The 57,671-nt window shown below is 41.1% G+C and carries 53 protein-coding genes and 2 tRNA genes (1 of these 55 running past the window's edge); 29 read left to right on the top strand and 26 right to left on the bottom strand.

Annotated elements, in window-relative coordinates:
- Positions 1-1,505: the 5' portion of a molecular chaperone HtpG gene (gene htpG / locus D0S24_RS19955; protein WP_117021599.1), read on the bottom strand. Its footprint begins 382 nt before the window's first position; 1,505 of the gene's 1,887 nt are visible here — the first part of the coding sequence; the start codon lies at positions 1,503-1,505; the stop codon falls past the left edge of the window.
- Between the two features lie 268 nt (positions 1,506-1,773).
- On the opposite strand from htpG, the gene D0S24_RS19950 reads away from it, so the two are divergent.
- The 12 genes from D0S24_RS19950 (at position 1,774) to D0S24_RS19895 (ending at position 11,816) form a co-directional block, all read left to right on the top strand.
- Positions 1,774-2,784: a 3-oxoacyl-ACP synthase III family protein gene (locus tag D0S24_RS19950; RefSeq protein WP_117021598.1), complete on the top strand. Its 1,011-nt coding sequence runs from the start codon at positions 1,774-1,776 to the stop codon at positions 2,782-2,784.
- Between the two features lie 732 nt (positions 2,785-3,516).
- A complete protein-coding gene (recR, locus tag D0S24_RS19945; protein WP_117021597.1) occupies positions 3,517-4,134 on the top strand; it encodes a recombination mediator RecR in 618 nt (205 codons plus the stop codon).
- 98 nt (positions 4,135-4,232) lie between these two features.
- Positions 4,233-5,633 carry a dihydrolipoamide acetyltransferase family protein gene (locus tag D0S24_RS19940; protein WP_117021596.1) on the top strand — a complete coding sequence of 467 codons (1,401 nt, stop codon included), beginning with the start codon at positions 4,233-4,235 and terminating at the stop codon, positions 5,631-5,633.
- A gap of 362 nt (positions 5,634-5,995) precedes the next feature.
- Entirely contained in the window at positions 5,996-6,772 is a 777-nt protein-coding gene (locus tag D0S24_RS19935; RefSeq protein ID WP_117021595.1) for a 3'-5' exonuclease, read from the top strand.
- A gap of 117 nt (positions 6,773-6,889) precedes the next feature.
- Positions 6,890-7,501, top strand: a complete 612-nt coding sequence (locus D0S24_RS19930) for a fumarylacetoacetate hydrolase family protein (protein ID WP_117021594.1) — start codon at positions 6,890-6,892, stop codon at positions 7,499-7,501.
- Positions 7,502-7,840: an Hpt domain-containing protein gene (locus D0S24_RS19925; protein WP_117021593.1), complete on the top strand. Its 339-nt coding sequence runs from the start codon at positions 7,502-7,504 to the stop codon at positions 7,838-7,840.
- The gene (locus D0S24_RS19920) at positions 7,840-9,087 is read left to right on the top strand and encodes a competence/damage-inducible protein A (protein ID WP_117021592.1); all 1,248 of its coding nucleotides are present in this window, start codon (positions 7,840-7,842) and stop codon (positions 9,085-9,087) included. The genes D0S24_RS19925 and D0S24_RS19920 overlap by 1 nt, the downstream gene beginning before the upstream one ends.
- A gap of 72 nt (positions 9,088-9,159) precedes the next feature.
- A complete protein-coding gene (gene rpmB, locus D0S24_RS19915; RefSeq protein ID WP_031444792.1) occupies positions 9,160-9,396 on the top strand; it encodes a 50S ribosomal protein L28 in 237 nt (78 codons plus the stop codon).
- A 21-nt stretch (positions 9,397-9,417) separates the two neighbouring features.
- A complete protein-coding gene (gene rpmG, locus D0S24_RS19910; RefSeq protein ID WP_117021591.1) occupies positions 9,418-9,600 on the top strand; it encodes a 50S ribosomal protein L33 in 183 nt (60 codons plus the stop codon).
- A 6-nt stretch (positions 9,601-9,606) separates the two neighbouring features.
- Entirely contained in the window at positions 9,607-9,759 is a 153-nt protein-coding gene (locus tag D0S24_RS19905; protein ID WP_117021590.1) for a DUF4295 domain-containing protein, read from the top strand.
- 90 nt (positions 9,760-9,849) lie between these two features.
- The gene (gene ftsY, locus D0S24_RS19900; RefSeq protein ID WP_117021589.1) at positions 9,850-10,812 is read left to right on the top strand and encodes a signal recognition particle-docking protein FtsY; all 963 of its coding nucleotides are present in this window, start codon (positions 9,850-9,852) and stop codon (positions 10,810-10,812) included.
- Positions 10,809-11,816, top strand: a complete 1,008-nt coding sequence (locus D0S24_RS19895; RefSeq protein ID WP_117021588.1) for a carboxylesterase — start codon at positions 10,809-10,811, stop codon at positions 11,814-11,816. Before ftsY ends, D0S24_RS19895 begins: the two co-directional genes overlap by 4 nt.
- Before the next feature lie 136 nt (positions 11,817-11,952).
- On the opposite strand, the gene D0S24_RS19890 is transcribed toward D0S24_RS19895, so the two are convergent.
- Entirely contained in the window at positions 11,953-13,041 is a 1,089-nt protein-coding gene (locus tag D0S24_RS19890; protein WP_117021587.1) for a serine hydrolase, read from the bottom strand.
- 118 nt (positions 13,042-13,159) lie between these two features.
- Between D0S24_RS19890 and rimO the strand changes: the two genes are divergently transcribed.
- Entirely contained in the window at positions 13,160-14,467 is a 1,308-nt protein-coding gene (gene rimO, locus D0S24_RS19885; protein ID WP_117021586.1) for a 30S ribosomal protein S12 methylthiotransferase RimO, read from the top strand.
- A 167-nt stretch (positions 14,468-14,634) separates the two neighbouring features.
- Positions 14,635-15,579 (top strand): sugar phosphate isomerase/epimerase, encoded by a 945-nt coding sequence (locus D0S24_RS19880; RefSeq protein WP_117021585.1) that lies wholly within the window; start codon positions 14,635-14,637, stop codon positions 15,577-15,579.
- Here the strand turns inward: D0S24_RS19880 and D0S24_RS19875 are convergent.
- From D0S24_RS19875 to D0S24_RS19865, 3 genes are all read right to left on the bottom strand, one after another.
- Positions 15,560-16,456 (bottom strand): DMT family transporter, encoded by an 897-nt coding sequence (locus tag D0S24_RS19875; RefSeq protein WP_117021584.1) that lies wholly within the window; start codon positions 16,454-16,456, stop codon positions 15,560-15,562. The two genes, D0S24_RS19880 and D0S24_RS19875, sit on opposite strands and share 20 nt — an antisense overlap.
- Before the next feature lie 298 nt (positions 16,457-16,754).
- Positions 16,755-17,897: a serine hydrolase gene (locus tag D0S24_RS19870; protein ID WP_117021583.1), complete on the bottom strand. Its 1,143-nt coding sequence runs from the start codon at positions 17,895-17,897 to the stop codon at positions 16,755-16,757.
- Positions 17,898-18,343: 446 nt separating this feature from the next.
- Positions 18,344-18,592: a hypothetical protein gene (locus tag D0S24_RS19865; protein WP_117021582.1), complete on the bottom strand. Its 249-nt coding sequence runs from the start codon at positions 18,590-18,592 to the stop codon at positions 18,344-18,346.
- A gap of 325 nt (positions 18,593-18,917) precedes the next feature.
- Between D0S24_RS19865 and D0S24_RS19860 the strand changes: the two genes are divergently transcribed.
- From D0S24_RS19860 to D0S24_RS19835, 6 genes are all read left to right on the top strand, one after another.
- A complete protein-coding gene (locus D0S24_RS19860; protein WP_117021581.1) occupies positions 18,918-19,811 on the top strand; it encodes a peptidyl-prolyl cis-trans isomerase in 894 nt (297 codons plus the stop codon).
- Entirely contained in the window at positions 19,795-21,246 is a 1,452-nt protein-coding gene (locus D0S24_RS19855; protein WP_117021619.1) for a peptidylprolyl isomerase, read from the top strand. The genes D0S24_RS19860 and D0S24_RS19855 overlap by 17 nt, the downstream gene beginning before the upstream one ends.
- Before the next feature lie 4 nt (positions 21,247-21,250).
- Positions 21,251-22,204: a MoxR family ATPase gene (locus D0S24_RS19850; RefSeq protein WP_117021580.1), complete on the top strand. Its 954-nt coding sequence runs from the start codon at positions 21,251-21,253 to the stop codon at positions 22,202-22,204.
- Between the two features lie 171 nt (positions 22,205-22,375).
- Entirely contained in the window at positions 22,376-24,643 is a 2,268-nt protein-coding gene (locus D0S24_RS19845; protein WP_117021579.1) for an aconitate hydratase, read from the top strand.
- Between the two features lie 77 nt (positions 24,644-24,720).
- A complete protein-coding gene (locus D0S24_RS19840) occupies positions 24,721-25,281 on the top strand; it encodes a TlpA disulfide reductase family protein (RefSeq protein WP_117021578.1) in 561 nt (186 codons plus the stop codon).
- Between the two features lie 7 nt (positions 25,282-25,288).
- A complete protein-coding gene (locus D0S24_RS19835; RefSeq protein ID WP_117021577.1) occupies positions 25,289-25,855 on the top strand; it encodes a TlpA disulfide reductase family protein in 567 nt (188 codons plus the stop codon).
- 166 nt (positions 25,856-26,021) lie between these two features.
- On the opposite strand, the gene D0S24_RS19830 is transcribed toward D0S24_RS19835, so the two are convergent.
- The 5 genes from D0S24_RS19830 to D0S24_RS19810 form a co-directional block, all read right to left on the bottom strand.
- Positions 26,022-26,480, bottom strand: a complete 459-nt coding sequence (locus D0S24_RS19830) for a sterol desaturase family protein (protein WP_117021576.1) — start codon at positions 26,478-26,480, stop codon at positions 26,022-26,024.
- 1 nt (position 26,481) lies between these two features.
- A complete protein-coding gene (locus D0S24_RS19825) occupies positions 26,482-27,321 on the bottom strand; it encodes a phytoene/squalene synthase family protein (protein WP_117021575.1) in 840 nt (279 codons plus the stop codon).
- Between the two features lie 2 nt (positions 27,322-27,323).
- Complete coding sequence (locus tag D0S24_RS19820) at positions 27,324-28,787, bottom strand: NAD(P)/FAD-dependent oxidoreductase (RefSeq protein WP_117021574.1); 1,464 nt, start codon at positions 28,785-28,787, stop codon at positions 27,324-27,326.
- 156 nt (positions 28,788-28,943) lie between these two features.
- Positions 28,944-29,030: transfer RNA gene (locus tag D0S24_RS19815), tRNA-Leu, on the bottom strand.
- A 108-nt stretch (positions 29,031-29,138) separates the two neighbouring features.
- A tRNA-Lys gene (locus tag D0S24_RS19810) sits at positions 29,139-29,211 on the bottom strand.
- A gap of 137 nt (positions 29,212-29,348) precedes the next feature.
- Between D0S24_RS19810 and D0S24_RS19805 the strand changes: the two genes are divergently transcribed.
- Positions 29,349-29,864 (top strand): shikimate kinase, encoded by a 516-nt coding sequence (locus D0S24_RS19805; RefSeq protein WP_117021573.1) that lies wholly within the window; start codon positions 29,349-29,351, stop codon positions 29,862-29,864.
- Here D0S24_RS19805 and D0S24_RS19800 read toward each other — a convergent pair.
- The 3 genes from D0S24_RS19800 to D0S24_RS19790 form a co-directional block, all read right to left on the bottom strand.
- Positions 29,853-30,353: a phosphoribosyltransferase family protein gene (locus D0S24_RS19800; protein WP_117021572.1), complete on the bottom strand. Its 501-nt coding sequence runs from the start codon at positions 30,351-30,353 to the stop codon at positions 29,853-29,855. The two genes, D0S24_RS19805 and D0S24_RS19800, sit on opposite strands and share 12 nt — an antisense overlap.
- A gap of 255 nt (positions 30,354-30,608) precedes the next feature.
- The gene (locus D0S24_RS19795) at positions 30,609-31,196 is read right to left on the bottom strand and encodes a methyltransferase domain-containing protein (RefSeq protein WP_117021571.1); all 588 of its coding nucleotides are present in this window, start codon (positions 31,194-31,196) and stop codon (positions 30,609-30,611) included.
- Positions 31,180-31,554, bottom strand: coding sequence for an RNA-binding S4 domain-containing protein (locus tag D0S24_RS19790; RefSeq protein ID WP_117021570.1), 375 nt, complete (start codon positions 31,552-31,554; stop codon positions 31,180-31,182). Before D0S24_RS19790 ends, D0S24_RS19795 begins: the two co-directional genes overlap by 17 nt.
- 151 nt (positions 31,555-31,705) lie before the next feature.
- Between D0S24_RS19790 and D0S24_RS19785 the strand changes: the two genes are divergently transcribed.
- Positions 31,706-32,623 (top strand): FKBP-type peptidyl-prolyl cis-trans isomerase, encoded by a 918-nt coding sequence (locus D0S24_RS19785; RefSeq protein WP_117021569.1) that lies wholly within the window; start codon positions 31,706-31,708, stop codon positions 32,621-32,623.
- Positions 32,624-32,824: 201 nt separating this feature from the next.
- On the opposite strand, the gene D0S24_RS19780 is transcribed toward D0S24_RS19785, so the two are convergent.
- The 3 genes from D0S24_RS19780 to D0S24_RS19770 form a co-directional block, all read right to left on the bottom strand.
- Complete coding sequence (locus D0S24_RS19780; protein WP_117021568.1) at positions 32,825-33,403, bottom strand: porin family protein; 579 nt, start codon at positions 33,401-33,403, stop codon at positions 32,825-32,827.
- A gap of 237 nt (positions 33,404-33,640) precedes the next feature.
- Positions 33,641-34,594 carry a transketolase family protein gene (locus D0S24_RS19775; protein WP_117021567.1) on the bottom strand — a complete coding sequence of 318 codons (954 nt, stop codon included), beginning with the start codon at positions 34,592-34,594 and terminating at the stop codon, positions 33,641-33,643.
- A gap of 215 nt (positions 34,595-34,809) precedes the next feature.
- Positions 34,810-35,664, bottom strand: coding sequence for a transketolase (locus D0S24_RS19770; protein WP_258922844.1), 855 nt, complete (start codon positions 35,662-35,664; stop codon positions 34,810-34,812).
- 159 nt (positions 35,665-35,823) lie between these two features.
- Here D0S24_RS19770 and tgt point away from each other — a divergent pair, with 159 nt between their 5' ends.
- The 5 genes from tgt (at position 35,824) to D0S24_RS19745 (ending at position 42,423) form a co-directional block, all read left to right on the top strand.
- Positions 35,824-36,954 carry a tRNA guanosine(34) transglycosylase Tgt gene (tgt, locus tag D0S24_RS19765; protein WP_117021565.1) on the top strand — a complete coding sequence of 377 codons (1,131 nt, stop codon included), beginning with the start codon at positions 35,824-35,826 and terminating at the stop codon, positions 36,952-36,954.
- A 3-nt stretch (positions 36,955-36,957) separates the two neighbouring features.
- Positions 36,958-38,037 carry an LptF/LptG family permease gene (locus D0S24_RS19760; protein WP_117021618.1) on the top strand — a complete coding sequence of 360 codons (1,080 nt, stop codon included), beginning with the start codon at positions 36,958-36,960 and terminating at the stop codon, positions 38,035-38,037.
- A gap of 223 nt (positions 38,038-38,260) precedes the next feature.
- Complete coding sequence (locus D0S24_RS19755) at positions 38,261-39,214, top strand: acetyl-CoA carboxylase carboxyltransferase subunit alpha (RefSeq protein WP_117021564.1); 954 nt, start codon at positions 38,261-38,263, stop codon at positions 39,212-39,214.
- 156 nt (positions 39,215-39,370) lie between these two features.
- Entirely contained in the window at positions 39,371-40,918 is a 1,548-nt protein-coding gene (dnaB, locus tag D0S24_RS19750) for a replicative DNA helicase (RefSeq protein WP_117021563.1), read from the top strand.
- Positions 40,919-41,157: 239 nt separating this feature from the next.
- The gene (locus tag D0S24_RS19745; protein WP_117021562.1) at positions 41,158-42,423 is read left to right on the top strand and encodes an asparagine synthetase B; all 1,266 of its coding nucleotides are present in this window, start codon (positions 41,158-41,160) and stop codon (positions 42,421-42,423) included.
- Between the two features lie 49 nt (positions 42,424-42,472).
- Here the strand turns inward: D0S24_RS19745 and D0S24_RS19740 are convergent, their stop codons facing one another.
- From D0S24_RS19740 to D0S24_RS19720, 5 genes are all read right to left on the bottom strand, one after another.
- A complete protein-coding gene (locus D0S24_RS19740) occupies positions 42,473-44,668 on the bottom strand; it encodes a PepSY domain-containing protein (RefSeq protein WP_117021561.1) in 2,196 nt (731 codons plus the stop codon).
- Positions 44,669-44,673: 5 nt separating this feature from the next.
- The gene (locus tag D0S24_RS19735; RefSeq protein WP_117021560.1) at positions 44,674-45,171 is read right to left on the bottom strand and encodes a DUF2271 domain-containing protein; all 498 of its coding nucleotides are present in this window, start codon (positions 45,169-45,171) and stop codon (positions 44,674-44,676) included.
- Between the two features lie 5 nt (positions 45,172-45,176).
- Entirely contained in the window at positions 45,177-46,682 is a 1,506-nt protein-coding gene (locus tag D0S24_RS19730) for an ankyrin repeat domain-containing protein (protein ID WP_181938148.1), read from the bottom strand.
- A gap of 253 nt (positions 46,683-46,935) precedes the next feature.
- On the bottom strand, positions 46,936-48,279 hold the full coding sequence (locus D0S24_RS19725) for a hypothetical protein (protein WP_117021558.1): 1,344 nt from the start codon (positions 48,277-48,279) through the stop codon (positions 46,936-46,938).
- Between the two features lie 26 nt (positions 48,280-48,305).
- Positions 48,306-50,717 carry a TonB-dependent receptor gene (locus D0S24_RS19720; protein ID WP_117021557.1) on the bottom strand — a complete coding sequence of 804 codons (2,412 nt, stop codon included), beginning with the start codon at positions 50,715-50,717 and terminating at the stop codon, positions 48,306-48,308.
- A 120-nt stretch (positions 50,718-50,837) separates the two neighbouring features.
- Between D0S24_RS19720 and D0S24_RS19715 the strand changes: the two genes are divergently transcribed.
- Positions 50,838-51,881, top strand: coding sequence for an AraC family transcriptional regulator (locus tag D0S24_RS19715; RefSeq protein ID WP_117021556.1), 1,044 nt, complete (start codon positions 50,838-50,840; stop codon positions 51,879-51,881).
- Positions 51,882-52,009: 128 nt separating this feature from the next.
- Here the strand turns inward: D0S24_RS19715 and D0S24_RS19710 are convergent, their stop codons facing one another.
- Positions 52,010-52,807, bottom strand: a complete 798-nt coding sequence (locus D0S24_RS19710; protein ID WP_117021555.1) for an HAD family hydrolase — start codon at positions 52,805-52,807, stop codon at positions 52,010-52,012.
- A 118-nt stretch (positions 52,808-52,925) separates the two neighbouring features.
- Between D0S24_RS19710 and D0S24_RS19705 the strand changes: the two genes are divergently transcribed.
- Complete coding sequence (locus D0S24_RS19705; RefSeq protein ID WP_117021617.1) at positions 52,926-53,348, top strand: secondary thiamine-phosphate synthase enzyme YjbQ; 423 nt, start codon at positions 52,926-52,928, stop codon at positions 53,346-53,348.
- Positions 53,349-54,043: 695 nt separating this feature from the next.
- On the opposite strand, the gene rplT is transcribed toward D0S24_RS19705, so the two are convergent.
- From rplT to thrS, 4 genes are all read right to left on the bottom strand, one after another.
- On the bottom strand, positions 54,044-54,388 hold the full coding sequence (gene rplT / locus D0S24_RS19700; protein WP_031444752.1) for a 50S ribosomal protein L20: 345 nt from the start codon (positions 54,386-54,388) through the stop codon (positions 54,044-54,046).
- Positions 54,389-54,516: 128 nt separating this feature from the next.
- Positions 54,517-54,714, bottom strand: coding sequence for a 50S ribosomal protein L35 (gene rpmI, locus D0S24_RS19695; protein ID WP_031444751.1), 198 nt, complete (start codon positions 54,712-54,714; stop codon positions 54,517-54,519).
- Between the two features lie 95 nt (positions 54,715-54,809).
- Positions 54,810-55,364: a translation initiation factor IF-3 gene (gene infC, locus D0S24_RS19690; RefSeq protein ID WP_117021554.1), complete on the bottom strand. Its 555-nt coding sequence runs from the start codon at positions 55,362-55,364 to the stop codon at positions 54,810-54,812.
- 108 nt (positions 55,365-55,472) lie between these two features.
- Positions 55,473-57,413, bottom strand: coding sequence for a threonine--tRNA ligase (gene thrS, locus D0S24_RS19685; RefSeq protein WP_117021616.1), 1,941 nt, complete (start codon positions 57,411-57,413; stop codon positions 55,473-55,475).
- Positions 57,414-57,671 lie beyond the last annotated feature (258 nt).

The raw sequence follows: 57,671 nt of genomic DNA, 5'->3' as shown, positions 1-57,671 counted from the left end.
TTGGAGATTTGGGTGTCCTCTTTTTTGATGAGATTGTCCAAATGATCGGCGTCCACTCTGGCAAAGGAAATTTTCTCCTTGGAGGTTTCCAGTTTTTGCATTAAGTGCGAAACTATAGGGGAATCCAACAATAAAACTTCAAATCCCTTGGCCTTGGCAGCTTCTATATAACTGTGCTGCTCTTCCTTGTTGGAGGCATAAAGGATTACCAATTTATCGTCCTTGTCCGTTTGGTTGGACTTTAATTTTTCCTGTAGTTCCTCAAAAGTGTAAAAGGCGCCGTCTACAGTTGGGTACAAGGCAAATTTATCCGCCTTTTCAAAGAATTTGTCCTCGGAAAGCATGCCATATTCGATAACGATCTTGATATCGTTCCACTTGGCCTCAAAATCTTCCCTATTGTTTTTGAATAGGGAGCTTAATTTATCGGCAACCTTACGGGTGATGTATGTAGATATTTTTTTGACTGCCCCATCGGCCTGCAAATAAGATCTACTAACGTTCAATGGAATATCTGGAGAATCTATGACCCCTCTCAGCATAGTCAAAAATTCAGGTACGATCCCTTCTACATTGTCAGTGACAAAAACTTGATTTTGGTATAATTGAATCCTGTCCTTTTGGGTATTTAGGTCATTGGTAAGCTTTGGAAAATACAGGATTCCCGTTAGGTTAAAAGGATAATCCACATTCAAATGTATGTGGAATAATGGCTCCTCAAATTGCATAGGATAAAGTTCCCTGTAAAATTCTTTGTAGTCCCCCTCCGTTAATTCTGTTGGCTGTTTGGTCCAGGCAGGATTAGGGTTGTTGATGATGTTGTCCACTTCCTTTGTAGGTGCAGGATCTTCTTCTTTGGCGCCTTCTGGTTTGGGGAGCGTCTCCGTTGTAGTCCCAAATTTAATGGGAATGGGCATAAACTTATTGTACTTTCTAAGTAGGGTGCCAATTTTGCCTTCTTCCAAAAATTCTGTGGAATCCTCTGCAATATGCAGCACTATTTCCGTACCACGGGTAGTTTTCTTTGCCTTTTTTAGGGTGAAATTGGGAGATCCATCACAGGTCCAATGCGCCGCAGGCTCGTCCTTATAACTCTTGGTGATAATTTCTACTTTTGAGGCCACCATGAAGGCAGAATAGAACCCCAGGCCAAAATGACCGATGATACCTGAGTCCTTGGCGGAATCCTTGTATTTGTCCAAGAATTCTTCGGCCCCTGAAAAGGCAATTTCATTGATGTATTTCTGAACCTCCTCTTCGGTCATACCCACACCTTCGTCAATAATGTGTATTTTTTTTCCTTCCTTATCGATCTTTACCTCAATCAGCGGATTTCCATATTCCACCTTGGCTTCCCCTATAGTGGTAAGATGCTTTAATTTTAAGGTAGCATCCGTTGCGTTCGAAATAAGCTCCCTTAAAAATATTTCATGGTCGCTGTATAGGAATTTTTTTATGAGCGGAAATATGTTCTCTACGGAAACATTGATCTTGCCTGTGGCCATACTTCTATTTTTTTTAGTTTAACGACTTACCACTGTCAAAAAAAATACCATTATTGAGGGAAGTGACAAACTGACATTCTTTATTGGATTTAAAATGTTCCCAATCTCATTAAGGGTAGTGCAATTCCCTATAAATCCATGACCAATATCATCCTATACGCATATTTTTATATAAATTGGGCGTAACTAAATTTATTTCCCATATTTTAGACTCTATAATAGAATAAGAAGGAAGCAGTGTCTTCCATAAAACTTAATTTTCCAACTCATGTTCAATTCAAAAATAAGCGGTCTGGGTTACTATGTACCTAAAAATGTGGTTACCAATGATGATTTGTCCAAAATAATGGACACCAATGATGCTTGGATTCAGGAGCGGACCGGTATCAGGGAAAGACGGCATGTGGTAAAAGGGGATGGGGATACCACTACCACCATGGGGGTGAAGGCCGCCAAAATTGCTATTGAGCGCTCCGGATTGGATAAAAACGATATTGACTTTATCATCTTTGCTACCTTAAGTCCCGATTATTATTTTCCCGGTCCAGGAGTCTTGGTGCAACGGGATCTGGATATGAAAACGGTTGGTGCCCTGGATGTGCGCAACCAATGTTCCGGATTTATATATGCCTTGTCCGTAGCAGATCAATATATTAAAACAGGAATGTATAAAAATGTGTTGGTTATCGGATCCGAACTGCATTCCCACGGACTTGACATGACCACCAGGGGTAGGGGGGTTTCAGTGATTTTTGGCGATGGTGCGGGGGCAGCGATACTGAGTAGGGAGGTAGATTCCAAAAAAGGCATACTGTCTACACATTTGCACTCGGAAGGACAACATGCCGAGGAATTGTCGCTTATAGCGCCAGGGATGGGAAAACGATGGGTAACGGATATATTGGAGGACAACGACCCCAATGATGAGTCTTACTTGCCCTATATGAACGGTCCGTTTGTTTTTAAGAATGCCGTGGCCCGATTTAGTGAGGTCATCATAGAAGGGCTAAAAGCCAATGAATTGGAAGCGAAGGACATTGATATGTTAGTGCCCCATCAAGCCAATCTAAGGATATCCCAATACATTCAAAATAAGTTTGGTCTAGGGGATGACCAGGTGTTCAATAATATCATGAAATATGGGAACACTACCGCAGCCTCAATACCCATTGCCCTTACAGAGGCTTGGGAAGAGGGAAAAATTAAGAATGAGGATTTGGTGGTGCTTGCCGCCTTTGGCAGTGGATTTACTTGGGGCAGTGCTATAATTAGGTGGTGAAAAACTAAGGATTATAGGGGCTAAAAAACAAAACCCGGGAGAAGTCTCCCGGGTTTCTTTCATTGATAGACTATACTAAACACTAACCATTAACTATAAATATATAGCGTTATCAATGACCAAAATCATTATATAGATTTTAAGGTACGAATATTCTATTACCTGCTTACAAGGATTAACACACTTTAACTTCAATATAAAAGAGTGTTAATACCAATTTTGGGGTGCCATTCCTTATGTTAATAAGCCATTAAATTCAAATTGTTTTGCGGCCATAGGACTGGGGGAACTATGCCTAGTGTCAATCAACCTGTAACACTAGGGCAAAATAAGGGCTAATTATTATATTTTCAAAATATACCCATAACAACTTTATCCTAATTTTCTGAAAAGCAATTTCCATTGAATGGGATTTAATGACTTAAAAAGCGTTTACTGGAGCACCAAATAGGATGTTTATGTATTGGTTACAATATTTAATTTATTGTAAATCAGGTTATAATGTTCTTCAATTTCATTCAACTTGATGAAGTGTTTTTTTAGATTATAGTTAATCCAACGGCAGTGACTTGGATGAATTTTATTGGTAGTTCATAAAATCAACCTATCGATGAAAAGTTATTTGTATCGGTAAACTGCAAGTAGGATATGGGAAAAGACCCATAAACGAACCAAAGGATAAAACTTGGACAGTCTCTTAATTTAATGGTATAAAATTGTAATTTTGTGAATATGGAATTTTCATCTAAATTATTGGAAAATGCGGTCTATGAGATGTCCCAGTTACCAGGGATTGGCAAACGCACTGCACTGAGGTTGGTCCTCCATCTCTTAAGGCGGCCCAAAGAACAGACTACCGGCTTGGCCAATGCCTTGGTCAATTTAAAGGAGAATATTAAATTATGTAAAAACTGCCATAATATTTCCGATGTAGAGGTTTGTGCCATCTGTTCAAACCCAAGAAGGGATGAAAGCCTTGTCTGTGTAGTCGAGGATATTCGGGATGTGATGGCCATAGAGAATACAGGCCAGTTTTTGGGGTTGTACCATGTTCTTGGGGGTAAAATTTCCCCTATGGAAGGTGTGGGACCTCAGGATTTGTCTATTTACTCTTTGGTGGATAAAGCGAAGCAGGGAAAAATAAAGGAATTAATATTCGCCTTGAGCTCTACCATGGAAGGGGATACTACCAACTTTTATATTTACAGGCAATTAGAGGGGTTGGGCATAAAAACGTCTACCATTGCCAGAGGCATTGCGGTAGGGGATGAGCTGGAGTATGCGGATGAGGTGACTTTGGGAAGAAGCATTCTCAATAGAATTCCGTTTGAGAACTCGTTAAAGGTATAGGGGTTGTCGGTAAAAATAATGAATAAAAGTCAAAAATATGGCTTATTATTTATTAGTTTTGCAATTTGTAAATCAATTCAAGTGTATTAAATAAGGATATGTCAAAATTTGAACTGAAATTGCCTCAAATGGGAGAGAGTGTTGCAGAGGCAACACTTACCTCATGGTTGAAGGAAGTTGGGGATACCATAGAAATGGACGAAGCTGTTTTTGAAATTGCCACGGACAAGGTAGATTCCGAAGTTCCCAGCGAGGTAGATGGCATTTTGGTCGAGAAATTATTTAATATAGACGATGTTGTCAAGGTGGGCCAGACCGTTGCCATTATAGAAATAAACGGAAATAATTTTGAATCCGATCACGATCGGGATAGTGATATGATATCTGTAAAAGAGGATGTCCCCAGTAAAGCGATCGAGGAACTGGAAGTGGCAGTATTGGGTGCCAAGGAAACCGCTGCCGCCCCAATATTGGATTATAGTGGAGCCGATAGGTTTTATTCCCCCTTGGTAAAAAATATTGCGAAACAAGAGGGGATAGCCTTGGCCGAGTTGGACACCTTAAAAGGTACAGGGAGTGAAGGCAGGGTGACCAAGAATGATATTTTGGAATATGTTGCTTCTGGCAGGGCAAAAGGGAGGCAGTCTTTGGAAGAAAAAAAGGTAGGGGAGGTAACTTCTTCGGGTTCGGACGAAAAAAAGGGGCAAATAACCCAATACGAAGCTGTTAAACAAAAGGAAGCCAGGCAGGAAGAGGTTAAACCGACTTTGGAAAAAGAATTGCTGGGGAATGGGGACGAGCATATTCCTTTGACCCGTATGGGCAAACTGATAGTCCAGCATATGAGGGCAAGTGTAGCCACCTCGGCCCACGTGCAAAGTTTTGTTGAAGTGGATGTTACCAACGTGGTACAATGGAGAAATAAGGTCAAGGATAACTTTGAAAAAAGGGAAGGTGAAAAACTTACCTTTACCCCAATCTTTATGGAAGCGGTGGCCATTGCACTGAAAAAGTTCCCCATGATCAATATATCCTTGGACGGAGACACCATAATCAAGAAAAAAAATATAAATATAGGTATGGCCGCGGCCTTGGCCGACGGAAACCTGATTGTACCCGTAATTAAAAATGCGGATCAGTTAAACTTGGTGGGCATGGCCAAGGCGGTCAATGATTTGGCAAGGAGGGCCCGGAACAATGCCTTAAAACCGGATGAGGTAAAGGATGGCACCTTTACCGTAACCAATGTAGGTACTTTTGGCAGTATTTTTGGTACCCCGATCATCAATCAGCCGCAAGTGGGGATATTGGCTTTGGGGGCCATCCGTAAAATGCCTGCAGTAGTCGAAACAAAAGAGGGCGACTTCATCGCCATCAGAAGTAAGATGTATTTGTCCCATAGTTATGATCACCGGGTCGTGAACGGGGCACTGGGAGGGTTGTTCGTCAAATGCGTGGCGGATTATTTGGAGGCATGGGACGTAAATAGGGAGATTTAACGCGATTTGGATTATTAACTGGAATAATCTAAAGATGTTCGGACCTGCCTACCGGCAGTTAGGCCTATTGTTCCATTGTTGTTACTTTGGTTTGGAAAAATTTTAGTAATGGTATTTGGAATCCGTTTTTTTGCTAATTGCTAATTGCTAATTGCTAATTGCTAATTGCTAATTGCTAATTGCTGATTGCTAATTGCTAATTGCTGATTGCTGATTGCTGATTGCTGATTGCCAATTGTTAATTGCTTACCGTCTTTGGAAATATCTCCATTTTATACTGCTGAAAGGATTTTAAACATTTTATAGGTCTATTTCGAGTCAAAACCTTTCTAAAAACTATCTTTGCACAAAGAACCTACAACATGCAATTAAAGCTTACAAGACCAATCTGTTTTTTCGATTTGGAGACCACCGGTACCAATGTGGCCAAGGACAGAATAGTGGAAATAGCTATTTTAAAAGTCTATCCAAATGGCAATAGGGAGAGCAAAACATGGTTGGTGAACCCCGAAATGGAAATCCCCGCCCAGGTAGTCGCAATCCATGGAATCTCTAATGAGAAAGTGGCCAACGAACCTACATTTAAACAACTTTCCAAGGAAATTTATAAAATGATCAAGGATAGTGATTTGGGAGGCTATAATTCGGATCGATTTGATATTCCACTTTTGGCCGAAGAGATGCTCAGGGCCGAAATAGATTTTGACATGAAGAATACAGTTTCTGTGGACGTCCAGACCATTTTTCATAAAATGGAAAAAAGAACCTTGGAGGCAGCCTATAAATTTTACTGTGATAAAAGTCTTGTAGATGCCCATAGTGCCGAGGCGGATACCTTGGCCACCTATGAGGTGCTTTTGTCGCAGTTGGACCGTTATCCTGAATTGGAGAACAATATTAAAAAGCTGTCCGAATTTACTACTAGAAAACAATCGGTTGATTTTGCCGGTTTTATAGTGTTGGATGAAGAGGGGGAGGAGATTTTTTCCTTTGGAAAGCACAAGGGGAAAAAAGTACATGCCGTTCTGGAAAATGAACCAGGTTATTTTGGTTGGATACTGAATGCTGATTTTCCATTGTACACAAAAAAGGTGTTGACCCAAATAAAGTTGAGCAAATTGAACAATAAACTGGGTTAAGGACCTTTAAGAAATAATTACCCAGATGGAAAGCTTTGTTGGTTATACTTCTTAGGGTTATCGGGACGCTAGTTTTAATTTTTGAAAGCCTATACCAGATAGAGCTATATAATAAATATGAAGATTGTTTGCATTGGTCGTAATTATGTGGACCACATTAAAGAATTGAACAACGAGAGGCCTGAGGCTCCTGTTCTGTTCATTAAGCCGGACTCGGCAGTTTTGCCAAAAGAACAGGATTTTTATATTCCTGAGTTTTCCAAGGATATACACTACGAAGTGGAAGTGTTGGTGAAAATAAAAAAAGTGGGCAAACATATAGATTCCCAATTTTCCCACACCTATTATGATGAGATTGGTTTGGGAGTGGATTTTACCGCTAGGGACTTACAGTCACAACTAAAGGAAAAAGGCTTGCCTTGGGAAAAGGCCAAAGGTTTTGATGGATCCGCGCTAATAGGAAAATGGTTGCCAAAATCCAATTTTGAGGATATTAACAATTTGAACTTCCAACTTAAAAAGAACAATGATGTTGTTCAGAAAGGGAATACCGGTTTAATGCTCTGGAAGATAGATGAAATAATTTCCTATGCTTCCAGTTTTTTTACTTTGAAAAAAGGTGACATTATTTTTACAGGCACCCCCGCCGGTGTTGGTAGAATTAGTGCAAATGATTATCTTTCGGGTACTTTGGAGAATGAACAAATGTTCTCATTAAATATAAAATAGATGATTTATAGTCTGGACAAGATAAATGAAATGGCAGATGGTGATGAAGAATTCATTAAATCCGTTGTTGCTGTTTTTTTGGAAGAAGTTCCCCAGGATCTGGAAGAACTGGAGAAAGCATTGGAGGTAAAAAATTATGACAGCGTATATAAATTGGCACATAAAATTAAACCTAATGTAGATTTGTTGGGTATGGAACAAACCCGCGCAATTGCCCTTCAGATAGAAACATTGGGGAAAAGGGAAGAGAATACGGAAGAGATCGTGAGATTGGTGCCATTACTCAAGAAGGACGTAGATCAAGTGGTTTCGGAATTGAAAAATGACTTTAAGATTTAATGTTTGCTGAAATAATAACTATTGGCGATGAGATTCTCATTGGTCAGATTATAGATACAAATTCTGCCTTCATTGCCCAAGAACTTAATAGGATAGGAGTTTCAGTATACCAGATTTCTTCCGTACAGGATGAAAGACTGCATATTCTCGAAGCGCTCAAGGAAGCGGAATCCAGGGCCGATATTATTATAATAACGGGTGGATTGGGGCCTACCAAAGATGATATTACCAAGCATACACTGTGCGCGTATTTCAATGATACTTTGGTGGAAAGCAAGGAAGTATTGGCCCATGTAGAGGCCATCTTTAAGAAACACTTGGGAGTTCCATTGTTGGAAGTTAATAAAAATCAGGCGTTGGTGCCGTCCAAGGCAGATGTACTCCACAATGAATTTGGTACTGCACCTGGAATGTGGATAAAAAAAGCGGGAAAAGTCTTTGTTTCCTTGCCGGGAGTGCCCTTTGAGATGAAGAACCTAATAACATCCAAGGTAATTCCAAGGATCATACAGGAATTTAACAGGCCTTATATTGTTCACAAGACTATCATTACCTATGGTATGGGGGAAAGTTCTTTGGCCGATCGAATATCCTCGGTAGAGGACAACCTGCCCAGTATGGTAAAATTGGCCTATCTGCCAAGCCTTGGTTCCGTAAGGCTTCGACTTACGGCAAAAGGAACAGACAATGGGCAATTAATTGCCATGGTCGATATGGTGGCGAAAAAAATTAAAAATCTTCTGGGCGACATAATCTTGGGTGAGGAAGGGGATGAGCCCATAGAGTCCGTGATTGCCCGGTTATTGACTAAAAAAGGGTTGACCATGGGTACGGCAGAGAGTTGTACCGGTGGTAAAATAGCCCAGCAGATAACAAGTTTACCGGGGGCATCGGCTTATTTTAAGGGGAGTATTGTGAGTTATGCCACCGAGACAAAAATAGAGGTGCTTAAAGTATCCAAGACCACCATTGACCGGTTTTCCGTAGTAAGTGCGGAAGTTGCTGAGGAAATGGCCACTAATTTGCGAAAATTGTTAAAGACCGATTTTGCCATAGCCACTACTGGGAATGCAGGTCCAGCAAAAGGAGACTCGGATGCGGAGGTTGGTACCGTGTTTATAGCGGTTGTTTCCCCCAAAGCCGTTGTGGTGGAGAAATATCATATGGGGAGCCAGCGCGAAAGAATCGTACAAAAGACTGTAAATAAGGCCTTTGAAATGTTGCAAAAAGAAATTTTAAAATTCTGATAAAGAATTTTGTCCGTCCCATAAAATTAATTTAAATTTGCACCCTGTTTATAACAAAATAAAAGTAGAGAGATGTCAAAAGTTTGTGATGTTACTGGAAAGAGAGCCATGTTTGGGAACAATGTGTCCTTCTCGATTAATAAAACCAGAAGAAGATTTGATGTAAATCTTTCTAAAAAGCGTTTCTATATTCCGGAAGAAGATCGTTGGGTGACCTTAAAGGTTTCCGCCAAGGCATTAAAAAGCATTAATAAAAAGGGAATTTCCGTTGTTTTAAAGGAAGCAAAGGAAAAAGGGTTGATTAAATAATCCTGAAATACTAAGACAATAATGGCAAAGAAAGGTAACAGAATTCAGGTTATTTTGGAATGTACAGAGCATAAGGAATCTGGCATGGCCGGTACTTCAAGGTACATAACCACCAAGAACAAAAAAAACACTCCGGATAGGATGGAGATTAAGAAATTCAATCCTATTTTAAAGAGAATGACAGTTCATAAAGAAATTAAATAATACGTCATGGCAAAGAAAACGGTAGCGAGTTTACAAACAAGTTCAAAAAGATTGACCAAGGCCATTAAAATGGTTAAGTCACCTAAGACCGGTGCTTACACTTTTATGGAGTCCGTTATGAGTCCTGAAATGGTAAGTGACTGGTTGAAAAAAAATTAATAACCTAAATTAATTGGTTTTAAAGCTACTTTCTGATGAAAGTAGCTTTTTTATTTTTATATCTTTGATGAAAAGGAACAGGCCAAACATATGAGCTTATTTAAAAAAATATTTTCAACACAAAAAAAGGAATCCTTGGACAAGGGTCTGGAAAAGACCAAGACTAATTTTTTATCCAAACTTAGTAAGGTGGTCGTAGGGAAATCCAAGGTAGATGATGATGTTTTGGATAATTTGGAGGAGGTTTTGGTCTCTTCCGATGTAGGCGTAAATACCACTTTAAAAATAATAGGGCGTATAGAAGCACGTGTTTCCAAGGATAAATACTTGGGGGTAGACGAGCTAAATGTTATATTAAGGGAGGAGATAGCAGGATTGTTATCCGAAACCAATTCTGGGGTTGAAACGGAGTTCACGGTGCCTTCCATTAGAAAACCTTATGTTATTATGGTGGTCGGAGTAAACGGTGTAGGTAAAACAACTACAATTGGTAAGTTGGCATACCAATTTAAAAAGCAGGGTTTAAAGGTAGTTCTAGGAGCCGCCGATACCTTTAGGGCGGCTGCCATAGACCAACTTCAGGTATGGGCAGATCGAGTAGATGTTCCTATCATTAAACAAAATATGGGGAGTGATCCCGCTTCAGTGGCCTTTGATACCCTTAGTTCTGCCCTTAAGCAGAATGCGGACGTAGTAATTATAGATACTGCAGGCCGACTCCACAATAAGGTTAATTTGATGAATGAATTGACAAAAGTGAAGCGCGTCATGCAGAAGGTAGTGGAAGGCACTCCGGATGAAGTACTATTGGTATTGGACGGTTCTACGGGCCAGAATGCCTTTGAGCAGGCAAAACAGTTTACCAAGGCTACGGAAGTAACCTCCTTGGCAGTCACCAAATTGGACGGTACCGCCAAGGGTGGTGTGGTTATCGGTATTTCGGATCAATTTCAGATTCCTGTAAAGTATATTGGAGTAGGGGAAGGAATGGATGATTTGCAGGTATTTAATAAAATCGAATTTGTGGATTCATTTTTCAGTAAAAAAGAATGAGGTTCATCCGACGATTACTTAAGGCTGTATTCCTTTTACTGCTCTTATTGACGGGAGTCTATTTCCTTGGTCCCAAGGTAGATAAACCCCTTTTAACGATGAACCTTCCTGCGGTGGAAAGCAATTTGGCAGCACTTCAAAAGAGGATAAACGAACGGGAAAGTTTAAATACCAAAATTAAGGCCAATAACGAGTCGCAAATTATTTGGTACGATTCCATCCCCAGTAAAACCGAATACGCCATACTTTATCTTCACGGTTGGTCTGCCAGTCGCGAAGAAGGTGCTCCCCTTCACATGGAATTGGGGCAAAGGTATGGTGCCAATGTATACCTTCCCCGCTTGGAAGGCCATGGTATCCAGGAAGAACAGGCTATGCTTCACTTAACGGCAACGGACTATTTCGAATCCGCAAAGGAGGCCTTGGCGATTGCCAAACAGATAGGAAAAAAAGTTATTGTAATGGGGACTTCCACAGGAGGCACCCTAGCACTTTATTTGACTCAAGAGGACAAGGATATTGCCGCCCTTCTTTTGTATTCCCCCAATGTAAAAATCTTCGACCCCACTGCAGTATTGTTGTCGGGACCATGGGGTTTGGAGATAGCCAAAACTGTTATGGATAGTGATTTTTATGAATCTGAAGCCGATTCTTTAAAACGGAGCTATTGGACAACAAGATATAGGGTAGAGGCCTTGACGCAATTACAGGCTTTGTTGGATGTAACAATGAAACCGGAGGTCTTTCAGCGCATCCATCAACCCATCTTTATGGGATATTACTATAAGAACGAAGAAGAACAGGATAAGGTGGTTTCGGTACCCGCCCTGTTGGAAATGTACGATGAACTGGGGGTTGGGAACCACTTAAAACGTAAGGTTGCTTTTCCGGAGGTAGGTAACCATGTAATGACCTCCTATATTACTTCAAAGGATTTGGAATCTGTAAGGAAGGAAACCATAGGGTTTTTGGAAGAGATAGTGCAGCTTCAACCCGTAAATTAAGGCCTGTTAACACTACTAGAAAAGATAGATTCTTATACACTTTGGTTGTCCACAGTGGGTGGTGAAATCCGGCTTTTTTTTTGCCTACAGCCTACAGCCTATCGGCAAAGGCAGGTATGTAATTTCGTGGCATAGTTTAGTCGATCACCTCATTTATTTTTTCCCACAAATCGTTGTCAAAGCTAGTTGGTCCCAATTCATCTTCATTGGCGGAATCGCCCATACGTATAATTACCAATCTTTTACTGGGTACTATGTATAGTTTTTGGTCAAAGGCACCCAGTCCGGCTATTAGGTCGTCCGGAGCATTGGGAATTAGCTTTCCGGGAAAAAGTTCTTCGGAACCGGGGATTCTATAACTACTTTTTCCATTCAGCCACCAGAGATAGCCATAGGACTTGTTCAGTTCTTGGGAAGTGGTGGTCATTTCCGTAAAATAGCCGGGGTCGTCCAGAATAAGGGTATCTTCCCATCTTCCCTTGTTGAGGTTTAATAGTCCAAATCGGGCCATGCTTCGGGCATTGCTAAAGTAAAGATTAAGATATCCTGTCTTTATCCAGGATCCCTGCATCCCAATTTTATCGCGCACCTTTTCATTAAAGTATTCCTTATAATCTTGGCCAACAGCACCACTTATAATATTATCCAGCAGGGTATAGGCCGCATTGTGGTAATACCAAAAGCTGTTGGGGGCATCCTTGTAAATCAAACACTCCACATCCGTACAAAAACTGTTATCACCCGTAAAATCCAGACCTGAAGTCATGGTAAGATGGTTTTTTACGGTTATCTGGGCTTCCTGCTCCGGACTTAGGGAGGACCATCCCGTTCCCATATAGTCTGAGGAAGAATTGTCCAAGGCTAGAAATCCTTCCTTTTGGGCAATTCCCACAGTAAAGGCGGTCAAGGTTTTGGCTGCGGAGTTCCAAGTGTGATTTTTGGTAGCGTTAAAGCTTCCAAAATATTTTTCCATAACAATTTTTCCATCCTTCAATAGGATAAAGGCTTCCGTTTTATTGGTTTCCAGGAAGTTGTAAAGTGGTTGTTCCGCACTTGAATCCCATTCCAGCTCTTCAAGGGACACCGTTTCCCATTCATCGGAATTTATTGGGGGAAAATATAGGCCTTCCTCTGGGGGAATAGGTATTTGGCCATCATTATCATTGGAGCATCCCATTAGGCAGTAGACAACCAACAAACTTGAAATAAAAAAGGGGGTTTTCATTAGGCTTTATTTACTAGATATCAATAGGTTATAAAGGTTTAACGTTAAAAGAATAAAAAAAGATATAATGGTACTACAATCTTTTTTCAAATTGTACTTTTGCACTTTATTTAAACATATGCGTACTAAGTCACTTAAGAAGAATAGGATCAATGTAGTAACCTTGGGCTGTTCCAAGAATGTATACGATTCCGAGGTATTGATGGGTCAATTGAGGGCCAATAACAAGGAAGTCGTGCATGAGGAGGAAGGGAATGTGGTGGTGATAAACACCTGCGGCTTTATTGCCAATGCCAAGGAGGAGAGTGTCAATACCATTTTGGAGTACGTTCAAAAAAAGGAGGCAGGGGAAGTGGACAAGGTATTTGTTACAGGCTGCTTAAGCGAGCGCTACAAACCGGATCTGCAAAAGGAGATCCCCAATGTGGACGAGTATTTCGGAACCAGTGAACTGCCTAATTTATTAAAGGCCCTGGGGGCCGATTATAAGCACGAACTTATAGGGGAGCGGTTAACGACCACCCCTAAAAATTATGCCTATCTTAAAATTGCAGAGGGCTGCGATCGGCCTTGTTCTTTCTGTGCCATCCCCATCATGCGGGGCAAACACAGGAGTACCCCTATAGAGGATCTGGTTACTGAAGCCAATAAATTGGCGGCCAAAGGGGTCAAGGAATTGATTCTTATTGCACAGGATCTAACTTATTACGGATTGGACCTTTATAAGAAAAGGAATTTGGCGGAATTGCTCAAGGAGTTGGTGAAGGTGGAAGGTATTGAATGGATCAGATTACATTATGCTTTCCCCACCGGATTTCCTATGGATGTCCTGGAAGTAATGAAACGTGAAACTAAGGTTTGTAATTACCTGGATATCCCATTGCAGCACATTTCGGATGCCATATTAAAGAGTATGCGAAGGGGTACTACACAGGTCAAAACAACAAAATTGTTGCAGGACTTTAGGGCCGCCGTGCCTGGAATGACAATAAGGACCACCTTGATCGTTGGCTATCCGGGGGAAACGGAGGAAGATTTTCAAACCTTGAAAAGTTGGGTGGAAGAAATGCGTTTTGAACGATTGGGCTGTTTTACATATAGCCACGAAGAAAATACCCACGCCTATAATTTGGAAGATGATGTTCCGGAGGAAGTGAAACAGCAAAGGGCTTCGGAGATTATGGAGCTTCAGTCCCAGATTTCATGGGAGTTGAACCAAGAAAAAGTGGGTAAAACCTTGCGTTGTATCATAGACCGTAAGGAAGGTAAATATTTTGTGGGCCGCTCCGAGTTCGATTCTCCCGATGTGGATAACGAAGTCTTGGTAGATGCGGCAAAGCACTATCTGAAAGTAGGGGAATTTGTTGATCTTCATATTTTTGAAGCTGCGGATTTTGACCTTTACGGGGAGCCGATCCAAGGCTGATCCGTTATTTTTGGTTTAATTTTCAGGGTTCCGGGGAATAGGTTAAATAATCTTTGGTCTTTTGGGTAAGCTATTTGTTATATTTCAAAACTACAACCTTAGGTTCTTGCCCCAAAGTAGGATATAAGTCGCTTTTTTTATATTTTAGTCGAATAACAGACATAAATATGAATCGCAGATCCTTTATTGCAGGAGCAGCCACCGCTGGTGTTGCAACTATCTCATTGGCCAATACATTGCCGATGGAAATTCCTAAAAAAGTAAAAAGATATCAAAACGGACAAAGTCCATGGCCTATCTGTTTGGATACGGCGACCATAAGACCTGCAAAGGGCTTGGAAAAGAAGGTGGAAATTGCCATTGCTGCTGGCTATGATGCGATAGAGCCTTGGGACAGCGATTTGGCAGAGTACGAGAAAAGCGGGGGAGATCTTAAGAAATTAGGTGTTAAAATAAAGGAAGCCGGATTATTTGTGCCCAGTATGATAGGTTTATGGGGCTGCATTCCCAAAAATGAGGAAGAATTTCAAAAATCTTTGCCCGAAACCAAAAATAGAATGAGAATGGCCTCGGAAATAGGTTGTACCTATGTACAGGCCATACCCAATCAGGTTGGGGAGAATTATGATGTGGCTTTTGTAGCCTCTTGTTACAGAAGATTATTGGAAATTGGTATTTCAGAGTATAATGTAATCCCGGCACTGGTATTTGTGAAGATGTTTCCACTGAAGACCATGGGGCAGGCAACTGCTGTAGCCTTGGACGCCAATCACCCTGAAGCCAAGATTATACCGGATGTATATCATATGTATATTTCAGAGGGCGGTTTTGAAGGGTTGAAACTTTTAAATGGCAATATCTTTGCTATTTTTCAGTTTAACGATGCACCCAAAGGAATGGAACTAGCAGATATGGAGGACAAACATAGGGTCTATCCCGGAGACGGAATCCTGCCGCTGCCACAGATTTTAAAAGACCTTAAGACCACAGGCTTCAATGGGTGCATATCTTTGGAACTGTACAACCCGGAATACCATAGTATGGATTTGTTGGAGGTGGCCAAAACCGGATTGCAAAAGACCTTAAAGGTAATTAAAGAGGCGGGAGTTTAGCCTTGGGTTTAAATGGTTCAACAAGTGGCTTGTCGTAAAAGGTAAGTCGGATCCCAAAGAGTAGGATAATGCCTCCCAGAATCATTTGTAGGGTAATTATTTCATCTAGTAATGCCCATGCCAAAATGGTGGCCAAAATGGCCTGTGCCAATAGGCTCAAAGAGACTCTTGTGGCCCGCATATGTTGGGTGGCATAGCTGATGGACAGCCAGGCCAATAATTGACATACCGATCCTTGGATAAAAAGTACAAACCATCCCGTATTAGAGAAACCATTAAAGGGTTCTCCCAGTGCAAACGATAGGATTCCCAAAAAGAGGGTAGAAGAAATTAGGCTTAGGGCCATAAAATTGACTATGGTCATCTTGGCAAGTACGTTTTTACTGATTAGGATGTAGATGGCATAGAACACTCCGGAAAGCAATCCAAAACTAAAGCCGATATCAAAAGTAAGTCTGGCAAAAAATTTAAATCCAACCAAGGTAATCATTCCCAAGAGGGCAATTAGGGTACCTATCCAAAAGTTAACCGAGGGTTTGGGCCTTAGAAATAAAAATGTTCCGATCCCAACCCAGACCGGGGACAGGTTCGTCAAGAACGATGCCTGCGTTGCCGTGGATTCCTGTATGGCTATGTTCCATACGGCCACATCGGACCCAAAGCATACTCCGGACAGCAGGGTAAGTATCAAAGTGCTTCGTTCCGGAATTTTTAAGGATTTGGTGCATAGTATGTAGGGCAGAATGATGCCCAAGGCTATGGCCATTCGATAGAATGCGGAAATAAGGCCGGGAGTGTAATTGAGTTTCACCAATATTGGAAAAATGGAAATACAGATTATCCCAATAATAAGGGCGATACGTGGTTTTGTTATCATTTTTTAAATCACTTCATGGACAAAAATAGGAAATTACTAAATTGAGCCCTGTCCTTATGGTGATTTTATGGCTTTCATCTTGGTGCCCAATATTTATTACCCACTTAAAGGTTAAAACCCCGCCCTCTGTCGTTCGGACGGGCCTGCCTTTGCCGGCCAGCTTCCGATGGTTAACGGAATATGTTTCTATAGATTTTGATAGTCCAAAGTAAAATCTGTTTTTTGCTTACTGCTTACTGCTTACTGCTTACTGCTTACTGCTTACTGCTTACTGCTTACGGCCCACGGCCGGTCATTATTATTGTTTTTTAGCAATTTCCAGGTCGTAGATCTCCCTTCCCAATTGTGCCAGGAATGGAAGTCCAATATTTTCGTACTCGTAGTTGTTGTCGTTGAAGACCCCGTTCCTATTGACCAAAAGGGTGGCAGTAAGCATAAACTCCACCTTGTTTTTATGGTCCGTTATATAGGCACAATCCGTAATGGTGCCATAGGCATTTCCTACTTTATTGTATATTTTAAGATATTCAGGAATGGTATCCCGTGTATCCCCGAACATGAAAAACTTACAATAGCCGTCGTAATACTCCCTTGTATCATAGCCTATATTTTTGGGCAGTTCGTACATGGCCTTAAGGAGAAAGTGATGTTGTTCCGGGCTAAGATTGAATTGTTGGTTTTTCGGAAACTGTTCCGGGAAAATTATTCTTTTTAATACCTCGTTCTGGGTGCTAAGGGGATAATAATTTTTTAGACTAAAGTCAAAGGGTTCGTTAATAAGAGTGTTTTCTTCGTAATGGGCCGTTCCTTTTTTTATCCTGTTCAGGGCCAAGGGTACTGCGGGTTTATTTATACTTGGTTTTGACCAGCTTATTGTGGAATCGTTCAAGTAGATGATAAGCGGCCTTGTGGTTACCTCATAAGCATTTTCTGTTGAAAGGCGATGGGATATCCGTACAGGGGCTATGCCCTTGTCCGTTAGGCGTTGGTTTATTCGGTCTTGCCCCAAAAATTCAAAAAGTCGATTATTGGCCCCATTGTCACTTACCGCAAAAATCTTTGAAATTTCATTTGCGAAGGTCGTTTCCAGGGAGTCACCTTCCACATAGAATTGGGCATACAGGTCCAGGGAATCCGTTTCGTTCAGTTTTTCCAGGCTAAGTATAGCCGTAAGTATTTTGACCGTGCTTGCAGGGTAGAAGTAGTTACTGTCGTTTACCTGGAAATCGTAGTCCGTAAAAATTATGCTGTCCCTGTACCTATCGATCCGGGTGTACCTTACCTGTAGCTCATATTGGTCCAGACTATCCATAACAGTCCGTATTTTTGGATTGCTAGAGGCCAGGGCCTTTTTTAAAAGATCAGGGTCCTCGGTGCGGGCGGCGCATGAAACAAGTAGGGTGCTTATTGTAAGGATAAAAAGAAATAATCTTCTGCCCATTTGTTTTTATCTAGTTAACGTGAGTTCGACATAAAAATATTTTCATTACATTGATTTAAAGCATTTTAAAAAAAATGATACGGGCGGGCGCTCGACCAGACAGATGTTGTATAAATAGCTGATTTTAAACAAAATATACATTCATCTCACGTTAGTTAATGGTTAAATCCCCAGTCTTTGCCGTCAGGCCAGCCCACGATAATTTTCTATAAACTTTGATAGTTCAAAGTGAAATCTATTTTTGAAACCTTGAACCTTGAACTTTCTCCCTGCCAACTGCTACAGCCAACTGTCCACCCTTTCAAAAACCCCTGCCTTTGTCGGCAGGCCTGCTCGCGACAATTTTCTATAAACTTTGATAGTCCAAAGTGAAATATGTTTTTTTGCCCACAGCCTACAGCTTAAATATAATCCATTCTGCTCCAAAACCTTAGATTTGATATGATCTAGTCTTTTGTGATGTAGACTTCACCGCGATGTGGTTTTAAGGCATTCCTAACGGCGATCATCTCGGCTTCGCTAACAACCACATATGCAATGGAATGCATGTTACTTAGGTCCTTATGTCCTGTAATGTTCAAGGTCAAATTATGGGCCAACACATATTCTTCAAGATGTATTTTATGGTGTATCGCTGTATTTTGGGCCGATTCGCCCCTAAAATCCCAAATAAGTTTTATTTGTCTGTCCGCCATAGTATAGAACTTATTTAAACTTTTCCCAATTGGCTAAAACCCGCCTGACCAAGGTCGGGCAGGAATCGCTCTTTTTCGCCCACTTTTCACCTTTCATGCCTGCCGGCAGGAAGGTTTTTGTTCCGTAGCTCTGCTATGCAACTCAAAAAGGGCTTCAACTGGTCAAAAAATTGCTGATTTTCGCTTCAATCAGAAAAGTTTAAATGATTTCATAAAATTAATAATAATAGCCATAACAAATGCAGGAAACCTTCCAATAAATGTTCGGGATTTATATTGGGAAATGAGGCCTTGCATAATGCAGCTTAATTGCTAAATTTGCGGAATGGATTTTTGTAAAATACAGCTGGGAAAAGTCCCATTATTTTTAGGAGGCATAGTATTGCTATGCATTTTTGTATCTTGTGATTCCCTTTTTAAAAAACAGGAAAATAAAATTCCTGTGGCCAGGGTAGGGGAAACGTACCTGTACAAGGAGGATTTAAAAAAGTTGTTATTGGCCAATATGTCCAAGGAGGACAGTACCTCTTTGGTCAATAATTATATTAATAATTGGGCGTATAGGCAACTGTTGCTCTCCAAGTCCAAGATAAACCTTCCGGAAGAAAAGCTGGAGTATTTTGAGCAATTGGTCTCCAATTACAGAACGGATCTATACACAGGGGCCTATAAGGAGGCCTTGGTACTGAAATCCCATGATACGGCCATAACCCGTACCCAGCTTACCGAGTTCTACGAGCGTGAAAAGGAAAATTTTAAGTTAAAGGAAAGGATAGTACAGTTGAGGTTTGTGGAATTGCCGGTACAATATTTGGACAAGGATATCATTGCCAAGAAATTAAAGGATTTTAAGGAGGCGGATAAGCGCTATTTGGATTCTATAAGTGTGCAATTTAGGAAGGTAAATTTCAACGATTCCATTTGGGTAAGTGTCTTTCGTGTTATGGAAGAAATTGCACCATTAACCGTTGAAAATCAGGACAGGTACTTAAAAAAATCACAATTTTTTGAATTACAGGACTCTTTAGGGGTATATTTGGCCAAGGTAAACAATATCTTGGAAATCAATGATATTGCCCCCCTTACTTATGTAGAACCTACCATTAAGCAACTGCTTTTAAATAGAAGGAAGTTGGATTATATGAAAAAACTGGAAGTGGAGGTAATGGATGAAGCTATTAAAAAAAAAGAATTTGAAATTTATGAACAAGGTAATTAAAACAGGTTTTTCCCTTTACATTTTATTCTTGACAGGGATGTTGGGCGCACAGGAATCGGAAAATCTTCCGGACACCCAGGTAGAACCCCAAGAGGTTATGGTAGAGGAATCGATGGTTTCCAAGAACGATTCCGTCAACAATTTTAAAAAGATAAAATTGGACGGTATAGCCGCTGTGGTGGGCGACTATGTGATTTTGGAATCGGATATAGAAAAAACCTTGATAGATCTTAAAAGTCAAGGGGCTTCCACTGCCGATGTTACAAGATGCAGCCTTTTGGGCAAATTGATGGAAGATCGTTTGTACGCGCACCAGGCAGTTCAGGATAGTATTTTGGTCTCTGATGATGAGGTAAATGCCCAGGGGGATCGACAACTGCAACAATTGGTGTCCCAGATCGGCTCCATGGAAAAGGTATTGAATTATTATAAAAAGGATGATGAGGTCAGTTTTCGTGAGGATCTTTACAAGATAAACAAACTTAGAATGCTGTCCGAAAAAATGCAGAACAAAATTATTTCGGAAATAGAGATTACGCCGGAAGAGGTTAGGCAGTTCTTTAACAAGATTCCAGTAGATGAAAGACCCATATTTGGAGCAGAGCTGGAGATTGCGCAGATAGTTAAGGAGCCCAAGGCGTCCGATGAGGAAAAGCAAAAGGTGATAGACAAATTAAATGGTATAAGGGCCGATATTCTGGAGAACGATGCCAGTTTTAGCGTGAAGGCCATTTTGTATTCACAAGATCCCGGATCCAAATCCAAGGGCGGATTTTACAGTATGACCCGTGAGACCCCATTTGTTAAGGAATTTAAGGATGTGGCTTTTAGTCTTAGGGAAGGGGAGATTTCAGAGCCGTTCGAAACCGAGTATGGTTATCACATCATATTTGTTGAAAAAATTAGAGGTCAAGAACTCGATCTAAGACACATTCTTATAAGTCCCGAGATATCCCAAAATGAATTGGATAATGCAAGAAAGGAATTGGACAGCATTAGACAGGGCGTTATGGACGGTAAATTTACCTTTGCGGCCGCAGCTTTAAATTTTTCGGACGAGAAGGAAACCAAATTTGACGGAGGCTTGTTAAGAAATCCACAAGACTATAGCTCCCGATTTGAACTTACCAAAATGGAACCATCGCTCTATAACCAGGTGAGGGACATCAAGGACAATGAAATCTCCATGCCCATACTGGAAAACGACCCCAGAGGTGGTGGCCCCAAGTACAAAATTATGAAAATCACCAATCGTTATGATGAACATGTTGCGGATTTTGCCAAGGATTATATAAAGATCCAGGAATTGGCCCTAAGGGAAAAGCAGTATAATGCCATTAAAAAATGGATGGACGAGCACATCGAGGATACCTATGTGAGTGTTAATGCTGGAAACAAGGACTGTGATTTTGCAAATAATTGGGTAAAGGAATAAATACATGTCGGACGTAGCTGCAATTAAGGCTCTAGTTGAAAAAAATAAGGTTCTTAAAAAGGAAATAGCTAAAATTATTATCGGGCAGGAGGAAGTGGTAGATCAAATACTACTTTCCATTTATACCGGCGGACACTCCCTTCTTATAGGAGTTCCGGGTTTGGCCAAGACCCTTATGGTAAATACGATAGCCTCGGCCCTTGGCCTGGGCTTTAAAAGAATTCAATTTACCCCAGACCTGATGCCCAGTGATATCCTGGGCAGTGAGGTCTTGGACCAAAATAGAAACTTCAAATTTATAAAAGGGCCTATATTTTCCAATATAATCCTGGCAGACGAAATTAACCGTACCCCTCCCAAAACCCAGGCGGCCCTATTGGAAGCCATGCAGGAAAGAGCGGTGACCATAGCGGGGCAACAATACAAACTGGAGCTGCCCTATTATGTTTTGGCAACCCAGAACCCGATAGAGCAGGAAGGGACTTACCCCTTGCCCGAAGCGCAGTTGGATCGTTTTATGTTTGCCATAGAGTTAAAGTATCCATCTATAGCCGAGGAAATTAAGGTAGTAAAGGAAACCACATCCGATATTAGATATGAAATTGTTCCCTTGTTTACACCCGGGGAAATAATGGACATTCAGCATTTGGTGCGTAGAATTCCGGTTCCGGACAATGTGGTGGAATATGCCGTGAAATTGGTAAACAGTACAAGACCCTATCAGGATGGTGCTACGGAATTTGTAAAGCAGTTTGTAGATTGGGGGGCAGGACCTAGGGCTTCCCAGAATTTAATATTGGGAGCAAAGGCCCATGCCGCCGTGAACGGTAAATTTTCTCCGGATATCGAAGATGTGAAAGCGGTATCCTTGGGCATCCTGAGACATCGGATCATTAAAAATTATAAGGCGGAGGCAGAAGGAATTTCCGAAGAGGATATTATTCGAAAGCTTTTGTGACAGGGCGAAATAGGGGGGTTCAAAAAATAGAAATTTATTGCATTTACATTCCCATAATAGCCATCTTTTTTACAATTACATAAAATTGGCGTATTCTTAGTTTAAAAGTTTTATAAACGTAAGGGATTTTCTTAATTTTGAGGATTAACTTAAACTAAAATTTAATAGATAATGGCATTCGATATTGATATGATTAAGAAGGTGTATGCCAACATGTCCGAACGTGTTGATAAGGCACGTGAAATTGTTGGAAAACCCTTGACCCTTTCAGAGAAGATTTTGTATTCCCACTTATGGGACGGCACACCCAACAAGGCCTTTAATAGAGGCAAGGACTATGTTGATTTTGCACCTGATCGTATCGCTTGTCAAGATGCTACTGCGCAAATGGCTCTGTTGCAATTTATGCAGGCAGGAAAACCCAAGGTGGCCGTACCAACTACGGTTCACTGTGATCACTTGATACAGGCAAAAAGTGGGGCTGTGGCAGATTTGAAAGTGGCCAATACGTCCAGTGCCGAAGTGTTTAATTTTTTAGAATCCGTTTCCAATAAATACGGAATTGGTTTTTGGAAGCCCGGTGCCGGTATTATCCACCAGGTAGTTCTTGAAAACTATGCCTTTCCTGGAGGAATGATGATAGGGACCGACTCGCATACGGTCAATGCCGGTGGACTGGGAATGGTCGCCATCGGTGTTGGTGGTGCGGATGCTGTGGATGTTATGGCCGGAATGGCCTGGGAACTTAAGTTTCCAAAATTGATCGGAGTTAAACTAACCGGTAATATTTCTGGTTGGACATCTGCCAAGGATGTAATTCTAAAGGTAGCCGGGATACTAACGGTAAAAGGGGGTACTGGAGCCATAATAGAATATTTTGGCGAAGGGGCTAAAAACCTTTCCTGTACCGGTAAGGGCACCATATGTAACATGGGTGCCGAAGTAGGGGCTACCACTTCCACCTTCGGTTATGATGCCTCTATGGAAAGATATTTAAGGGCTACGGATAGGAATGATGTGGCGGATGCAGCCAACGCGGTCAAGGATTATTTAACGGCAGATCCTGAAGTATATGCCAATCCCGAAAAATATTTTGATGAAATTATAGAAATAGATCTGGATACGCTTAAACCGCATCTTAACGGTCCATTTACTCCTGATCTAGCTACTCCCGTAGGGCAGTTGGGAGAAAAGGCCAAAGCCAATGGATGGCCTCTGAAAGTAGATTGGGGACTAATAGGGTCCTGTACCAATTCTTCTTATGAGGACTTGACCAGAGCCGCCTCTATTGCCAAACAGGCCGTTGATAAAAAGATTAAACCAAAATCCGATTTTGGTATCAACCCAGGGTCCGAGCAAATCAGATTTACAGCGGAACGTGATGGGTTGTTGCAAATATTCGAGAATTTGGGGGCAACGGTCTTTACCAATGCCTGTGGTCCCTGTATAGGTCAATGGGACCGTAGCGATCTAAAAGGTGAAGAAAAGAATACCATAGTGCACTCCTTTAACCGAAACTTTTCCAAGAGAGCTGATGGAAATCCAAATACCCATGCCTTTGTAGGTTCCCCGGAAATGGTAGCGGCCATAGCAATTTCAGGTAGATTGGATTTTGACCCAATGAACGATACCCTGATCAATGAGGACGGACAGGAGGTTAAATTGGACGAGCCGCTGGGAATTGAATTGCCTCCGAAAGGATTTGAAGTGGAAGATGCTGGTTATTTGGCACCGGTGGAAGATGGTTCCAAGGTGCAGGTAAAAGTAGATCCCAAATCGGAACGTTTACAATTGTTGGATCCCTTTGTTCCTATAAAGGCAGAAAGCCTTCAAGGGGCCAAATTATTGATCAAGGCCTTTGGAAAATGTACTACCGACCATATTTCCATGGCAGGTCCTTGGTTGCGTTTTAGGGGGCATTTGGATAATATTGCCAATAATACCCTGATCGGAGCGGTAAATGCCTTCAATAAAAAGACAAATTTCGTAAAGAATCAGCTTACGGGAGAATATGGCGGTGTTCCGGATGCACAAAGAGCATACAAGGCCGCCGGTATTAAAACGGTAGTTGTGGGAGATCATAACTACGGAGAAGGGTCGTCCCGTGAACACGCAGCAATGCAGCCAAGGCACTTGGGCGTGGCAGTGGTAATTGTGAAGTCGTTTGCACGTATCCACGAAACCAACCTTAAGAAACAAGGGATGTTGGGGCTGACCTTTGCCAATGAAAACGATTATGATCTGATCCAAGAAGATGATACCTTAAACTTTATAGATATAAAGGATTTTGCACCGGATAAGCAGATTACCTTGGAGTTGGTACATAAAGATGGTACGAAGGAAACCATTAAATTGAACCATACCTATAACCAACCGCAGATCGAATGGTTTAATGAAGGCTCTGCCCTTAACGTGATAAAAAGGGAGAATGCGGCTTAATTTTATGCTGTAAATACTTTATAAAAACTCCTGATATTCATCAGGAGTTTTTTAGTTTTGACAAAAGGATAAATTAAATGAAAATTCGTAAAAAGACTGCTCTGAATATTGCCTTGATGGCTTTGATTCTATCCTTTTTTGTAACGCCCTTGGGTGATTACAGCAAGGTGTTGTTAAATAAATGGTTCTCCTTTTCGCCTGAAGTAACCAAAGAAATAGATAGAGGCCAGATTAAGAATTACGATTGGAAGCTAAAAGACGCCAATTGGAATTTTTTTAATTTTAAGAAGTCCAAGGGCCGTGTCGTCTTTATCAATTTTTGGAGGTCCTGGAATATTCCAAGTGAGGCAGAAGTGGAAAGTATCCAAAAATTATATGACGCCTATAAGGGCAAGGTCGATTTTTATATCATAACCAATGAGGAAAGGGAACCAGTAGAGAAATTTATGGCAGATCATGGTTTTACCTTTCCGGTTACCTATTCCATTGTAGGCGATCCCATGCCCGTGGATGGTTCCAAACCGCCCCGATCCTATTTGTTGGATAAGGAGGGAAGGATAGTGATCAGTAAGGAAGGGGTTGCGGATTGGGACAATGACAAGGTAAAGGCCATTTTGGACGATCTTATCGCTAAATAAATACGATGTGACGGTACCCAACAGGAAATGGATTTTAAATGGCGTGTTTGTTCTCGTTGTGCTGGTACTGCTCTTTACTCCCCTAGGTTTTAAAATAAAGGTTTTTGCCAGCAAACTATTATCCACAAGTGCGGCTATGGTAAAGGAGGGGAGGCAGGTTTCTTTGGATTCCTATCAATGGAAATTGACCGATTTGGATAATGGGACATTCGATTTTGAAGCCCAAAGGGGAAAAGTAATCCTTGTGAATTTCTGGGCTACCTGGTGTCCCCCCTGTGTAGCAGAAATGCCGAGTATGCAGGAACTTTACAATGATTACGGGGACAAGGTTACCTTTATGTTCGTAACTTCGGACGACCGTAATAAAGTGGAAGATTTTTTAAAAAGAAAAAAATTGGATCTCCCGGTGTACTATCCCCTTTCCGAAACACCCGCAACCCTTAAAACCAAACTACTCCCTACAACATACATTATAGATGGGGAAGGTAAGATTGTTGTGGCGGAGACCGGTGCGGCAGATTGGAACAGTAGCAAAACAAGGAAACTTATAGATGGCCTGTTGAGCCCGCAATGAGCAATTAACAATGGGCATTGAAATAAGAAGTTTGATTGCGGCCAATTGCATATTGCCAATAGCTTTACCGTAATATAGTTTGCCAAGGAATTTTATTCTTTTTCAAAACCCCCACCTGAACATAGTCGGGCAGGCTTGCTTACCGGCAGGTATGTCATTTCATAGTTCAGTTTTCTTTTTTCCGGAAATATTTAATGGGGACCATTAACATGCCAAAGCATTCCCCGTCCTCCTTGTCCAAATGTTTATGATGTATTTTGTGTGCCCTTCTTACCCCTTTTGCATACCAATGATTTGCATTTCTGAATAATTTGAACCTTTGGTGTATAAAAATATCATGGACAAGGAAGTAAGCGGCACCGTAGGCCAATATACCAAACCCCAATGGCCACCCGTACCAAAAGTCGGTTTGGGAGCCCAGCCAAAAGAAGGAGATGCTCACTGCTGCGTAGAATAAAAAAAAGGCATCGTTTCTTTCAAACCAGGAATCGTGGTTCTTTTTATGGTGATCCCTGTGCAAGGACCATAAGAAACCGTGCATAATATACTTATGGGTAAACCAGGCCATAAACTCCATAAAGGAAAATGTAGCGATGAAAATTAAAATCCAAATCAACATATTCATTCTAAACCAGTTTTAATTTATAGTTAATATACGATTTAATCAATAATCTAAATTTGTCTAGATTGGAAATCCGTATTCTGCCACACATGATCTTTGATGAAGGGGTGTCCTGCAATTTTTTTAGCAACTTAAAATAATACCGATATGCGGTATAGACACCAAATTTAGCTTCAGTGGGCAATTGCACTATTCCGGAATACCCCAATTTAAAATCAGCTTTTATTTGTTCCACAATTTTGTTCTTGTCTTCCTCTGTCAGATCGTGGAGATCGGTGTTCGGGAAATACGTTCTGTTCAAATCTTTAAAATCCGTTTTTAAATCCCTTAAAAAGTTTACCTTTTGAAAAGCCGACCCCAAGGCCATAGCGGAGGGTTTAAGTTTTTGGTACTCCAATTCGTCCCCCTTTACAAATACCTTTAAACACATTAGGCCCACCACATCGGCAGAGCCATAGATATATTCCTGATACTGGATATCCGTAAGGCGAATCTTTTTCTCCAGATCCATCCGCATACTCTTCAGGAAAGCGCTTACCAAATGCCGCGGAATGCCATATTTATGGAATGTATGTTGAAAAGAATTTAGTATGGGGTTAAGACTTATTTTTTGTTCTAGGGCCTCCTGCAAATCTTTTTCAAATTTATTCAATAAATACAACTTATCATAATCATGAAAACTGTCCACAATTTCATCCGCAAATCGGACAAACCCATAAATATTATAAATATCCCCCCTTATGGAAGGAGCCAACATTTTGGTAGCCAAGGAAAAGGAGGTACTGTAATATTGGGTAACCAGCTTACTGCAATTTAGGGAAACGGCATCAAAAATTGATTTCATATTCAAGTCTTTAGATGTCCAACAATAAGTTCGGAAACCAATTTTCCGGAAATTAGGGCAGGAGGTACCCCGGGACCGGGAACGGTAAGCTGGCCGGTAAAAAATAGATTGGTTACTTTTTTACTTTGCAATTTTGGCCGTAGAAAGGCGGTTTGCAAAAGGGTATTGGCCATACCATAGGCATTGCCCTTATAAGAATTATACTGTTCCTTAAAATCATTTACGCAAAAGTCCTCCTTGAACAAAATACTATTCTTCACTTCTTGACCGGTACGTTTTTCAAATCTGTTTAAAATGATATCAAAATACGTATTGCGCAGTTGTTGGGTATCCTCCAAACCTGGGGCAATGGGAATTAGGAAAAAGCCCGTTTCGCAGCCTGAAGGAGCCATGCCGGAATCTGTAATGGACGGAAAGTTGGCGTAGAAGAGCGGTGCTTCTGGCCATTTGGGGGCATCATATATTTCTTTGGCGTGTTGCTCAAAACTGGTGTCGAAAAACAGGTTATGGTGCACTACGTTCTGCAATTTTTTATCGAACCCTACATAAAATAATAAGGACGATGGGGCAAAGGTCTTTTTGCTCCAATATGCCTCGGAATATTGGCGAAATTGCTGGTCCAATAGCGTCTCGGAATGGTGATAATCGGCACCGCTCAGGACAATATCCGCTTTAATGGCCTTGCCATTAACTATAATGCCCGTGGCCTTGTCATGGGCAACTTCAATTTTCGATACGGCCTGATCGGTATAAATTTTGACTCCCAATTCCACTGCCAAAATTTCCATGGCCCTGATCACTTGGTACATTCCGCCTTTGGGATGCCATGTGCCCAGACCAAAATCGGCAAAATTCATGAAGCTGTAAAAGGATGGGGTTTTGTTTGGTTTGGCACCTAAGAACAGAACGGGAAACTCTAATACGGATATTAGTTTTGGGTTTTTGAAACGTTTACGGACCTCGTCACTAATGGATTTAAAAAATTGGTCCAACCGTACTACGGTATCCTTGCTTACCAATTCCAAGGGGGAAAGGCCCGGACGAAGAACTATCTTGTGAATGGCGATTTCATAATTGTCCTGCGCTTTTTTAATGAATTTGCGCAAAGGTTTTGAACTGCCTTTCTCTATGCGCTCAAATTCTTCACAAATTTTATCCATTGTGTCCCCTATGGTAACGATATCGTCCGAAAAATAAACGTTATAGGCGGGATCCAACTTGTCCAGTTGATAATAGTCAGTTGATTTTTTTCCAAAATCATTGAAAAAGTTTTCAAATATATCGGGCATCCAATACCAGCTTGGTCCCATATCAAAGGTGAAACCTTCGCGGACAAATTGCCTTGCCCGGCCCCCAATGGTCTTATTTTTCTCGTAAATGGACACATCGTATCCCTGTTTGGCCAAATAACAGGATGCAGAAAGGGAAGCAAATCCGGATCCGATAATAATAACTCTTTTGTCCATAGGTATTTATGTAAATTTTATGCGGCAAAAGGCCTGTTCCATGCCCGATTATGAAAATAAGGCTTATTTTCTAAAAATGTAGGGCAATTTTCAAAATGATTTAAATGGTATTGGAAATACAAAACCGCCGACTTCACAATTGAAGTCGGCGGTTTTTGGTGCCCACGACTAGATTCGAACTAGCACGTCCTTGCGAACACCACCCCCTCAAGGTGGCGTGTCTACCAATTTCACCACGTGGGCTTTAAGTCTTGTTAAAGGACTCTTGGGTATCCTTAAATAGCTCCTAAAGTTAAGTAAATGGAAACTATTTTAAACAAAAAAAGTTAAGTACTGGACTTAACTTTTTTGTGACCGGGCTGGGGCTCGAACCCAGGACCCTCTCCTTAAAAGGGAGATGCTCTACCAACTGAGCTACCAGGTCAAAAACGAGTTGCAAACTATTGCTGTTTGCGGGTGCAAATATAATATCATTTGTTTGTTTTGCAAGGCCTTTTTGGGAATTTTTTATTTTTTTTTGAATTACCATTAAATTAGATCAATTTTACAAAAAATTGCACTGTGAGAATAGTATTGGTCGGGTATATGGGAAGCGGGAAGTCTACCATAGGTAAATTGTTGGCTAAAAAATTGAAAATTAGTTTTTTAGATCTTGATGAAGTCCTTGAGGAAAGACTGGGAGATTCCGTTTCCAATGTATTTAATGGGAAGGGTGAAATATTCTTTAGGAAGAAGGAGCATGAATATTTAAACGAAATTTTGTCCCAAAATAACAACTTTGTACTATCTACAGGCGGAGGAACTCCATGTTATTCCGGAAACATGGACACCATGTTGGAGTTGGCGGACCATGTTTTCTATCTAAAAATTTCCATTTCCGGATTGGTAAAAAGGTTGATAACGGAAAAAGAACATAGGCCTTTGATCAAAAATATAGATGATGGGGACCTCCCGGAGTTTATTGGAAAGCATTTGTTCGAGCGCAATAACTTTTACCTTAAAGCGAATCATATTTTGGAGTGCGATAATAAGGACCCCGAAACTTTGGTTGCGGAAATACGGGGATTACTCGCTTAGGGATACCGAATCGTTTTTGGCCCCGAATTCTACATAGATGTGCTCTTGAAGCGATGTGGAAAGGGATATCCCTTTGTAATCGGCCTTAACAGGATATTTCTTATGGTTCCTATTCACCAATACAGCGGTCTTTAGTTGTTTTAATGGTACGCGAAGAAAATGATGTACTCCGTAAATGAGGGTTGTTCCGGAATTGAGGACGTCATCTACCAAAACTACGGATTTATTGGCGTATTCCGATTCCGGAATGGAAGTCTTTACGCCACTGGCCAAAGGGTTGGATTTGTCCATGATCACCTTGCAGAGAACAATATTGGCCTCGGTAATCTTTTGGAGCACGGCCTGGATCTTTTTTGCAAAATGTAGCCCCCCTCCTTCAATTCCGGCAATGATAATTTCTGGTTCGTCAACGTTGGTCTCATAAATCTGGTAGGCAATACGTTTTATTTTGTGTTGTATTTGCTCATGGGATAAAATTTTATTGGACATAGTCATTTGTGTTATTTAGTTAAAGGTTAAAACCCCGCCTGAACGTAGTCGGACAGGCCTGCTCCCGATGGTTGTCGGGGTTAGTTTCTATAAATTTTGGTTATCTAAAGTTGGCAGTAGCAGTTTACAGTCGGCAAAAAAAATGGATTTCACTGCTCACTTCTTAAGGCTTACAGCTTAAAGCTTACTCCAGTCTTTGTCTCCGTTCCAAATCCCCTGCCTACCTACAGGTATGTAACTTCATTATATAATAGTTTATTTAGATTCAAATATAAAAAAGAGTTCCCTATCCGCTCTCGGTTTTATGGAATTCCGAGCGGTTTCCAGGGTCTTGATCTTAAAATACGCTTTAAAAAGGGAGTTGTATTCGGTAATGCTGCCTCCAAAAGGCGGTCCGGCTTCGGTTAAGGGAAAATTGAACAGCAGTCCGGCCAGTTTGCCATTGGGTTTTAGCAACTGCTTCATTTTCTTTACATATGCCGTCCTTAAACCCGGGTTTAACGCACAAAAAAAAGTCTGTTCCAGAATCAAATCAAAATTATTCAATGCGAGGTCAAAAAAGTTGCCTTCCAGAATTTGGTTCTCGGGAAAATCCGGCATTCTTTTTTTTATCCGGTCCAAAGGCTGTCGTGCAATATCAATGACAAAAACATTGTGAAACCCCTTTTCTACCAGGTAAAGTAGCTCGTAAGCATTGCCGACACCTGGAATAAGGATTTTCAAGTCCTTATCCGTAAGCTGGTCAATATACTCCTTAAGTGGTGTGGAAATGCAGCCTATATCCCATCCTGTATCCCCTTTCCCATACTTTTGTTCCCAAAATTCCTTATTCAGCATCTTCATCCAAGTATCCGTCTATATCCCTTCTGTCTTTCTTTGTTGGTCTTCCCGTACCCTTTTTTCGATAATGATCCTTGGAAAACTTTAACAGCTCATTGTGTTCAAAGGCTTCTTTGGGAGTGGTGTCCTTTCGGTAGATGTCCACTAACTTGGCACCTACCCGGCTTTCGGGAACATCCAGTACGGTAAACTCATAATTTATTTGGTCTTTCCTTACCACCACTTTATCCATGGGATACACTTCCCTTGAGGGTTTTACCACTTGTTCGTTTATTCTTATATGTCCCTTTTTACAGGCCTCGGTAGCTATGTTTCTCGTTTTAAAATAACGGGTGCTCCATAGGTATTTGTCAATTCGCATAAACTATTGAAAATCTTTGTTAACGTCCTCTACAAAAATAGTTGAAAATTGTATCTTGCGCCCTTTAATTAAGAAATCAATGGAACCGAAATGGTTATTGGAATAATCATTAGGTGGCATCCTGTAATTAAAAGATACTAAAAATAAACTGATGAACATAAAGAGATTTCTTGTACTTGCTTTAATTTTTTTGACTTTATGGTCCTGTAAAAAGGATGATGGCAATGATATAGATGTAGTACCCCCAAGATTGCTAAGTGAAGTAATTGTTGAAAATGATGCCGAAATTCAGGCGTATTTAAAGACCCATTTTTATAACTATGAAGATTTTGTGGAGCCTATAGATGAGGGTTTTGATCTAAGGATAAGGATAGATACCATAGCTGGTGCCAATGCAGATAAGAAATCCCTGTTCGAAGATGCCTTGACACAGGTGATAAAGGTATCTTCCAGTGATTTGGGATTGGATGCCGAGGAAGTAGATATTGAGCACACGTTGTATTATATAGTTGCACGGGAGGGTGAGGGAACCAATCCTACGCCTGTAGATTCCGTTTATCTAAATTATCAGGGAATGCGTTTGGATGGAAGTGTTTTCGACAGTAGACTGGGCACTCCGGTGTGGTTTGATATGCAAGGATCCGGGGTTACAGGTAATTCTGGAGTAATTAAAGGATTCAAGGAAGGAATCCCTAAATTTAAATCGGGCGGTGATATTATTGAAAATGGGGATGGTACTTTCACCGTAACCGGAAGCGGGGTAGGCTTAATATTTATGCCCTCAGGTATTGCTTATTTTAGCGGAAGCGCCCCTGGGGCCACCTATGCGCCCTTAATGTTTGAAGTAAACCTATTGGCCACCAATACTGCCGATCATGATCAGGATGGGGTTAGTACTATTCTTGAAGATTTGGATGGGGATGGTAATCTATTTAATGATGATACGGATGAGGATGGTATTCCAAATTATTTGGACACCGATGACGATGGGGACGGGATCCTTACCAAAGACGAATTGGGAGATACCAATAACGATGGTGTTCCCGATTATTTGGACAAGGATAGATAATAAGTGATTGATCTAAAAATTTCTTGGACAACTATGTCTCGGTAGGCAGGGTTTTTAATCCGCCCGTATGCCGGTACGGACGGGTTTACCTCTCCTTTGGAGAGGTCGGAACTGCTTTTTTTGCAGTTCCGGGTGAGGTAGGTAAAATAAAAAAAATGCCCTCCACAAATTGCGAGGGCATTTTTAGTATGTGCTATTTTTTTAAAGTTTCAAGGAAGCACTCAAGATCAATTGATCCGGCCTTGTGTCTATCCTATCATTGGAGAAGGTTCCGTCTATAATGGTTACTTCGTTTTCGCTAAAGCCCCTCTCGTATCTTAGGTCCAGCCCAAAATTGCCAAAAGAAACCCCTGCGCCAATATTGAGGCCAACAGTAAAGTCGTTTTCAACATCGCCAATGGTGATGTCGTCATAATCCGTATTCAAAATATACTGAAATGAGGGTCCTGCAAAAACATTCAGTGGTCCAATGATATTGATACCCAATAGCACCGGAAGATCCAATTTGCTCATGTCCAGACTATTGTTTTCATAGTCCGATTTTGTTTTGGTGTATACCAATTCGGGGCGTAGGTATATTTTTTCCCCTATCTGCCCAAAGATACCCAGGTGAAAACCTACGTTGCTCTTGGGATCTTCGTACGCATTTCCGGCAGATTCAAAATAATCCCCATTGGCGCCATAGTTTAGGCCGCCCTTAATACCGAATCCCGAACCTTTTTGCGCTTGTACACTAATGCCCATTAGGGCAATAACTGCTAATAAAACTGTTTTTTTCATCATAATGTGTTCTTTTAAAATTAGAATACATTGTGTAATATTAAACACAATGTCCTTACTTGGTTAACCTAAATAGAAATTATCTTGACACGAAAGGATGAACGGGTACGGCACAAAAAAACCGCTAAGATCTACCTTTGTTGCCGTTGGGTAGCCTTAGCAGTTTATTTGAGTTCTGTTCCATAGTTTTCTCCATTTTCCATGTTAAGAATCCTCATCTCCCTACTGGGAATCTGATTACTTTCTTTTTAACACACTCAAAACGGCATTCTCAATAGCTTTATTGTTCAATCCATATTTATCCATTAATTGCTCTGGCGTGCCACTTTCGCCAAAGGTGTCCTTGGTGGCAACAAACTCCTGTGGCGTAGGGCGCGTGGTAGCAAGGAATCCGGAGATACTTTCCCCTAGTCCGCCCAAATAATTGTGCTCTTCCGCAGTAACTATACAGCCTGTTTTTTTAACAGACTTTAACACCGCATCCCCGTCCAGCGGCTTAATGGTGTGTATGTTTATAACTTCGGCCGATATGCCCTGCTTTTCCAAATTTTCGGCTGCTATCAATGCTTCCCATACCAAGTGGCCTGTGGCTACTATGGTTACATCGGTACCTTCATTGAGCATAACGGCTTTGCCTATTTCGAATTTTTGGTCCACCGGGGTAAAATTAGCCACTTTTGGTCGGCCAAACCTTAGATAAACAGGGCCGTGATATTCCGCAATGGCGATGGTGGCCGCCTTTGTCTGATTGTAGTCGCACGTATTGATTACGGTCATTCCAGGCAGCATCTTCATCAGGCCCAGATCTTCCAATATTTGGTGCGTAGCACCGTCTTCGCCCAAGGTAACCCCGGCATGGGAGGCACAGATCTTAACGTTCTTATCGGAATAGGCAATGGACTGTCTAATTTGATCATAGACCCTGCCGGTGGAAAAGTTGGCAAAGGTTCCGGTAAAGGGTATTTTTCCACCTATGGTTAGTCCGGCGGCAATGCCCATCATATTAGCTTCGGCGATACCAATTTGGAAGAAACGTTCCGGATTTTCCTCTATAAATTTCTCCATTTTAAGGGAGCCTACCAAATCAGCGCACAAGGCCACTACATTTGGGTTGGTTCTACCCAATTCGGCCAGTCCTGCACCAAAGCCACTTCTTGTGTCGTTCTTACCTTGATCTATATATTTTTTCATCTGTTTAAAATTTTATAATTGGTTAAAAAACAAATAATTACAAAATTTATAAACAGATGTAACCACTTCGTTTTACTCACCATATATTAGTTTTTTTCTGTGTTCGCGAACCTTTCGGTTTCGCAAAAACTTATTTTAATCATATCAGTATGGTATGCTTAAAAAAGTTTATGTTCATTTCATACGTTTTTTTATTTTTTGGAAAAGGTTGTGGATTAATAATCCCCTAAGGTTTCAGGGTTCTGCGCCAAAGCGGTAGCCAATTGCTCATCATTGGGAGCCTTCCCGTGCCAAGCATGGGTATACATCATAAAATCTACCCCATGTCCCATAATAGTATGTAATAGGACGCATACCGGTTTTCCTTTTCCGGTCCTGTCCTTGGCCTCCTTCATGCCTTTTAGAATGGCTTCCAGATCATTTCCTTCCAGGATGTCCATCACGTCCCATCCAAAAGCTTCAAATTTCATTTTAAGGTCTCCCATGGGAAGTACATCTTCCGTAGCCCCATCTATCTGTTGGCCATTATAATCTATGGTAGCAATAATATTGTCTACTTTCTTGCCGGCGGCATACATAATGGCTTCCCAGTTCTGGCCCTCTTGTAACTCGCCATCGCCGTGAAGGGTATAGACCAGTTTGGAGTCCTTGTTGAGTTTTTTGGCCTGTGCCGCCCCCAAGGCCACGGACATGCCCTGTCCCAAGGAGCCCGATGCAATACGTACACCCGGCAAACCTTCATGGGTGGTGGGGTGCCCTTGTAATCGGGAATCTATCAACCTAAAGGTGTTTAGTTCATCAATTGTAAAGTAACCTTTTCTTGCCAGAACACTGTAGAAAACAGGGGAAATGTGGCCATTGGACAAAAAGAAAAGATCTTCCCCGTTTCCGTCCATATTAAATCCGTCCTTAAGCTCCATGATCTCATTGTAAAGGGCAACAAAAAATTCGGTACAGCCCAATGAACCTCCTGGATGCCCAGAGTTTACCTTATGAACCATTCTTAGAATGTCCCTGCGAACCTGAACGGTCAAATCTTGTAATTCTTGAAGTTTTGGCATTTTTTCTATATTTTTTAAACTTTTCAAAAGTAATGGCAATCTTTTGGGTACACAAGTAGGATTTATAATATTTTATCAACTATTGCACGGACCCTATGGAACTTTATTTTTTTGTTAAGGTTTTAATGGCTTTGAGTTGACTATATTTGCGACTTTAAATAGACTTTTTTGAAATTTACCTTACAACATTCGGATACCAGGACAAAAGCTAGGGCGGCAGAACTTATTACGGACCACGGAAAGATCGAAACTCCCATTTTTATGCCTGTAGGTACGGTGGCTTCCGTAAAAGGGGTACATCAACGGGAATTGAAGGAGGAGATAAATCCCGATATTATTTTGGGGAATACCTACCATTTATATTTAAGGCCCAAGACCGAAATACTTAAACAGGCCGGTGGCCTACATAAGTTTATGAATTGGGACCGCAATATCTTGACGGATAGTGGTGGATACCAAGTCTATTCTTTATCCGATAATAGAAAAATAAAGGAAGAAGGGGTTAGGTTTAAGTCGCACATTGATGGTTCCTATCATGTGTTCACTCCAGAGAATGTTATGGAAATTCAGCGTGTCATAGGTGCCGATATCATCATGGCCTTTGATGAATGTACGCCATACCCATGCGATTATAACTACGCGAAGAGATCCATGCACATGACGCATAGGTGGTTGGAACGCTGTATGAGGCACTTGGAAAAAACTCCCCTTGCCTACGATTACAGACAAACCTTTTTTCCAATTGTTCAAGGGTCTACTTATAAGGATCTTAGAAGGCAATCTGCCGAATATATTGCGGGAGTAGGGGCAGAGGGCAACGCCATTGGGGGACTTTCCGTAGGCGAGCCTGCGGAGGAAATGTATGCCATGACGGAAGTGGTCTGTGAAATATTACCTGAGGACAAACCGAGATATTTAATGGGTGTGGGTACCCCCATCAATATTTTAGAGAATATTGCTCTGGGCATAGATATGTTCGATTGTGTGATGCCTACCAGAAATGCTAGAAACGGTATGTTGTTTACAGCACATGGTACTATCAATATAAAAAACAAGAAGTGGGAAGACGATTTTTCCCCTTTGGACGAAATGGGAACCACTTTTGTAGACCTGGAATACTCCAAAGCCTACCTGAGGCATTTGTTCGCCGCCAATGAATATTTGGGGAAGCAGATTGCGACCATTCACAATCTAGGGTTTTATTTGTGGTTGGTTCGTGAGGCAAGAAGACATATTTTAGCAGGGGATTTCCATGAATGGAAATCGGTAATGGTAAAACAAATGGATAAAAGACTCTAGGTGCTGACCATAATAGATAAATATATACTTAAGCGTTATCTGGCAACATTTTTTGTGATGCTGTTGTTATTTATCCCCATTGGGATAATGGCTAATTTGGCAGAGCAGATCGGAAAAATGATCGATAATGAGGTTCCTCTTTCGGAGATCGTAATGTATTACTGGAATTTTACATTGGTAATCGGAAACCTGTTATTCCCAATATTCCTTTTCCTTTCCGTCATCTTCTTTACCTCTAAATTGGCCAACAATACGGAAATTGTTGCCATATTAAGTTCTGGGGTGTCTTATGGACGTTTTTTGAGACCTTATCTCATTGGCGCATCCATCATAGCTGTAATCATGTTCTTAATGAACATGTTTATTGTGCCGCCGGCAAGTGTGGGGTACAACGAATTTAAGTTTAAGTATTTAAAGAAAGGCAAACAGGATAGGGTAACCACCAACATTTTTAACCAATTGAACGAAAGGGATTATATCTATGTCAGCAGTTTTGACCCGGCCAGGCAAATTGGATATAACTTCACCATGGAGCGTTTCAATGAAGAAAACACCTTGGATTTTAAGATATCCGCTGCCAACATCCGATGGATAGAAAAGGATACGGTATATCGGCTTACCTCTTATGAAAAGAGGAAAATGGTGAACAATAGGGAAGTGGTGGAAACAAAACGTCGATTGGATACCATTTTCGATTTTAAGATCGATGACCTTACGCCGGTTTCCTATATCGCCGAGACCAAGAATATGTTTGAATTGGACAAATTTATAGAGGCACAAAGAAAAAAGGGCGCTTCCAATATCAATAGCTATGTGTTGGTAAAGTATAAGCGATGGTCCCTGCCCATAGCAGCTTATATCCTAACCATTATTGCCGTGGCGGTCTCCTCGGTAAAGAGGCGTGGGGGTATGGGGGTAAATCTGGCCTTCGGTATTGGAGTGGCATTTATTTACATCTTTTTCGACAAGGTTTTTGGGACCCTCGCGGAGCAATCGGGATTTTCACCCTTATGGGCAGTAGTCATTCCCAATGTTATGTTTGGGGCCATCGCATTTTATTTATTGCAGAATGCCAAACGTTAGGCCGATAATTCCTTCATTTATATACCGTTTACAGTTTATGGTTTTTGTCCGGGCCTTAGGGCGGTCATAGGCAAGTTGATCAGCAATGTTGCCCTTCCTTTGGTATGGCGTCTTATATTAATGGGTTTTGAAAAATAGAAAAAATTAAAAAAAACGACTAATGGGTTAGCTTCCCATTAAAGTTTTATATTTGTTGGTTGAAAAGAGCTAAACCTATAAACCTATGGAGTATTTAGATTTTGAACTGCCAATTAAGGAGCTGGAAGAGCAATTGGACAAGTGCATGATAATCGGGGAAGAAAGTGAAGTTGATGTTTCTGAAACCTGTAAACAAATAGAGAAAAAACTCGTTGAGACCCGAAAGGAAATATATAAGAACCTCACTGCATGGCAAAGGGTGCAATTATCCAGACATCCCAATAGACCTTACACCTTAGATTATATTAGGGCCATTTGCGGGGAAACTTTTCTGGAATTACATGGAGATCGCAATGTGAAGGATGATAAGGCCATGATAGGAGGCCTTGGAAAAATTGGGGATCAGAGTTATATGTTCGTTGGTCAGCAGAAAGGTTATAATACCAAAACAAGACAATTACGGAATTTTGGGATGGCCAATCCCGAAGGATATAGAAAAGCATTGCGTTTAATGAAGTCTGCCGAAAAGTTCGGTATCCCCGTAGTGTGCCTTATCGATACACCGGGGGCATATCCCGGTATAGAGGCAGAAGAAAGGGGGCAAGGGGAGGCGATTGCAAGGAATATTTTGGAAATGACCCGACTAAAAGTTCCCATTATTGTAGTAATTATTGGTGAAGGCGCTTCAGGAGGGGCATTGGGTATCGGAGTAGGGGATAAGGTGTTGATGTTGGAAAATACCTGGTACTCCGTCATTTCACCGGAATCTTGTTCTTCCATCCTTTGGAGAAGTTGGGAGTATAAGGAAATTGCGGCAGAGGCCCTAAAGCTTACGGCAACCGACATGAAAAAAATGAAGCTGATAGACGAGATCGTCCGTGAACCGGTAGGTGGTGCACATACCAACAGGGATAAGACTTTTGAGATCGTAAAAAATAAAATTTCTTCGCATTATGAGGAATTGAAAAAGTTATCACCAAAAGAATTGGTAAAAAACCGAATGGACAAATATGCCAACATGGGAGTATTTAATGGATAATATCCCTTTTTGACAAGCTTAAAAAAACTGGAGCCGAAATTCTCCGGTTTTTTTTTGCTTATGAACAAATTTCGTAACTTATCAACAGGCATTTTGTTGAACAACTGTTAACATCCCAAAACCCTTTTTAATTCTTATTTGTATAATTTAGCACTCATGGAAAAAACGAACCCCGTTATTGGTCATCGAATAGACAAGTCGACCATCATTAGCCTGGAAAAGGGGAAAATTCCTCCTCAAGCTGTTGATTTAGAGGAGGTTGTGCTTGGCGCAATGATGATCGATAAAAAAGGGGTGGATGAAGTAATAGATATCCTACATCCTGAAGTATTTTACAAGGACGCCCATAGATATATCTACGAGGCCATTTTTAAGTTGTTCGAAAATTCCGAACCGGTGGATTTATTAACCGTTTCGGCACAATTGAAGAAAGATGGTAGGCTGGAAAGTGCCGGAGGCGATTTTTACCTAATAAAATTAACCCAAAAGGTGGCTTCTTCCGCGCATATTGAGTTTCATGCGCGTATAATCCTTCAAAAATTTATCCAACGTAGTCTTATCAAGATTTCAAATGAAATCATTGAGGAGGCCTATGAGGATGCTACCGATGTGTTCGATTTACTGGACAACGCCGAATCCAAACTGTACGACGTTACCCAAGGGAACTTGAAACGTTCCGCGGAAACGGCCCAGAATTTGGTCATACAGGCAAAGAAGAGAATTGAGGAAATTGCAGGCAAGGAAGGACTAAGCGGGATTCCATCCGGTTTCGACAAATTGGACAAATTAACCTCCGGATGGCAGCCCAGTGACTTGGTTATCGTTGCCGCCCGTCCAGGTATGGGTAAAACGGCCCTTACCCTGTCCATGGCCAGAAATATTGCGGTAAATTCCAATATTGGGGTGGCATTCTTTTCCTTGGAAATGTCATCTGTGCAATTGATTACCAGGTTGATATCCTCGGAGACGGGCCTTTCTTCCGAAAAATTACGGACAGGAAGATTGGAGAAGCATGAATGGGAACAGTTGAACGTTAAGGTAAAGGCCTTGGAGACTGCACCATTGTTTATTGATGATACCCCTTCGCTTTCCATATTCGACCTTAGGGCAAAGGCCAGGCGTTTGGCTTCGCAGCATAATATTAAAATGATCATTATTGATTATTTACAGTTGATGACCGCCGGGGGAAGTCAAAAAGGAGGTAACCGTGAACAGGAGATATCTACTATATCCAGGAACCTAAAGGCCTTGGCCAAGGAATTGAACGTTCCGGTAATAGCCCTGTCACAGTTATCACGTGCCGTTGAGACCAGGGGCGGTAGTAAACGACCTATTTTATCGGATTTAAGGGAATCCGGGGCCATTGAACAGGATGCGGATATTGTTTCCTTTATCTATAGACCGGAATATTATAAGATTGATGAATGGGATGATGAAGAACGCTCCCCAACTGCCGGACAAGCCGAATTTATTGTGGCAAAGCATAGAAATGGCGGTTTGGAAAATATCCGGCTCAAGTTCCTCGGACATTTGGGTAAGTTTGACAACTTGGACGACTTTGATTCCCCTTTTGAATTTCAGTCGAAAATGAACGCCGATGATGATAATCCCTTCATCACCAAAAACCTTCCGAATGCCAACGAGGCCTTTGGCAGTTCCATGAACGATGACACCATGCAGGATGATAACGATGTGCCGTTTTAAAAGGGGTACGTCTTTATATATTTATAGTTTACGATTTTGGTTTTGGTAGGGTTCATGTCGGGATTTAATATCTGTGAGGTATCTTTCATCTTTTTTCTTTCATCCTATCTATTTTCCCTTCCCTATATTCCGTTTCATCCCATTAAGTAACAAGGTTTTTTTAAAATTTTAACCCCTTTTCAAAACCGTAGCATCAATTTTCCAGTATCTTTGGGTATATGCACATTAGATATAGGTACATGCAGAAGTGTTTATTCTCCCTTTTCTTTGTTCTTTTTTCTATTATGGAAATTTCAGCTACTTCCATTCTTGTTCCTATGGATGCCGAGAGTCAGAAAAACCATTTAAAGGCATACGGGATCACCTATTGGGTCCTGACCAAACAACAAAAGGTACAGTGGCTTTTAAATTATAGGGGCGGATCTTTTTTGTTGCCGGATGGGGAAAACATTCGGAGGGAATGTCAGATAAGGGGAGTATCCTTTGAGATTGTTTCAGATTCCCAGACCCAGATTATTTTAGAAGAAATTGCAAGTCCTTCGCAAAACCAAGAAGTGGTAATTTTGGAGAAGGCCCCAAAAATAGCGGTTTATTCCCCTAAAGACAATTCCCCTTGGGACGATGCAGTTACCATGGCACTTACCTATGCCGAAATCCCTTATGATCAAATTTATGATGGGGAAGTTCTGGAGGACAAATTGGTGCTTTATGATTGGCTGCACTTGCACCACGAGGATTTTACAGGACAATACGGTAAATTTTATGGCGCCTATAGGGCAGCTCCGTGGTATATAGAAGGGAAACAGCAGGCAGAAGCCCTGGCCTTAGAATTAGGGTTCAATAAAGTTTCGGAAGAAAAGCGGGCCGTGGCCTTGAAGATAAGAAATTACGTTATTGGGGGAGGGTTTATGTTTGCTATGTGCTCTGCCACCGATAGTTTTGATATAGCCTTGGCCGCGGACGGCGTGGATATTTGCGAACCCATGTTTGATGGGGACCCATCGGACGCCAATTATCAGGGAAAATTGGATTTTGGGAAAACCTTTGCCTTTACCAATTTTACACTGGAACGCAATCCGCTGCAATATGAGTTTTCTTCCATAGACATGACTAATAAGCGTGGCGATGTTCCCAAGGAATCGGATTATTTTTCCTTGATGGATTTCTCGGCAAAATGGGACCCTGTGCCTACCATGCTATGCCAGAACCATACCGCCCTGGTGAAGGGATTTATGGGGCAGACCACTGCTTTCGATAGGGAGTCTATAAAACCTACGGTTTTGGTTTTGGGGGAAAATAAAATTAATGGAGAGGCCCGCTATATACATGGGATCAAGGGAAAGGGGTTCTTTACCTTTTATGGGGGGCACGATCCGGAAGACTATCAGCATAGGGTAGGGGATCCCAAGACAGAATTGGAGCTACATCCCAATTCTCCCGGTTATCGACTTATTTTAAACAATGTACTGTTTCCTGCCGCCCAGAAAAAGAAACAAAAGACTTGATCGGAAATGGCCCGGCCCAAGGATAGGAGAACCTTTGGATTGAATGGGTTCAATAGCAATCCATTTTAATCTGCTTACGGTTTTGGAAATGGCTCAGGTCTTTGCCCAGATATTCGTTGCAGAGTTGCTGTAGTTCTTGCAAAACCTCCTTTTGCATGGCTATAGATCCACATATCATGATGCAGCCCTTATTTTTCAAAACATCCAAAAACACATCCTTATCCCGTTGGACCAAGTGCTGCACATAAATTTTTTCAGGTTGATTACGGGAGTATGCTGTTTTAAAATGGGTCAGTTTTCCTTCTTGGAGCGCACTTTCAATGTAATCTTGGTAAAGATTGAAGGAGTTGTTTGTCCTAGCTCCCCAGTACAAATAAATTTCCCTCTTTTTGATGTTTTCCCGTATCATTCCCAAGAACGGACCAATACCGGTTCCGGTGGCTATCAATATGGTTCTTTTGGCATTTTTTGGAAAATGGAAATTTCTATTGCTTACCACCGTAGCGGAAAGTTTTTCACCTTGTTCAAATTGATACAAATAGTTGGAGCATAGGCCTTTTTGATGTTTTCGGATACTGATCAATAAAGTAGCTTTATCCAATTTACCAATGGAATACAATCGCTCGCGAGCCCCATCTGCCGGTACCACCGATAATAGATCCCCTGAACGGGGCGTTGATCCATTTTGGTTGGAGAGGTTCAATAGAAAAGTGCCATCATCGGAATTTTCGGTTTTATCAACGACTATAAAAGTGGATGGCGGTTTTGGTTTGGAAATCAGTTTTGGTTTCTCCAAATGTACCTCCAGCCCCACCATTTCCGACCATGATCTGGACCAATTATGGAAAGCTTCGAAAGATTGGTCGTTTACCGTAAAAACTTCATGCAGGGCAGTACTATTTTTGGCCGACTTTAAAACCTTATGGGCCTCGTAGGCAAATTGGCAGAAATTGGGATAGGCTGTGGAGCCAAACCCTACCACACTATAATTGAAAACCTTTTTTTGTTCATTTTTTTTAACGAGCTGGAGGAACCTGTCCGCGGTAGAGGGAGCTTCTCCCTGACCGTAAGTGGCCGTGATAACTATTAAATGCTCCATTTTTTTAAAATGGGCATATTGGTTCATTAAAGCTATATGGGTTTTTTTTCCGGCCAATAGCAACTGTTTGTGCAATTCCTGGGCAAATTGAAGTGTGGTGCCCCCTTCCGTGCCGGTCAGAATAACATATTCACTTTCACTTTTGGAATGTAGGTTTTTAATCTTGGTTTTAGGTCTTTTGAAATAAACGATAAAACCTGTTACGGTTAAAAAGGGGATCGACAAACTTCCCAGACCAAGCACTATAGACCATAAAATACTTCCTTCTCCCGTATGCAGAACCGTGGCCCAAGAGGATATGACGTTAATAACTGGGTATTTATCTTCGGCAAGTACCTCCCCGGTAACTTGATTGAGATATAACTCCCTATCCCTAAGGCGCACCATATAATAATCCTCTACAAATTCTGAAAAGGGGTATTCCAATTCCCTAAGCGCTGCCAAGGGAGTATTCTTAAAGAGGTCGAACTCGGTAAAATCCTTTACCGGTTCCTCTTGAATGGCATCAAAATCTACCTGAAGTGAAATTTGGGGGTCAGGTATGATCTCAAAACGGAGCATGGATAGATACACTCCCGTGATAGCCAATACCAGAAGTGTAATTAGTGAAAGCCTGGCGTATGCTACATGGTGGTATTGGGAAAAGTTCTCCCGGACAACGGGCGCAAAGAATTGCCTATACCCCCCTTGTCGTTTTGCTATGAGCACTATTCCTGAAATGCATATCAGTATTAGTAAAAATGAAGCAAATCCTATCAGAAAACGTCCCGTGGATTTTAGAAAGAGGGAGCGGTGGAGATTGGTGGCAAATTGAAAAAACGGCTTTTTTTGAATAAGATCGCCCAACTTTTCGCCCGTAAATGGATCAACATAAAAAGCATCATTTTTTCCATCCACGATGGCCGTTATACTTACGAAGCCGTTTCGGTCCCGCGATGCCGACAATACTTCTTCGTGTTTGTCATTTATATGCTTCAAGGTCTCCGCCAAGGAAAGTTCATCTGCCCCGGACACCCTGTAGGGTTCCATTTTATTCGAAATGGGTTCCACAGCCAGAATTACTCCTGTAACCGATGCAATTAAAAGAAAAACGGAAGATATAATGGCAAATAGCAAATGGCTATACCTCCATACCGATACGATCATAAAAATTAGCTGTTAGGTACCATTCTAATATAACGGATGTAACCTTTACCATCCACTTTTTCCTTAATAGTTGCCGAATTTAGTTCAATTTCCGCATCTATGGAATAGTATTCCTGATTCTCCACTGCGGACTCGAAGCGAACTTTGTAACCCGCATCAATATGGGAAGCGTTGAAGCCCAAAGAAATGATATTCCGTTCACCGTTTCCAATGGTAGACCCCGAAATGGCATCTACATTCTCCCCAATGCCATTGCTGAACTTCCACCAGTTTTTTAGGTCTGGAAACCATTCTTTATCGTCTCCCTGTATGTAAAGCGTCTTTTCGTATTTCCCTTCAGGATTGATCAATGAAACAACAATATAGGCCTTTTCACCAGTATAATTGGTCATTTGGATCATACATTTATAACTCACCTCCGCTTCCTTCGCAAAAGAGGAGAATACCAAAAGGGCAGATACGAGGAAAAGTGTTCCGGCGGTTTTGATCAATATATTTTGCATAGTTATTAGTTTAAAAATTGAAGATCAACCTTGTTTTTTATCAGTAGCTCGTTCTCACTGGCCAAATCGTAGGCGGTTTCACCAAACTCCGTGGTGGCCCCAAGGTCGGCCCCATTGCCAATCAAATACTTTAAAATCCCAGCATTTTCGGTCTTCATGGCGGCATAGTGCAATGGCGTATTTCCATTATTGTCCTTAGCGTTGATATCCGCCCCAAATGCACTCACTTTTTTGAGGAGGTCAAGGTTGTTCTTGGAAACGGCCAAATGCCAAACAGAGCTATTGTCGGCTTGTGGTTGTTTGAAATCAAAGCCCTTATTCTTCAATAGGGCCACTTTCCCATCAAAATCGATTGGATTGCCGCGGCTGCCAAAAAGATAGGCTGCCAAATTGTTCCCATTTTTGTCCTTTAGGGCAACATTGGCACCTTTTGAGATCAGGTAGGATACCACCTCGGAGCTATTGCCCTGAATAGCTAAGGTTAGCGCTCTGCGCCCGTCCTTATCTGCCCGGTCTATATTATCCGTTTTTTCCGCAAAGTAGGTAATCACTTCCAATTGGTTTCTTGCTGCGGCATTCATCAAAGCGGTATTGCCTTCTGTGTCCACCTCATTTGGGTCTACCCCTTTCCCCAAGAAATAATCAAAAATATTGAGGTCCTTGGAGGAACTTGCCAGATGGTGCAGGGGAGTTATATTATCTTTGGACTTTACATTGGCATCAACACCTAAACTTTCCAAATAAGTGTAGAGCTCCTGGGAGCTTTCCCGGCCTTTACTGGCAAATAAAATAGCATTTTCACCGGTGGTTTCGTTTCTTTTTGTTGAAATCCCACGGGCTACCAATTGTTTAAGGATATCCATATTGCCGCCTTGTGAGGCATAGTGAAAAATACCGTTGCCGGAGTCGTCCGTACTATTGATATCCAACCCCTTGCTTATAAAATAATCCACTAGTTTTAGGTCCTTGGCCCTGGATGCGGCAACAAGGAGGGCATTGTTCCCATGATGGTCCTTTTCTTTGTTTAAGTCTGCCCCGCTTTCAATTAAATAATCGTAAATAGCCGTGTCCGTTTGTCCTGAGGCAGCAGTAAAGGAAAGGGGGCCATAGCCATGGGAGTCCGTAAGATCTAGTTTGGCGCCGTTTTCGACCAAAAATTTTACTACCTCATAGTTTCCGCGGGATGCCGCCCAAAATATATAGGTGCGGGAATCGTGGGTACGTTTGTTTACGTCATTGCCCTGTGAAATCAAATATTGAATGGTGTTGACGGGATTATTGCCAAAGATGGCAAAAGTAGTGGCATCAAATCCGCCGGCATTGGCCGCTGTAATCGAATGACCATCTTTTTGAGTCGTTTCAATAGTGGCTATACTGGGTTGGGCCGTCCAATAGTCCCTGTCCAAAAAGGGATTGCTGGAAATTTCCGTAGCTCTTTGCGCTACTGCGCCAAAAGTAATGGCGGCTGTTGCAATAACCAGAGCAAATTTTCTAAAAATAGTGGTCTTCATTTTTTTGATTTTGATTTTGTGCCTTCTAGCATTTAAAACCATTATCGAAACCAAGGTTCCGATAACGGTTAAAAAAAATATGGCTGTTATGTAATTACTGGATGCCCAAATACAAGGGATCCGTCCAGTCTCCCAAATTTAGACCTACCGCCGTAGAGAAAATGTCCGGAGAGATCTTTGCTGTTAAAAATATTTCTATTTTTCGTACTGCTTCATGGGGTCAAGGCCATATTGGGAAATAACTTTCTTGGGATTAAAAAACACCGATAAAGTGACTTCCTTCTACGTTAACCAACTCTGCACCTTTGGTTACTGCCCCTGTTTCCGTATCTATTACATAAATGTTTCCGTTTTGCCCTACAGGCGCTTGGGTTACATAAATTTCTGACCCATCTACTACAAATCCTTGATATTGGAACAGGTAGAAGTCTTCATGATAAGGAATGGCATCAATTTTCTGTGCTGTCCCAGTGTTTAAATCGGCAAGGGCAAAAAATCCTTGGGCACCTGCTACACCTTCTAAAGACCCAGCATGGCGGTAGGCTATTACGGCTTTACCATTACCTGCCGGTCTCCAGGCTAGAATATAAGTATCTTCCTCACCCAGAGCATCGTCCAGGTTAAATACATAGGAATTGTCATATTCGTTGTCCGTATCAATTTTTAAAATATGGGAACCTTGTGGATCACCTTGATTTGCCTGATAAACACTTCCGTTGTATTCGAAGGCATTAATACTTCGGTATCCGTTGGTATTACCATGCCCTACGGTAGAAGTGATTACAGTTGGGTTTAATAGGGAAGGATAATCCAGAACTATAGTTTTGGAACCTAAAATTTCATAATCATTATCGCTCTCGACAGTTTCTGGATTTACCTTGCTTAAACGGGCACCAATATATAGCTTATTGCCAGCAGCGTTTAAAGTGGGCATGTCTATTCTGGAAATATAATAGCCGTTGGCCTCTTCTTCTGCACTTAAGGCCACACTATGCTCATGGAATTCCTTTATTGAAGAATTCACCAAATCCAAGGTAACCACACCAATTAGGGCATTTGTACGGGTATAACTTTCGTTTTCGTCAAATTCGTGTTCGGTGGATACATATACAGCCGCTCCTGTTTTATCGCCGTCAAATAATTTTATCCATCTGGGGGCAGAGCCTACATAAGGGGCAATACTAACCTCTGTACCGGTCTTTGCAAAGTCTTGCCCGCCGTTTACCGTATATTTCGAATAGTTGCCACCAGTATCCCCTGCGTAGCTAATATTGAATATGGTGTTACCGTCTTCCGAAGATTGTAATCTTGCAGTTCTGTTTGAAGGAGCTATAAATCCATTTTGAAAAGGTGCAATAGATTTGGTAGGGTCTTTGGCATCCTCACTGCTAAGGGCATAAATCAAGGTTCCTCCGTTTCCGTCTCCGGGATTATCCCCCATTTTAGCTGCGGCAACCGTAATCCATCTTGTGTCTTCAATTGGATCTGGGTCCGGATCAGGATTTCCACCGTTATCATCACTACTACAAGCCGTCATTAGACCGACTGTTATAACAATGGCGGTCAAGATTTTAAAATTTAAAAAACTTCGTTTCATTATAGTTAAATTTAAAAGGTTATAAATTATTGGATTATGTAATTCAGTTTTAGGTAAAAGGCCCTTCCCGGTTTTTGTACCGATAAGTTGTCATATACCGGCTTGTCCATTATATTTTTGATGTCAAAACTCATTACAAACCTGTTGTTCGGGAAGGCATAGCTAAGGCCTAGATCTTGTGCCATTTGCTGGGGTACTTTAAAAAAATCATCTCCAACGGTATTTCTACCTTGGGAGACCAAGTATGAAAACTCGCCCGTAAAGTACATGGTGTAGAATAGGTTTAGGTGCGATTTTTTTTGAATTATATTTGGGAGCGAATAGCGTAAACCGGCATTCATAGTAAAAAATGGGGTGTTGGGGACGTCGATTTTTATCCCTCTATTTACAATGTTCAGGTCAAATTTGGAAACATTAAAATTGAGTCCAAAATTGTTGTTGTATGTATAGTCCAATTGCGCGTCCACTCCCTTGGATGTTCCGCTTCCTTGATTTACGTAGAGAATTAATTCATCATCCACATTTAAGGACGTTTCAATAGGCAGACCGATCCTATCTTTGATATTTCTTGTAAAAAAATTGGCCGAAACACTAAAATCATGCTTATTGATTGAAAAAGTTCCAAGCCTGAACCCAAGGTTGTAGTTGTTGCTCTGTTCCGGATCTATACTGGAATTGGCCACTACATTATCGCCATCATTCCCGAATATCTCTGTTTCGTTGGGCAGGCGTACTGCTTTTTCCGCCGAGGTCAATAATGTGATGTTTGGTAGAAGGGCATAGGAAAGCGCAAACCCATATCCTTCATATTCCTTATTACTGCTTACAACCTCGTCCACTATCTGGTTGTTTCCATTCGAGTCTGTCTCAATTGCGGGATCGATACTTATCGTTTTCTGTTGATAGTACTTTCCAAATAAACTCGCTTTTAGTCTATCTTCAATAGCTGTTAATTGATAGGTGAGCGAATATATATTTTTATACAGATCCCTTGTTCCTTTAAATGTATTTTCCAATACGGACCTCAGGGCATCACTATCTTCCCTATCGATTCCGCTATAGACATGGTTTAGCAAAAATTTATGCCGGTCATTAATAGCATAGGAGAGTCCCGTTCTTATGGAGGCTACATTTCTATTGATTTTGGCCAGGGTAGGGCCTCCTTCTTGTTGGGACCGCCATGAATACTGGTATTCATCCCCTCTAAAATCAATAGCCCGTTCCCCGTCCCAACCGTAGGCCCAAGCAACGGTATCGTTAACGGCACGGTTTCGCTTACCGTACAGGCCGTGTACGTTTAAATCCAGCCCTTTAGTGAAAATATCTTTCTTTTGATAGGTCAGGTTGGCCAGCATGGCATCCGACTCCATAAACCTGCCCTTATAGGGCATGATGGTCATAAAGGCCCCATGTTGAATTTCTTTATAATCATTGGAAGCGGTAAGGCCAACTAAAAATTGGTCTGCCCATTTTACATCGGTATAACCAATTTGTGCCATTCCCCCTGTGGATCTATAGGCATCGTTGAACCTTTTGGCGGTAATAGGGGTCTGCACGCCTCCCAAGCCCGTAACCACTACACTTCTGCCCGAAACTTTGTAATCATTATCGGAATAATTATGAAAAAGCGATGCCTTTAAGGTCAGCCCTGATTTATCAAAACGGTACAGGCCATTTACATTGGTTTGTAAAGTGTTAAAAGACCCATAGGAAACTGAGGCATTTAAATTGGTTTTTGCCTCTTTATGAAGTACTATATTAATGGCTCCCCCTAAGGCATCATCTGCCAAATGCCCGGGCACCACTCCTTTGTACACCTCAATTTGCTTGATCATTGAGGGGGGTATGCTGTTTATGTTAAATGAGGAGCCGTATGTGGAAATGGGGATTCCGTCAATAAAAATTCGAACGGAGTTGCCCGATAATCCATTTAAACTATAACTAACATCGGCACCCAAACCCCCATTATGACGAACTTTTACACCAACCGTTGTGTTTAACAATTCGTTGGTCTGTATATTTCTTAGACTGGCTTCCTTTGTTGTTACGGCATTTACGGCAAAGCCCTCGGTCTCGAGCTCGGTTTCCTTGGTCTTGCCGTTAACGGTTACCTCATCCAGATTCTCTATGTTTTCCTGTAGGGCAAAATTAATTTTAATATTATTTCCGTTTTTACCGATCTCAAAGGTGTTGGAGCGTGTACCGTAGCCGATATAGGAAGCCACTACCTTGTGCTTTCCCGATGATAATTTGTCAATGTAGTATTGTCCATAATCGTCTGTAAGAACCCCAAGTTTTAGGCCTTCTACCAAAACACTTGCATAGGGCAAAGGCTTTCCTGTAGCGTCACTTACCGTACCTGATATTGTTCCTAAGGCTTCCTGCCCTATGGCAGACAAGAAAAATATAAGTAAGAAAGCCGTAAATATGTTTTTCATATTATTAAAAAAGCTATTTTTGCTATTAAGATTTAGTCTAAATAAATACTTTACAAAACTAATCTAGGATTTTGGGCAGGAATAACGCAAAAGGAACTATTAAATACGAAAAAGGAAGTAATGAAATGGAGGCTTAAAAAGCAGGGCAATGAACAATATCTGTATAGGAACATTGTTACGGAAGAATTTTTTAAAAATTCCTATATTGAAAATTCGGTACAATACAATGTAGTTGAAACAGATAATAAAGAAGGTGGGGTAGTGGTAGCATGTTCCCCATTTTTCCATAAAATGATGTCTAAGGCTGACGGATTTGAAGTGGGAGTTTCAAGTGATCGTCCCATTTTAAAATTCCATTTCACATTGGAAGGTGGGTATAGCTATGAATCGCGTATAGTGGATGAAACTTCGATTCATATTCCTGAGAACTATTGCAATATGTTTTATTTGCCGATTATGGAGGGAAAGGATATATTCTTAAATGAAAAATCCAAAATCTTTGAAATATATGTTGCGCATGATTATTTGCAGCACCTATTGCGATCAGAGTTAAAAAAACCATTTTTAAAACTACATAGCGCTATTTCCAATTTAAAACCCTTCATGCTTTGGGAGAAAAGTAGGCCTATATCCCAGCTATTGATCAGTAAGGTTAATGAGATTTTGCAATGTCCATATACGGGCCAGGTGAGACAAAGGTATTTGGAAAGTAAACTAACAGCCTTGTTGATCGATTTTTTATTGGGGAAACATACCTCAAAAGTTTTGGAAAGCAATATCAAAATCCCGGATGCAGACTATTTAACCTTGGTTAAGGTAGAATCACATATAAGAAAGAATTTAAAAAAGCCACTCAATATTATGAATTTAGCGGAATTGGCGGGATTCAATGCCACAAAACTGAAAAGGGATTTTAAGAAGGTCTATGGCACAACTGTTTATAAGTATATTACGGGTTTACGAATGGAAGAAGCAAAAAAAAGGATTGTGGAAGACCATATTTCCGTTGCACAGGCGGCATATGAGGTTGGTTATTCCAATCCGCAACATTTTACTGCCGCCTTTAAAAGAACCATGGGCTATTTGCCGAGTCTACTTAGACAGGCAACTTATTCCATATTCTCGCTGTTTTTGGAGATACCGTACAGCCTAATTGGTCTATAAGGGGTGTTTTAATTTCCGGTTTCGCTTTGGCTAATCAAAGACCTAAAAAGACAAGTGAGAATAATGAAAAGAGAAACTAGAATAGAACTACATTTATTTCAAAAATATGGGTAGTATTTAAACAGTTTCTAAGAATTGAGCAACTTTTCTAAAATATCCTCCACGCCGCTCTCATCATTGCTCTTTGTCCTATATTTTGCCGCCGCGGTTACATTGGGATGGGCATTGGCCATGGCAAAACTAAGATCGGCCATTGCCAACATTTCCAAGTCGTTATTGTAATCTCCAAAAACCAAGGTTTCCTGTCTGCCAATTCCGTACTTTTCTTGAATATGTTGTAGGGCATAGCCTTTGTTGGCGTTCATATGGGAAATATCCAACCAATGCTCTCCAGAAACCTTGACCTTTAATATGGATTCCAAATGATTTACCAAGGGAAGGATATATTTTTCAGAACTTTCAAAATGGTAAATAGCTATTTTTAAGACTTCGCCATCAAAGGAGGCAATGTCGTTTAGGATACTGAACTCGGAATAGTATTCCCTTAACTTGTTTATGAATTCATCTGAATTTCCATTGATGTAGGCATTGTTCTTTCCGCATAGCACAGGATGAATGTCCGCAACATTCCGTAATAATTCTATAATATCCTTAATAATGGTTTGGTTCAAAGGGGTAGCCAATAATTCCTGGTCCTGCTCTTTAACAAATGCCCCATTTTCTGCTACAATTATAATATCGTCCTTAATGGTATTCAATTTGTCCACTATACTGTTGTATTGCCGTCCACTTGCCGCAACAAACCTAATGTCCCGTTTCTTTAATTCTTCGAACAATTGGAAGAATTTGTTACTTACTTCATGTTTGGAGTTCAATAAGGTGCCATCCATATCGGTGACCACCATTTTTACCTTTGATAAATCCATTCCATTAATTTAAGGTGCAAAGGTATTTGTTATTGCCCTATTTAAAGACCTTCTTGCATAAAGTTTCACATTTCTTAATATTTATCGAAATTTGAATAAATTTCAAATACAGATGGTTATGCAGTTTTATCAGAAAGAGTTGCGTTTAAAGGCTTATAAAAGAGGGTTTCATTTAATTACGGATACCATTCTAGAGCAGCTTTCCCATTTAAATAGAATTCAAATGGGCATGTTGCAGGTGTTTATAAAGCATACTTCTGCCAGCCTGACCATAAATGAAAATGCGGATGCTACCGTTAGATCCGATTTTGAAAGTCATATGAATGTTATGGTTCCGGAAAATGCACCCTATTACCTTCATGACTATGAAGGTTCGGACGACATGCCCGCGCATATAAAATCCTCTTTAATGGGGGCTTCCGTACAGATACCTATTAGCAATGGGAAATTAAATTTGGGAATTTGGCAGGGGATTTATTTGTGCGAACACAGGAATAATGCCCATGGCCGTAATTTGGTAGTAAGCTATTTCGGGGTTTAGGCAATTGGGTTTTATATGTAAATTACGGGATTACCTATTTTATAATATATAGGGTGTAGCTATAAAAGATATGATTTTAGATAAAGCACAGATCTAGTGTTAATTTAATTGAGAAATAACTTCTCGACTCCGCTCGTCTGAACGACACGGGCAGGCTACCATTAACATCTTTATTAAGAATTTCAATATTAATGATATGAACTTGGCAACGGTAGTCACTTCGACAGAGTCCCTTTTCGGGACGACAAGAAGTCACATTGGCCAGGAGCTAGATGTGCGATTTAGCTCATGCCATATTATTTTAGGTGTATTCGTGAACCTTCAGTTTCTCATATGCATTCGAAATGACGACCTGGAAACCTCCAATTTATAACAGAAACCTTTAACTATCCCTCTACCGGTATCGTATTTGTTATATACTTCAAAATCAAATTTTTGAAATAATGTCAATTTATCCGCTTGAAGAATAACATTTCTTGGGTCTCGAAGTTACGATCGATTGTCCCGTCGAGCGCAGTCGAGGCCTGAATTCAAAGGAAAAACATACTTAACATAACACTTGATCACCTTCTAAGTTTGAAACACTGAATCAGGCCTATAATCCCATTTCTCCCTAAAGACATGCATGATACAACGCATAAAAAAAACCTGCTCCATTTGGAACAGGTTCTTATAAACGAGATAAGTTTATTAATTTATTTTACTTTGTTCACAATAGCTTTGAAAGCCTCTGGGTGGTTCATGGCCAAATCCGCCAATACCTTACGGTTTAGCTCTATGTTGTTGGCTTTTACCTTGCCCATAAACTGGGAATAGGACATTCCGTGCAATCTGGCACCTGCATTGATACGGGTAATCCATAGGGAACGGAAATTTCTTTTCTTGTTTCTACGGTCTCTGTAAGCATATAACATTGCTTTTTCAACCGCGTTTTTGGCTACTGTCCAAACGTTTTTACGTCTTCCAAAGTATCCTTTGGCCTGCTTCATTACCTTTTTTCTTCTGGCTCTGGAAGCAACTGAATTTACTGATCTTGGCATAATTTTAATTGTTTTTTTGTAGTAGGCGGTCGATAATCGACACTTTTTTTATTTAAACCGTAAATATTAGATCTACAATTACAAATATTTTGGCCCAACTCCAGGGTTAATAATTACCGTTGGAACGATTACTTTAAACGCAATTGTTCCTTAATACTGTTAACATCCGCCTCGTGAACCAGTCCAGAGTGGGTTAACGCCAGCTTACGCTTTTTGGACTTCTTCGTTAGAATATGGCTCTTAAAGGCGTGCTTTCTTTTAATTTTACCACTACCGGTAAGCTTAAATCGCTTTTTGGCACTGGATTTTGTTTTCTGTTTAGGCATTTTCTTCCTATTTATTAATTTATCTCGCTTACTATCTTTACGCTAAAAACATATTTTAGCATTTATTTTGCTGACCAATGCCATGTGGCCATGGTTTATTTTTTTGTTTTTGGGGCAATAAACATGGTCATTCGCTTACCTTCAAGTTTGGGCATTTGTTCTACTTTTCCCAAATCTTCCAATTCGGATGCCAACTTAAGCAATAATATCTCCCCTTGGTCTTTATAAACAATGGAACGACCTTTGAAAAATACATAAGCCTTTAGTTTTGCACCATCTTTTAAGAATTTTTCTGCGTGTTTCTTCTTAAACTCGTAATCATGGTCATCCGTTTGTGGACCAAACCTTATTTCTTTTACGATTACTTTGGTGGCTTTCGCCTTCATGACCTTCTCCCTTTTCTTTTGCTCGTAAAGGAATTTCTTGTAATCTATAATTTTACAAACAGGCGGATCGGCTTTGGGAGAAATTTCTACTAAATCCAATTCTAGTTCCTCTGCTTTCGCCAAGGCTTCGCGGGTGTTGTATACACCTACTTCTACATTGTCGCCAACCAACCTAACCTTGGGCGATGAAATACTTTCATTAATATTGTGGGGGTTTTTATTTTCCCTCCTAGGTTGGGGTCTAAATCTTTTTCTAATTGCTATGACGTAATCTTTTTAGTTAAACATTTACTTCTTAAACCTCTTTCCGTTTGTACCGCTCCTTGGGAGGGGTGGATCCGTTTTTTTAAACTAATCCCGGGGAGGCAATTTTTAAAACGACTTTAAGGTACTGTTTATTTCATTTATTACCAAGTCGGTAAAGGCTTTTACGGAGATGGCGCCTAAATCTTCGCCACCGTGTCTCCTAATGGAAATGGTTTCCTCTTTTTCTTCATTCTCCCCTACGATCAGCATAAATGGAATTTTATTCATTTCTGCTTCACGTATTTTCTTGCCCACCGTTTCGTTTCGGTTGTCAATGAGGGCGCGAATGTCGTTATTTTCTAAGGAATTTAAAACTTTTTGGGCATATATTTCATGTTTTTCGCTGACAGGGAGGATTATGGCTTGCTCCGGCATCAGCCAAAGTGGAAAATTCCCACCGGTGTGTTCCAGTAATAAGGCTATAAAACGCTCCATACTTCCGAAAGGTGCCCTATGGATCATAACCGGTCTATGAAGTTCATTGTCGCTACCTTTATAGGTAAGGTCAAAACGCTCTGGGAGATTGTAGTCCACTTGGATGGTTCCCAACTGCCAGTTCCTGCCAAGGGCGTCCTTTACCATAAAATCCAACTTGGGGCCATAAAATGCAGCTTCGCCACTTTCTATCACAAAATTCAACCCTTTTTCTTTGGCGGCATTGATTATGGCGTTTTCCGCCTTTTCCCAGTTTTCGACAGAGCCTATATATTTTTCAGGTTTCTCCAAATCCCTTACGGATACCTGGGCAGTAAAATTACCGAAGCCCAATGATCCCAATACATATAAGGTAAGGTCTATAACGTTTTTAAACTCATCCGCCAACTGATCAGGGGTACAGAAAATGTGGGCATCATCTTGAGTAAAGCCACGTACTCTGGTAAGGCCATGTAGTTCTCCACTCTGTTCATAACGGTAAACTGTTCCGAATTCAGCATATCTTTTCGGAAGTTCCCTATAACTAAATGGCTTGGTGTTGTATATTTCACAGTGATGTGGACAGTTCATTGGCTTCAACAGGAACTCCTCATCTTCTTTTGGGGTCTTTATGGGTTGAAAGCTGTCTTCCCCGTATTTGGCATAATGACCCGAGGTTACATATAGTTCTTTTTGTCCTATATGTGGGGTAACTACCATCTCGTATCCGGCTTTCTTCTGTGCTTTCTTTAAAAAATTCTCCAAGCGTTCCCGTAAAGCAGCTCCTTTTGGAAGCCATAAGGGGAGGCCTTGTCCTACTTTTTGGGAAAAGGTGAACAGTTCCAATTCCTTGCCCAGTTTCCTATGGTCCCTTTTCTTGGCCTCTTCCAATAGTTCCAGGTACTCGGTAAGTTCTTTCTGTTTCGGAAAGGAAATACCATAAACCCTGGTCAACTGATTATTTTTTTCGTTCCCCCTCCAATAGGCACCGGCTACGCTCAATATTTTGATGGCCTTTATGATACCGGTATTGGGGATGTGTCCTCCCCTGCATAGATCGGTGAAGGTGTCGTGGTCACAGAAGGTAATGGTGCCGTCTTCCAGATTTTCTATGAGTTCTACCTTGTATTGGTTCCCTTGGGATCGGTATAGTTCCAATGCTTCTGCCTTGGTGGCGGAGCGCATCTTAAAATCGTGTTTTCCCCTAGCAATTTCGAGGGCCTTCTTTTCAATTTCTGGAAAGTCCTTTTCGGAAATGCTGCCTTCTGCCAAATCTACATCATAATAAAATCCGTTATCAATGGCCGGCCCTATGGTCAGTTTTACACCGGGGTACAGTTCTTCCAGGGCTTGGGCCACAACATGGGAGGTGGAATGCCAGAAGGCGGTTTTTCCTTCCTTGTCGTTCCAACTATATAGGATAAGGGATCCGTTTTCCTTTAATGGTGTTGCGGTTTCAACGGTGACCCCATTAAATTTTGCGGAAATTATATTTCGTGCCAGACCTTCGCTTATGCTTTTGGCAACCCCTAAAGGTGTAGTCCCTTCTGCATATTCCCTAATGCTCCCGTCCGGTAAAGTTATTTTGATCATGTTTTTTGTCGTAATAAGTGTGCAAAGATAACATCTAGTATTTAAGTTGGCAATATATAATAGGAACGATTTTGTTTGTACATATATGGAATAGTTGTTTGGCGTTCCCTCCTTTTGTCTGGCCGTGTGCTGTTCTGTATCCTTTGCTTTGCTCCGGGGGATGGCGCTGCGCCCCCTTCCGGCGGGCAGGCCTAACGCGGGTGGCGTCAATTTTTACGTTCCGTTATTTTGCGGTTCAGGTAAAAAGTATTAAATTGT

It is taken from the genome of Arenibacter sp. P308M17, from assembly GCF_003426735.1.
Lineage (GTDB): Bacteria > Bacteroidota > Bacteroidia > Flavobacteriales > Flavobacteriaceae > Arenibacter.
Note: the sequence above shows the minus strand (reverse complement) of the source record. Positions and strands in the feature narration are given on the sequence as shown.

Coding starts and splice junctions, on each gene's coding strand:
- rpmI (WP_031444751.1), bottom strand. CDS start 54,714: ATGCCTAAACAGAAAACAAAATCCAGTGCCAAAAAGCGATTTAAGCTT.
- D0S24_RS19735 (WP_117021560.1), bottom strand. CDS start 45,171: ATGCAAAATATATTGATCAAAACCGCCGGAACACTTTTCCTCGTATCT.
- D0S24_RS19895 (WP_117021588.1), top strand. CDS start 10,809: ATGAGGTTCATCCGACGATTACTTAAGGCTGTATTCCTTTTACTGCTC.
- D0S24_RS19865 (WP_117021582.1), bottom strand. CDS start 18,592: ATGGCGGACAGACAAATAAAACTTATTTGGGATTTTAGGGGCGAATCG.
- D0S24_RS19860 (WP_117021581.1), top strand. CDS start 18,918: ATGGATTTTTGTAAAATACAGCTGGGAAAAGTCCCATTATTTTTAGGA.
- D0S24_RS19930 (WP_117021594.1), top strand. CDS start 6,890: ATGAAGATTGTTTGCATTGGTCGTAATTATGTGGACCACATTAAAGAA.
- D0S24_RS19855 (WP_117021619.1), top strand. CDS start 19,795: ATGAACAAGGTAATTAAAACAGGTTTTTCCCTTTACATTTTATTCTTG.
- D0S24_RS19730 (WP_181938148.1), bottom strand. CDS start 46,682: ATGAAGACCACTATTTTTAGAAAATTTGCTCTGGTTATTGCAACAGCC.
- thrS (WP_117021616.1), bottom strand. CDS start 57,413: ATGATCAAAATAACTTTACCGGACGGGAGCATTAGGGAATATGCAGAA.
- D0S24_RS19795 (WP_117021571.1), bottom strand. CDS start 31,196: ATGAAGATGCTGAATAAGGAATTTTGGGAACAAAAGTATGGGAAAGGG.
- D0S24_RS19825 (WP_117021575.1), bottom strand. CDS start 27,321: ATGAAATCAATTTTTGATGCCGTTTCCCTAAATTGCAGTAAGCTGGTT.
- D0S24_RS19845 (WP_117021579.1), top strand. CDS start 22,376: ATGGCATTCGATATTGATATGATTAAGAAGGTGTATGCCAACATGTCC.
- D0S24_RS19800 (WP_117021572.1), bottom strand. CDS start 30,353: ATGTCCAATAAAATTTTATCCCATGAGCAAATACAACACAAAATAAAA.
- D0S24_RS19875 (WP_117021584.1), bottom strand. CDS start 16,456: ATGATAACAAAACCACGTATCGCCCTTATTATTGGGATAATCTGTATT.
- D0S24_RS19710 (WP_117021555.1), bottom strand. CDS start 52,807: ATGGATTTATCAAAGGTAAAAATGGTGGTCACCGATATGGATGGCACC.
- D0S24_RS19720 (WP_117021557.1), bottom strand. CDS start 50,717: ATGAAAAACATATTTACGGCTTTCTTACTTATATTTTTCTTGTCTGCC.
- ftsY (WP_117021589.1), top strand. CDS start 9,850: ATGAGCTTATTTAAAAAAATATTTTCAACACAAAAAAAGGAATCCTTG.
- D0S24_RS19790 (WP_117021570.1), bottom strand. CDS start 31,554: ATGCGAATTGACAAATACCTATGGAGCACCCGTTATTTTAAAACGAGA.
- D0S24_RS19830 (WP_117021576.1), bottom strand. CDS start 26,480: ATGAATATGTTGATTTGGATTTTAATTTTCATCGCTACATTTTCCTTT.
- D0S24_RS19935 (WP_117021595.1), top strand. CDS start 5,996: ATGCAATTAAAGCTTACAAGACCAATCTGTTTTTTCGATTTGGAGACC.
- D0S24_RS19775 (WP_117021567.1), bottom strand. CDS start 34,594: ATGAAAAAATATATAGATCAAGGTAAGAACGACACAAGAAGTGGCTTT.
- rpmB (WP_031444792.1), top strand. CDS start 9,160: ATGTCAAAAGTTTGTGATGTTACTGGAAAGAGAGCCATGTTTGGGAAC.
- rpmG (WP_117021591.1), top strand. CDS start 9,418: ATGGCAAAGAAAGGTAACAGAATTCAGGTTATTTTGGAATGTACAGAG.
- D0S24_RS19705 (WP_117021617.1), top strand. CDS start 52,926: ATGCAGTTTTATCAGAAAGAGTTGCGTTTAAAGGCTTATAAAAGAGGG.
- D0S24_RS19840 (WP_117021578.1), top strand. CDS start 24,721: ATGAAAATTCGTAAAAAGACTGCTCTGAATATTGCCTTGATGGCTTTG.
- dnaB (WP_117021563.1), top strand. CDS start 39,371: ATGGAAAAAACGAACCCCGTTATTGGTCATCGAATAGACAAGTCGACC.
- D0S24_RS19925 (WP_117021593.1), top strand. CDS start 7,502: ATGATTTATAGTCTGGACAAGATAAATGAAATGGCAGATGGTGATGAA.
- D0S24_RS19905 (WP_117021590.1), top strand. CDS start 9,607: ATGGCAAAGAAAACGGTAGCGAGTTTACAAACAAGTTCAAAAAGATTG.
- D0S24_RS19755 (WP_117021564.1), top strand. CDS start 38,261: ATGGAGTATTTAGATTTTGAACTGCCAATTAAGGAGCTGGAAGAGCAA.
- D0S24_RS19740 (WP_117021561.1), bottom strand. CDS start 44,668: ATGATCGTATCGGTATGGAGGTATAGCCATTTGCTATTTGCCATTATA.
- rimO (WP_117021586.1), top strand. CDS start 13,160: ATGCGTACTAAGTCACTTAAGAAGAATAGGATCAATGTAGTAACCTTG.
- D0S24_RS19715 (WP_117021556.1), top strand. CDS start 50,838: ATGAAATGGAGGCTTAAAAAGCAGGGCAATGAACAATATCTGTATAGG.
- D0S24_RS19850 (WP_117021580.1), top strand. CDS start 21,251: ATGTCGGACGTAGCTGCAATTAAGGCTCTAGTTGAAAAAAATAAGGTT.
- D0S24_RS19745 (WP_117021562.1), top strand. CDS start 41,158: ATGCAGAAGTGTTTATTCTCCCTTTTCTTTGTTCTTTTTTCTATTATG.
- D0S24_RS19890 (WP_117021587.1), bottom strand. CDS start 13,041: ATGAAAACCCCCTTTTTTATTTCAAGTTTGTTGGTTGTCTACTGCCTA.
- rplT (WP_031444752.1), bottom strand. CDS start 54,388: ATGCCAAGATCAGTAAATTCAGTTGCTTCCAGAGCCAGAAGAAAAAAG.
- D0S24_RS19725 (WP_117021558.1), bottom strand. CDS start 48,279: ATGAAACGAAGTTTTTTAAATTTTAAAATCTTGACCGCCATTGTTATA.
- D0S24_RS19880 (WP_117021585.1), top strand. CDS start 14,635: ATGAATCGCAGATCCTTTATTGCAGGAGCAGCCACCGCTGGTGTTGCA.
- D0S24_RS19940 (WP_117021596.1), top strand. CDS start 4,233: ATGTCAAAATTTGAACTGAAATTGCCTCAAATGGGAGAGAGTGTTGCA.
- recR (WP_117021597.1), top strand. CDS start 3,517: ATGGAATTTTCATCTAAATTATTGGAAAATGCGGTCTATGAGATGTCC.
- D0S24_RS19920 (WP_117021592.1), top strand. CDS start 7,840: ATGTTTGCTGAAATAATAACTATTGGCGATGAGATTCTCATTGGTCAG.
- D0S24_RS19870 (WP_117021583.1), bottom strand. CDS start 17,897: ATGGGCAGAAGATTATTTCTTTTTATCCTTACAATAAGCACCCTACTT.
- D0S24_RS19780 (WP_117021568.1), bottom strand. CDS start 33,403: ATGAAAAAAACAGTTTTATTAGCAGTTATTGCCCTAATGGGCATTAGT.
- D0S24_RS19785 (WP_117021569.1), top strand. CDS start 31,706: ATGAACATAAAGAGATTTCTTGTACTTGCTTTAATTTTTTTGACTTTA.
- D0S24_RS19820 (WP_117021574.1), bottom strand. CDS start 28,787: ATGGACAAAAGAGTTATTATTATCGGATCCGGATTTGCTTCCCTTTCT.
- D0S24_RS19950 (WP_117021598.1), top strand. CDS start 1,774: ATGTTCAATTCAAAAATAAGCGGTCTGGGTTACTATGTACCTAAAAAT.